At 69.8% G+C, this 41,993-nt stretch carries 40 protein-coding genes and 1 tRNA gene (1 of these 41 only partly in view); 15 read left to right on the plus strand and 26 right to left on the minus strand.

Annotated elements, in window-relative coordinates:
- Nucleotides 1-201: the start of an ATPase, T2SS/T4P/T4SS family gene (locus AC4NMM_RS07250; protein WP_491923935.1), read on the minus strand. Its footprint begins 3,696 nt before the window's first position; 201 of the gene's 3,897 nt are visible here — the first part of the coding sequence; its start codon is at nucleotides 199-201; the stop codon falls past the left edge of the window.
- A 107-nt stretch (nucleotides 202-308) separates the two neighbouring features.
- Between AC4NMM_RS07250 and AC4NMM_RS07255 the strand changes: the two genes are divergently transcribed.
- Nucleotides 309-998, plus strand: coding sequence for a DUF1405 domain-containing protein (locus AC4NMM_RS07255; protein WP_491923936.1), 690 nt, complete (start codon nucleotides 309-311; stop codon nucleotides 996-998).
- A 247-nt stretch (nucleotides 999-1,245) separates the two neighbouring features.
- Here the strand turns inward: AC4NMM_RS07255 and AC4NMM_RS07260 are convergent.
- Together AC4NMM_RS07260 and AC4NMM_RS07265 are read right to left on the minus strand one after the other, a co-directional pair.
- Nucleotides 1,246-1,318: transfer RNA gene (locus AC4NMM_RS07260), tRNA-Arg, on the minus strand.
- 53 nt (nucleotides 1,319-1,371) lie between these two features.
- Nucleotides 1,372-1,647 carry a Sec-independent protein translocase subunit TatA/TatB gene (locus tag AC4NMM_RS07265; RefSeq protein WP_004595696.1) on the minus strand — a complete coding sequence of 92 codons (276 nt, stop codon included), beginning with the start codon at nucleotides 1,645-1,647 and terminating at the stop codon, nucleotides 1,372-1,374.
- 99 nt (nucleotides 1,648-1,746) lie between these two features.
- Between AC4NMM_RS07265 and AC4NMM_RS07270 the strand changes: the two genes are divergently transcribed.
- On the plus strand, nucleotides 1,747-2,217 hold the full coding sequence (locus tag AC4NMM_RS07270) for a redoxin domain-containing protein (protein WP_491923937.1): 471 nt from the start codon (nucleotides 1,747-1,749) through the stop codon (nucleotides 2,215-2,217).
- Between the two features lie 33 nt (nucleotides 2,218-2,250).
- Here the strand turns inward: AC4NMM_RS07270 and AC4NMM_RS07275 are convergent, their stop codons facing one another.
- The 4 genes from AC4NMM_RS07275 to gyrB form a co-directional block, all read right to left on the minus strand.
- A complete protein-coding gene (locus tag AC4NMM_RS07275) occupies nucleotides 2,251-4,359 on the minus strand; it encodes an AMP-binding protein (protein WP_491923938.1) in 2,109 nt (702 codons plus the stop codon).
- Between the two features lie 48 nt (nucleotides 4,360-4,407).
- The gene (locus AC4NMM_RS07280) at nucleotides 4,408-4,791 is read right to left on the minus strand and encodes a hypothetical protein (RefSeq protein WP_096392988.1); all 384 of its coding nucleotides are present in this window, start codon (nucleotides 4,789-4,791) and stop codon (nucleotides 4,408-4,410) included.
- A gap of 86 nt (nucleotides 4,792-4,877) precedes the next feature.
- Nucleotides 4,878-7,394 (minus strand): DNA gyrase subunit A, encoded by a 2,517-nt coding sequence (gene gyrA, locus AC4NMM_RS07285; RefSeq protein ID WP_491923939.1) that lies wholly within the window; start codon nucleotides 7,392-7,394, stop codon nucleotides 4,878-4,880.
- Complete coding sequence (gene gyrB / locus AC4NMM_RS07290) at nucleotides 7,391-9,307, minus strand: DNA topoisomerase (ATP-hydrolyzing) subunit B (protein WP_491923940.1); 1,917 nt, start codon at nucleotides 9,305-9,307, stop codon at nucleotides 7,391-7,393. The genes gyrA and gyrB overlap by 4 nt, the downstream gene beginning before the upstream one ends.
- 193 nt (nucleotides 9,308-9,500) lie before the next feature.
- Here gyrB and AC4NMM_RS07295 point away from each other — a divergent pair, with 193 nt between their 5' ends.
- Nucleotides 9,501-10,712 carry an iron-containing alcohol dehydrogenase family protein gene (locus AC4NMM_RS07295; RefSeq protein WP_491923941.1) on the plus strand — a complete coding sequence of 404 codons (1,212 nt, stop codon included), beginning with the start codon at nucleotides 9,501-9,503 and terminating at the stop codon, nucleotides 10,710-10,712.
- Nucleotides 10,713-10,724: 12 nt separating this feature from the next.
- On the opposite strand, the gene AC4NMM_RS07300 is transcribed toward AC4NMM_RS07295, so the two are convergent.
- From AC4NMM_RS07300 to AC4NMM_RS07325, 6 genes are all read right to left on the minus strand, one after another.
- Nucleotides 10,725-11,147 (minus strand): nuclear transport factor 2 family protein, encoded by a 423-nt coding sequence (locus AC4NMM_RS07300; protein ID WP_491923942.1) that lies wholly within the window; start codon nucleotides 11,145-11,147, stop codon nucleotides 10,725-10,727.
- Nucleotides 11,131-12,324 (minus strand): potassium channel family protein, encoded by a 1,194-nt coding sequence (locus AC4NMM_RS07305; protein WP_096392983.1) that lies wholly within the window; start codon nucleotides 12,322-12,324, stop codon nucleotides 11,131-11,133. The genes AC4NMM_RS07300 and AC4NMM_RS07305 overlap by 17 nt, the downstream gene beginning before the upstream one ends.
- A 77-nt stretch (nucleotides 12,325-12,401) precedes the next feature.
- Nucleotides 12,402-12,932, minus strand: a complete 531-nt coding sequence (locus tag AC4NMM_RS07310) for a double winged helix-containing putative transcriptional regulator (RefSeq protein ID WP_096392982.1) — start codon at nucleotides 12,930-12,932, stop codon at nucleotides 12,402-12,404.
- Between the two features lie 27 nt (nucleotides 12,933-12,959).
- Nucleotides 12,960-13,898 (minus strand): methenyltetrahydromethanopterin cyclohydrolase, encoded by a 939-nt coding sequence (mch, locus tag AC4NMM_RS07315; RefSeq protein WP_096392981.1) that lies wholly within the window; start codon nucleotides 13,896-13,898, stop codon nucleotides 12,960-12,962.
- A 672-nt stretch (nucleotides 13,899-14,570) separates the two neighbouring features.
- Nucleotides 14,571-14,783: a hypothetical protein gene (locus AC4NMM_RS07320; protein ID WP_491923943.1), complete on the minus strand. Its 213-nt coding sequence runs from the start codon at nucleotides 14,781-14,783 to the stop codon at nucleotides 14,571-14,573.
- An 80-nt stretch (nucleotides 14,784-14,863) separates the two neighbouring features.
- The gene (locus AC4NMM_RS07325) at nucleotides 14,864-15,343 is read right to left on the minus strand and encodes a DUF7969 family protein (RefSeq protein WP_491923944.1); all 480 of its coding nucleotides are present in this window, start codon (nucleotides 15,341-15,343) and stop codon (nucleotides 14,864-14,866) included.
- 261 nt (nucleotides 15,344-15,604) lie between these two features.
- On the opposite strand from AC4NMM_RS07325, the gene AC4NMM_RS07330 reads away from it, so the two are divergent.
- The 5 genes from AC4NMM_RS07330 to AC4NMM_RS07350 all read left to right on the plus strand — a co-directional run bounded on the left by AC4NMM_RS07330 (nucleotide 15,605) and on the right by AC4NMM_RS07350 (nucleotide 21,764).
- The gene (locus AC4NMM_RS07330) at nucleotides 15,605-16,327 is read left to right on the plus strand and encodes a DUF726 domain-containing protein (RefSeq protein WP_096392978.1); all 723 of its coding nucleotides are present in this window, start codon (nucleotides 15,605-15,607) and stop codon (nucleotides 16,325-16,327) included.
- 58 nt (nucleotides 16,328-16,385) lie between these two features.
- Complete coding sequence (locus AC4NMM_RS07335; protein ID WP_491923945.1) at nucleotides 16,386-17,228, plus strand: eIF2B alpha/beta/delta subunit family protein; 843 nt, start codon at nucleotides 16,386-16,388, stop codon at nucleotides 17,226-17,228.
- 111 nt (nucleotides 17,229-17,339) lie between these two features.
- Nucleotides 17,340-18,326: a DUF7260 family protein gene (locus AC4NMM_RS07340; RefSeq protein ID WP_491923946.1), complete on the plus strand. Its 987-nt coding sequence runs from the start codon at nucleotides 17,340-17,342 to the stop codon at nucleotides 18,324-18,326.
- Between the two features lie 96 nt (nucleotides 18,327-18,422).
- A complete protein-coding gene (locus tag AC4NMM_RS07345; RefSeq protein WP_096392975.1) occupies nucleotides 18,423-20,531 on the plus strand; it encodes an AMP-dependent synthetase/ligase in 2,109 nt (702 codons plus the stop codon).
- 63 nt (nucleotides 20,532-20,594) lie between these two features.
- Nucleotides 20,595-21,764: a sensor histidine kinase gene (locus AC4NMM_RS07350; protein WP_231899193.1), complete on the plus strand. Its 1,170-nt coding sequence runs from the start codon at nucleotides 20,595-20,597 to the stop codon at nucleotides 21,762-21,764.
- Nucleotides 21,765-21,808: 44 nt separating this feature from the next.
- Here the strand turns inward: AC4NMM_RS07350 and AC4NMM_RS07355 are convergent, their stop codons facing one another.
- From AC4NMM_RS07355 to AC4NMM_RS07385, 7 genes are all read right to left on the minus strand, one after another.
- Complete coding sequence (locus tag AC4NMM_RS07355; protein ID WP_491923947.1) at nucleotides 21,809-23,143, minus strand: tRNA (N(6)-L-threonylcarbamoyladenosine(37)-C(2))-methylthiotransferase; 1,335 nt, start codon at nucleotides 23,141-23,143, stop codon at nucleotides 21,809-21,811.
- An 80-nt stretch (nucleotides 23,144-23,223) separates the two neighbouring features.
- Nucleotides 23,224-23,544 carry a helix-turn-helix domain-containing protein gene (locus AC4NMM_RS07360; RefSeq protein WP_096392973.1) on the minus strand — a complete coding sequence of 107 codons (321 nt, stop codon included), beginning with the start codon at nucleotides 23,542-23,544 and terminating at the stop codon, nucleotides 23,224-23,226.
- Between the two features lie 73 nt (nucleotides 23,545-23,617).
- Nucleotides 23,618-26,230 (minus strand): GAF domain-containing protein, encoded by a 2,613-nt coding sequence (locus AC4NMM_RS07365; protein ID WP_491923948.1) that lies wholly within the window; start codon nucleotides 26,228-26,230, stop codon nucleotides 23,618-23,620.
- A 99-nt stretch (nucleotides 26,231-26,329) separates the two neighbouring features.
- A complete protein-coding gene (sucD, locus tag AC4NMM_RS07370) occupies nucleotides 26,330-27,199 on the minus strand; it encodes a succinate--CoA ligase subunit alpha (protein WP_049929456.1) in 870 nt (289 codons plus the stop codon).
- A complete protein-coding gene (gene sucC, locus AC4NMM_RS07375; RefSeq protein ID WP_491923949.1) occupies nucleotides 27,196-28,341 on the minus strand; it encodes an ADP-forming succinate--CoA ligase subunit beta in 1,146 nt (381 codons plus the stop codon). Before sucC ends, sucD begins: the two co-directional genes overlap by 4 nt.
- A gap of 149 nt (nucleotides 28,342-28,490) precedes the next feature.
- Complete coding sequence (locus AC4NMM_RS07380; RefSeq protein WP_096392970.1) at nucleotides 28,491-28,997, minus strand: OsmC family protein; 507 nt, start codon at nucleotides 28,995-28,997, stop codon at nucleotides 28,491-28,493.
- 87 nt (nucleotides 28,998-29,084) lie between these two features.
- Nucleotides 29,085-30,494 carry a class II fumarate hydratase gene (locus tag AC4NMM_RS07385; RefSeq protein ID WP_491923950.1) on the minus strand — a complete coding sequence of 470 codons (1,410 nt, stop codon included), beginning with the start codon at nucleotides 30,492-30,494 and terminating at the stop codon, nucleotides 29,085-29,087.
- 194 nt (nucleotides 30,495-30,688) lie between these two features.
- Here AC4NMM_RS07385 and AC4NMM_RS07390 point away from each other — a divergent pair, with 194 nt between their 5' ends.
- Nucleotides 30,689-31,351 carry a hypothetical protein gene (locus tag AC4NMM_RS07390; protein ID WP_491923951.1) on the plus strand — a complete coding sequence of 221 codons (663 nt, stop codon included), beginning with the start codon at nucleotides 30,689-30,691 and terminating at the stop codon, nucleotides 31,349-31,351.
- A gap of 135 nt (nucleotides 31,352-31,486) precedes the next feature.
- On the opposite strand, the gene AC4NMM_RS07395 is transcribed toward AC4NMM_RS07390, so the two are convergent.
- The 3 genes from AC4NMM_RS07395 to AC4NMM_RS07405 form a co-directional block, all read right to left on the minus strand.
- Complete coding sequence (locus AC4NMM_RS07395; RefSeq protein WP_096392967.1) at nucleotides 31,487-31,810, minus strand: BolA family protein; 324 nt, start codon at nucleotides 31,808-31,810, stop codon at nucleotides 31,487-31,489.
- A gap of 39 nt (nucleotides 31,811-31,849) precedes the next feature.
- Nucleotides 31,850-32,947 (minus strand): TrmB family transcriptional regulator, encoded by a 1,098-nt coding sequence (locus tag AC4NMM_RS07400; RefSeq protein ID WP_491923952.1) that lies wholly within the window; start codon nucleotides 32,945-32,947, stop codon nucleotides 31,850-31,852.
- 118 nt (nucleotides 32,948-33,065) lie between these two features.
- Nucleotides 33,066-34,421 carry a sulfatase family protein gene (locus AC4NMM_RS07405; RefSeq protein ID WP_096392965.1) on the minus strand — a complete coding sequence of 452 codons (1,356 nt, stop codon included), beginning with the start codon at nucleotides 34,419-34,421 and terminating at the stop codon, nucleotides 33,066-33,068.
- Between the two features lie 195 nt (nucleotides 34,422-34,616).
- On the opposite strand from AC4NMM_RS07405, the gene AC4NMM_RS07410 reads away from it, so the two are divergent.
- Nucleotides 34,617-35,861: an ABC transporter substrate-binding protein gene (locus tag AC4NMM_RS07410; RefSeq protein WP_491923957.1), complete on the plus strand. Its 1,245-nt coding sequence runs from the start codon at nucleotides 34,617-34,619 to the stop codon at nucleotides 35,859-35,861.
- Between the two features lie 2 nt (nucleotides 35,862-35,863).
- Complete coding sequence (locus tag AC4NMM_RS07415; protein ID WP_096392963.1) at nucleotides 35,864-36,169, plus strand: hypothetical protein; 306 nt, start codon at nucleotides 35,864-35,866, stop codon at nucleotides 36,167-36,169.
- Between the two features lie 105 nt (nucleotides 36,170-36,274).
- On the opposite strand, the gene mvaD is transcribed toward AC4NMM_RS07415, so the two are convergent.
- Nucleotides 36,275-37,273 (minus strand): phosphomevalonate decarboxylase MvaD, encoded by a 999-nt coding sequence (gene mvaD, locus AC4NMM_RS07420; RefSeq protein WP_096392962.1) that lies wholly within the window; start codon nucleotides 37,271-37,273, stop codon nucleotides 36,275-36,277.
- A gap of 432 nt (nucleotides 37,274-37,705) precedes the next feature.
- Nucleotides 37,706-37,966 (minus strand): hypothetical protein, encoded by a 261-nt coding sequence (locus AC4NMM_RS07425; RefSeq protein ID WP_096392961.1) that lies wholly within the window; start codon nucleotides 37,964-37,966, stop codon nucleotides 37,706-37,708.
- 156 nt (nucleotides 37,967-38,122) lie between these two features.
- Between AC4NMM_RS07425 and AC4NMM_RS07430 the strand changes: the two genes are divergently transcribed.
- Nucleotides 38,123-38,482 carry a 2Fe-2S iron-sulfur cluster-binding protein gene (locus tag AC4NMM_RS07430; RefSeq protein WP_004595632.1) on the plus strand — a complete coding sequence of 120 codons (360 nt, stop codon included), beginning with the start codon at nucleotides 38,123-38,125 and terminating at the stop codon, nucleotides 38,480-38,482.
- 41 nt (nucleotides 38,483-38,523) lie between these two features.
- Here the strand turns inward: AC4NMM_RS07430 and AC4NMM_RS07435 are convergent, their stop codons facing one another.
- Nucleotides 38,524-38,844, minus strand: a complete 321-nt coding sequence (locus tag AC4NMM_RS07435) for an ASCH domain-containing protein (RefSeq protein WP_491923953.1) — start codon at nucleotides 38,842-38,844, stop codon at nucleotides 38,524-38,526.
- 186 nt (nucleotides 38,845-39,030) lie between these two features.
- Here AC4NMM_RS07435 and pyrB point away from each other — a divergent pair, with 186 nt between their 5' ends.
- From pyrB to AC4NMM_RS07450, 3 genes are all read left to right on the plus strand, one after another.
- Entirely contained in the window at nucleotides 39,031-39,978 is a 948-nt protein-coding gene (gene pyrB / locus AC4NMM_RS07440; protein WP_491923954.1) for an aspartate carbamoyltransferase, read from the plus strand.
- A complete protein-coding gene (gene pyrI / locus AC4NMM_RS07445; RefSeq protein WP_096392958.1) occupies nucleotides 39,975-40,433 on the plus strand; it encodes an aspartate carbamoyltransferase regulatory subunit in 459 nt (152 codons plus the stop codon). The genes pyrB and pyrI overlap by 4 nt, the downstream gene beginning before the upstream one ends.
- 306 nt (nucleotides 40,434-40,739) lie before the next feature.
- A complete protein-coding gene (locus AC4NMM_RS07450) occupies nucleotides 40,740-41,600 on the plus strand; it encodes a hypothetical protein (protein WP_491923955.1) in 861 nt (286 codons plus the stop codon).
- Nucleotides 41,601-41,993 lie beyond the last annotated feature (393 nt).

Genomic DNA, 41,993 nt, shown 5'->3' on the forward strand with positions numbered 1-41,993 from the left:
GTCGTCTGTCTCGTCTCGATTTCCCGACTCCGTTTCCGCCCCGTCCGCCGTCGCCGCGTCCGAGTCCGCCGCGTCTGAGTCCGCCCTGTCCGCCGTCGCCGCGTCCGGGTCGGTCGCCACGGACTCCGCCGCGCTGGACGCCGATCGATCGCCCTCGGGGTCGGATCGGGGGGCGGACCGCTCGGCGTCCTCGTTGGCCATGGTCGAGGGAACGGCGCATCCGTTGAAAAAGGTGTCTCGCAAAACACCGCGATTGATAATCGTCGGCGACGGGCGGATTTTAGGCCCCCGCGCACCGATCGCCACCCGTGTCACACGCCGAGCGACTCCGACGGCTTCGACGGCTCCGCCGACAGGCGGTCAGGCGGCGGGTGAGGGCGGCGATCGCCGAGGAACTGCTCGGGACCCCGCGGAGCCTCGCCGTCGTCTGCGCGTTCACGGCGTTCATGCTCGCGGTGGGGATCGGGTACTACGCGCCGACCGCGGGCGAGGTACCGATTCTCCTCTGGCCGCTGTACGCGGACTCGGCGGTCGCCGTCGCGCTCGGCGGTGCCGTCCTCGCGACCTTGGTCGCGACCGTGCGGCGCGGCGGCGACATCACTGCGGACACCCCCACGTCGCGGCCGCTGGCGTACCTCCACACGCTCGCGTTCGTCTGGCTGGTCCAGTTCGGCGTCTGGCCGGTGGTCTCGCTCAACCTCGCGTTCGGCGAGTACGTCGCCGCGCCCGACGCCTGGATCTACTACTGGGGGGTGATCGGCACGCACCTGCTGTTCGTGGGGCTCGCGCTGCTGTTCCCCGCCTTCGGGCGGACGACGCGCGGCGCGCTCGCGGCGGCGCTCGCGCTCGGCGTCGCGAACGTCGTCGTCGACTACGTGTTCGGCTTCCATCCGCCGCTGCTGTACGAGCCCGGGCCGGGGCTGGCGGTCGCGACGCTCGCGATCGCGGTCGGGTCGGTCGCGCTCGCGTCGCGCTCGTTCCGGCGGCTGGAAGAGTAGTTGGACTGAGCAGCGCTCGGAAAAGTCGAGTGCGGCGAGCGCTATTTAAATATATTAAAAGGGCGCGGCGGGATCCACGCGAACGAGCGGAGCGAGTGAGCGTGGAGCCAGTCGCGCCCGTGACTGAGCGGAGCGAGGGAACGGGCGCGACGGGATTTGAACCTCAGTCACTCCGCTCGCTTCGCTCGCTCCGTTCCCTGCTTCAAATCCCGCTTGCGCCGCTACTGCTCACTTCGTTCGCAGATAGCGGGCGCGGCGGGATTTGAACCCGCGATCGAGAGGTTAGGAACCTCTCGCCCTGTCCGCTAGGCCACGCGCCCAGAACGGGTGGAGAAAACGGAACGGCGGGGATCGGTCGGCGGAGGGGGCCGGCTTACGTGCTGGTTTCCTTGTCGGTCTCGGTCTCGAGTTCGTCGAGGTCGTCGTCCTCGTCGTCGAGCGTCGAGTCCGCCTTCTCGCCGTCCTGCATGTCTTTCAGCTCCTCTTCGACCTGTTCGCGGCCTTTCTTGAACTCTCCCATCGCCTGGCCGGTCGACCGAGCGAGCTTCGGGATCTTGTTCGCCCCGAACAGCAGGACCAACACGAGCAGGATGATGAGGAGCTCCGGCCCCGCCGGAATGCCGCCGATTAGTGGTGTCGCACTTACCATCTCTGTCTCGCAGTAACCCTGTGTCGATTATAGTCTTTTTGCCTCGATCGGACCGCCGCCGCCGAAACGGTGATACGCGCGGCCGACGACGTGTTCGGCATGCCAGACGTCGGCGACGACGCCCCCGACTTCACCGGATCGCTCGTGGACGGCGACATCGAGCCGTTCGCGCTCTCGGACCACCTCGGCGACGAACCGGTCGTGCTCGCCTTCTTCCCCGCCGCCTTCTCGAACACCTGTACCGACGAGATGGAGGCGCTGCGGGACGGGTTCGACCGCGACGACTGCACGCTGTTCGGGGTGAGTACCGACCTCCCGCACGCGCTCGGCGCGTACCGCGCGCAGTACGACCTCCCGTTCGCGCTGGTCGGCGACCCAGACCACCGCGCCATCGAGGCGTACGACGTTATCGAGGCGTTCGAACACTACGGCGTCGAAACCGTCGCACAGCGCGCCGTCTTCGTGATCGACGCGGACGGGACCGTGACCTACCGCTGGCTCGCGGAGAGCGCCGGGAAAGAGCCGGACTACGACGCGCTCGCCGAGGCGGTGGCGGACGCGGCCGCCTGAGGGGCGAGTCGGTTCGACCGGGCGGCGCGCCGCTCAGGCCGGGTCCCGAAGCGCCTCCAGCGCCTCCGGGTTCTCCATCGAGGAGAGGTCGCCCGGGTCCTCGCCGACGTACACCGACTCGATCGCGCGGCGGATGATCTTCCCCGACTGCGTCTTCGGGAACGCGTCGACGAACAGCAGCTCGCGCGGCCGGAACGGCTTGCCGTGCTCGTCGCCGACCAGCGCCCGCAGCTCCTCGCGGAGGTCGTCGCTCGGGTCGACGCCCGGTTCGAGGACGACGTACGCGACGACCGCGGTGCCGGTGGTGTCGTCGGGGACGCCGACCGCCGCCGCCTGGTTGACGGCGTCGTGGTCGATGAGGACGCCCTCGATCTCGGCCGGACCGACCTTCCGGCCCGCGACGTTCAGGGCGTCGTCGGCGCGGCCGTGGAGGAACCAGAAGCCGTCCTCGTCCTTCTGCGCGAAGTCGCCGTGGTCCCAGAGATCCTCCCACGTCGACCAGTACTCGTCGAGGTAGCGTTCGTCGCCCGACCACAGCGACTTCGTCATCGACGGGCAGGAGTCGCGCGCGACGAGATAGCCGCGCTCGCCTGACTCTTTCACCGACTCACCGGTCTCGTCGACGATGTCGATGTCCATCCCCAGCCCCGGGCCGCCGAGCGTACAGGGCTTCAGCGGCTGGTTCGGCATCGGCATCAGGAAGCAGCCGCAGATCTCCGTGCCGCCGGAGATGTTGATTATCGGGCACTCGCCCCCGCCGACCGCGTCGTAGAACCAGCGCCACGACTCGGGGTCCCACGGCTCGCCGGTGGAACCCAGGATTCTGAGCGAAGAGAGGTCGTGACCCTCGACCCACTCATCCCCGTGCTTGCGGAGCGCGCGGATCGCGGTCGGCGAGATGCCGAACTGCGTGATCCCGTGTCGCTCGATCATCTCCCAGAAGCGGTCCGGCTCGGGGTGGTCGGGCGCGCCCTCGTACATCACCACCGTCCCGCCGAACGCGTGGTTGCCGATCAGCGTCCACGGCCCCATCATCCAGCCGATGTCGGAGACCCAGAAGAAGCGGTCCGCCGGCTTCTGGTCGAAGCCGAAGTGGATCTCCTTGGCGCACTGCGTGAGGACGCCCGCGTGGGTGTGGACGATCCCCTTCGGCTCGCCGGTGGTGCCCGAGGAGTACAGCAGCAGCGACTCCTGGTCGCTCGGGAGGTGCTTCGTCTCGTACGTCGCGGGCTGGGAGCCGACCGCCTCGTCCCACGTCCGGTCGCGATCGCCGTCCCACGGGACGGGGTCTGCGTCGGCGTCGTCGCTCCCGTCGGCGTCGTCGCTCCCGTCGGCTCCGTCCTCACCGTCGCTCGCGGGCGTCGTCCCCAGTCGATCGTAGACGACCACCTCCTCGACGTGCCCCGCGTCAGCGATGGCGTCGTCCGCGGTCGCCTTCAGGCGGACCTCGTCGCCCCGGCGGTAGAACCCGTCGCCGGTGAAAAGCACCGAGGGCTCCGCGTCGTCGATCCGCGTCGCGGTCGCCTCGCGCCCGAACCCGGAGAAGATCGGCACCGCGATCGCGCCGACCTTCAGGCAGCCGTAGAGGATCGAAACGACCTCCGGCACCATCGGCATGTACAGGCCGACGGTGTCGCCCGTCTCGATCCCCGTCTCGGTCAGGTAGTTCGCGACGCGGTCGCTCTGCCGGCGGAGCTCGTGGAAGGTGATCTCGCGGACGTCGCCGGGCTCGCCCTCCCAGATCAGCGCGACGCGGTTCCGGTTCGGCGAGTCGACCGCGGCGTGGCGGTCGACGACGTTGTGCGAGACGTTGATCTCGCCGCCGGGGTACCAGTCGGTGAACTGCGGGCCGTCGGAGTCGTCACCGGACTGCGTCCGGTTGCCCGCGGAGCGTCGCTCCGCGCCGTCCCGGACCGCGTCGTAGTCCGTGTAAAACTCGATGTCGAGGTAGTCGACGATCTCGTCCCAGAACCAGTCGACGCCGGACGCGGGCTCGCCGTCGACCGCCGATGTGGTGCGCTCGATCAGTTCCTCGTAGTCGTCGATCCCGTACTCCCGCATGAACGCGGCGACGTTCGTCGACTCGGCGAACGCCTCGCTCGGTTCGTGTACGACCTCGTCTATCCCCTCGTACTCGGTCATCTCGTCCGGTGATTTTCGCGGCGACAGTAAGTAACTTTCCTGAAGGATCTATCGCAGGTCGGCGCACTCGCCCGCGACCTCGACGGTCTCGCCGTCGACCGTGACCCGCCCGTCGTACAGCCGACAGGTGTCCGCGTCCCACGCGAGTCGTCCCTCCCAGTCGACGCCGGTCACCGTTACCTCGTGTCGGCCCGTCGCCCCCACGGCGACCTCGAACGCCCGAGCGACGCCGGCGTCGACGCGGTCGGACTCCTCCGCGTACGTCGTCCCGTCGTCTCCCTCGACGACCACCTCCACGTCGACGGGGGCGTCGCCGTCGTTGCGGACCGTCAGGTCGAGTCGGCCGGGGTCGGCCTCACCGAGGCCGAGACAGCCGGCGGCCGCGGCTGCGAGCGAGCCGGTGCTCACGGCGAGGAGTCTGCGTCGTTCCATGGCGATCGCTCGTCGCGGCGGGACTTCAAGCCCGGACACGCCGCGAGGGCGGCAAAACGCGAAAACGAAAATCGGTTCTCGGTCCGCTATTCGTCGTCCGTCTCGTCGGCGTCCGTCCCGTCGTCGTCCGCCTCTTCCCCGTCCGCGGCGGCGTGGACCGACTCGGGGACGATGTCGACCGAGGCGACCTCGTCGTCGGGTTCGAGGTTCATCACGATGACTCCCTTCGTGTTGCGGCTCACCGTCGAGATCTCCTCGACGCGGGTCCGCATGATCTGGCCGGCCCCGCTCATCGCGACGAGGTGGTCGCCGTAGGTGACCGCCTCGATGGCGACGACCTCGCCGTTCCGGTCGCCGGTCTTGATGTCGACGAGCCCCTTGCCGTTGCGCGACTGCGGGCGGTACTCGTCGAGGTCGGAGCGCTTCCCGTACCCGTTCTCGGTGACGGTGAGCACCCAGTTGTGGTACTCGTCGTCGATTGCGGCGACGCCGGCGACGGCGTCTCCCTCGCGGAGGTCGATGCCGATCACGCCGCGGGCCGTGCGACCCATCGCGCGGGCGTCCGACTCGTCGAAGCGGATCGCCATCCCGTTCCGGCTGCCGATGACGATGTCGGTCTGGCCGTCGGTCACCTCCACGTCGACGAGCTCGTCGCCGTCCTCCAGCCGGATCGCGCGGATCCCCGTCGACCGGATGTTGCCGAACTCGTCGACGGCGGTCCGCTTGATGTAGCCGTCGCGAGTGACCATCGTGAGGAACTCGTCGTCGTCGAGGTCCTCCGTGTTGACCACCGACTCGATCTCCTCGCCGTCGTCGAGGTCGAGGAGGTTGACCGCGGACTTCCCGCGGGCCGTGCGGGACATCTCCGGGATCTCGTAGGTCTTCAGCTCGTAGATCTGCCCGCGGTTCGTGAACACGAGGAGGTAGTCGTGGGAGTTGGCCGCGAACACGGAGGAGACGCGGTCGCCCTCCTTGAGCCCGGTGCCGATGATCCCCTTGCCGCCGCGGTTCTGCGCGCGGAACTCGTCGAGCGGCATCCGCTTGATGTAGTCGTCCTCGCTCATCACGACGACCTGTTCCTCCTCGGGGATCAGGTCCTCGTGGGTCACGTCGCCCGCGTCCTCGATGAAGCTCGTGCGGCGCTCGTCGTCGTACTCGGCTTTGATCTCCCGAAGCTCGTCGACGATCACCTGGTCGAGCTCGTCGGGGTCAGAGAGGATGGTCTCCAGCCGCTCGATCCGCGCGTTCACCTCCTCGTACTCCTCCTCGATCTCCGCCGTCTCCATCGAGGTGAGCGAGCCGAGCTGCATCCGGACGATGTGGGCCGCCTGCGCCTCGGTGAAGTCGAACGTCGACTCCAGCGCGGCCTTCGCGGCGTCGCGGTCGTCGGAGTCCTGGATCGTCTCGACCACGCTGTCGACGTTGTCGAGCGCCTTCAGCCGGCCTTCGAGGATGTGCGCGCGCTCCTCCCGCTCTTCGAGCTCGTGCTCGGAGCGCCGGCGGACGACCTCGCGGCGGTGGTCGACGTAGTGTTCGAGCGTCTGCTTCAGGTCCAACACCTGCGGCGAGCCGTCGACGAGGGCGAGGTTGATGACGCCGAACGTGCGTTCGAGGTGGCTCTCTAGCAGCTGGTTCTTGACGACCTCGGCCATCGCGTCGCGCTTGAGCTCGACGACGATCCGGATCCCGTCGCGGTCGGACTCGTCGCGCAGGTCGCGGATTCCCTCGATCGCGCCCTCGTTGACGTCCTCGGCGATGCGCTCGACGAGCCGCGACTTGTTCTGCTGGAAGGGGAGCTCGCTGATGACGATCCGGCCCTCCTCCTCGTGGACCTCGAACTCCGCGCGGACGCGGATCCGCCCGCGGCCCGTCTTGTACGCCTTGTGGACCGCGTTCCGCCCGACGATGTTCGCGCCGGTCGGGAAGTCCGGCCCCTTGACGTGTTCCATCAGGTCCTCGACGCTCGCGTCGGGGGTCTCGATCAGCTCGACGGTGGCGTCGATCACCTCGCCGAGGTTGTGCGGCGGGATGTTCGTCGACATCCCGACGGCGATGCCTGACGAGCCGTTGACGAGCAGGTTCGGGAACGCCGCGGGCAGCACCTCCGGCTCCTCTAAGCGGTCGTCGTAGTTCGCCGAGAAGTCGACGGTGTCGCGCTCGATGTCCGCCATGAGCTCCTCGGCGATGGGGGCCATCCGGGCCTCCGTGTACCGCATCGCGGCCGGCGGGTCGCCGTCGACGGAGCCGAAGTTCCCCTGGCCGTCGACGAGCGGGTAGCGCATCGAGAAGTCCTGCGCCATCCGCGCGAGCGTGTCGTAGATCGCGCTGTCGCCGTGCGGGTGGTAGTCGCCCATCGTCTCGCCGACGACGGAGGAGGACTTGCGGTGCGCGGAGTTGCTCGTCACGCCCGCCTCGTTCATCGCGAAGAGGATGCGCCGGTGGACGGGCTTGAGCCCGTCGCGCACGTCCGGGAGCGCCCGTCCCGCGATGACGGACATCGCGTAGTCGATGTACGACTGCTCCATCTCGTCCTCGATGCGCGCGTTCGTCACCTGCGCGGCGCGGACGTCCGCGTGGTCCGGGTCGGGACTCTCCGAGCTCATATGTCCACCCACTCCGCCTCGGTCGCGTGCTCCTTGATGAACTGCTTGCGCGGCTCGACCGCGTCACCCATCAGCACGTTGAACATCCGGTCCGCCGCGGCCGCGTCGTCGATGGTGATCCGCTTGAGCCGGCGGTTCTCCGGGTCCATCGTGGTGTCCCACAGCTGGTCGGGGTTCATCTCGCCGAGGCCCTTGAACCGCTGGACCTGCGTGGGGTTGCCGTCGCACTCCTCCTCGACGATCCGGTCGCGCTCTTCCTCGGTCATCGCGTCGTACGTCTCGCCACGGTAGCGAACGCGGTAGAGGGGCGGCTGGGCCGCGTACACGTAGCCGGCCTCCAGGAGGGGCTTCATGTGGCGGTAGAGGAGCGTGAGAAGGAGCGTTCTGATGTGGGCTCCGTCGACATCTGCATCCGTCATGAGAATTATTTTATTATATCTGACATCTTCGATGTCGAATTCTTCTCCGATCCCCGCGCCGATCGCGGTGATCAGCGCGCGGATCTCGTCGTTCTCCAAGATGCGGTCGAGGCGGTGTTTCTCGACGTTAAGGATCTTCCCCTTCAGCGGGAGGATCGCCTGGTTCTCGCGGTTGCGGCCCTGCTTTGCCGAGCCGCCCGCGGAGTCGCCCTCGACTACGAACAGTTCGGCCTCGGTGGGGTCGCGCGTCTGGCAGTCCGCGAGCTTGCCGGGTAAGGCAGTCGACTCCAACGCCGACTTCCGGCGGGTGAGCTCCTCCGCCTTCTTCGCGGCCTTCCGCGCCCTGGCGGCCTCGGCGGCCTTGTGGACGACCTTCTCCGCGGTGTCCGGGTTCTCCTCGAAGAAGGTGCCGAGCTTCTGGTGGGTCGCGGACTCGACGACGCCGCGGACCTCGCTGTTGCCGAGCTTCGTCTTCGTCTGCCCCTCGAACTGCGGGTCGGGGTGTTTCACCGAGACGACCGCCGTGAGCCCCTCGCGGACGTCTTCGCCCTTGAGGTTCGCGTCGAGGTCGTCGACGAGGCCGTGCTCGTTGGCGTAGTCGTTGACCGTCCGGGTGAGGGCGGTCTTGAAGCCGGTGAGGTGGGTGCCGCCCTCGCGGGTGTTGATGTTGTTGGCGAACGCGTGGACGGAGCCCTGGAGCTCCTCGGTCGCCTGCATCGCGACCTCGACGTGGACGCCGTCGGTCTCGTCCTCGAAGTAGATGACCTCCTCGTGGATCGGCGAGCGCGTCTCGTTGAGGTACTCGACGAACTCCCGGATCCCGCCGTCGTACTTGAACGTCTCCTCGGTGTCGTCGCGGTCGTCGACGAGCCGGATCTCGACGCCGGAGTTGAGGAACGCGAGCTCGCGCAGCCGGTTCGCGAGCGTCGACGTCTGGAACTCGGTCGTCTCGAAAATCTCCTCGTCGGGCCAGAAGCGGATTTCCGTACCCGTCGACTCGCCGTCGTCCATGTCGCGGACGCGCTCGAAGCCGTCCTCGGCGGGCTCGCCCCCCGCGAACCGGTGGCGGAAGACGCCGCCGTCGCGCTTGACCTCGACCGCTAACCGCTGGGAGAGCGCGTTCACGACGCTGACGCCGACGCCGTGGAGGCCGCCGGAGACCTGGTACGACTTGGAGTCGAACTTCCCGCCGGCGTGGAGGACGGTCATGATGACCTCCAGCGCCGGCCTGTCGTACTCCTCGTGGGTGTCGACCGGAATTCCCCGCCCGTCGTCGCTGACGGAGACGGAGCCGTCGTCGTGGATCCGCACCTCGATCTCCTCGCAGTGGCCCGCGAGCGCCTCGTCGATGGAGTTGTCGACGACCTCGTAGACGAGATGGTGGAGCCCCCGACCGTCCGTGGACCCGATGTACATCGCCGGTCGCTTACGGACGGCCTGTAGGCCTTCGAGGACCTGTATTTGGCCGGCTCCGTATTCGCTCTGCTCTGACATAGGAACTTACCGTCGCTAATCGCCGTCGGGTTATAAAGCCGGCGCACGCGCGCGGGCGTGAGCGCAGTCGCCGCAGTCGCCGGACGCGGCGGCGATCCGAGCCGGCGCGCCGCCGGGCCTCGTCCCGTGACCGAAGCGCAGCATGCGGTCCCTTCCCACAGCTACAAGCCGCGCCCCCGCGTACCCCCTCCCGATGCTACCGATCGCGGACACCTTCGAACACGTCCACCGCGGCTGCGAGATCCGGTACGGACGAGGGCGGATCGCCGACCTCGGCCGCTGGCTCGGCGAGCGCGGCCTCGACGACGCGCTCGTCGTCTGCGGCTCGAACACGGGCGCGAACGACGCGCTGATGGACCCGATCCGGGGGGGCCTCGGCGACCGCCTCGCCGGCGTCTTCGACGGGACCAGCCCCGACAAGCGGGTCGAGACCGCCTACGACCTGCTCGACGCGCGGGCCGAGGTCGGCGCCGACGCCCTCGTCGCGGTCGGCGGCGGCGCCAGCCTCGATATCGCCAGACAGGCGACGCTGCTCGCGGCCGACGGCCGCGATCTCGGGGAGATCCGCGACGACGCGGAGGCCGGGCCGGACGCGCTCGGCGACCTCGCGCCCGGGAGCGGTCCCGCCTTCCCGTTCGTCGTGGTGCCGACGACGTTCGCCGGCGCGGACGTCTCGACCGGGGGATCGCTGGAGATCCTCTCGGCCGACGAGTCGCCGACCGGCCAGCCGGTGAACGTCAGCGGGAGCGGCGCGTGGCCGGTCGCGGACGTGGCCGACCCCGCGCTGTTCGAGACGACCCCGCGGTCGGTGCTGGCCGGGTCGGCGATGAACGGCTTCGACAAGGGGATCGAGACGCCGTACGCCCGCGACGCCGACCCGGTGAGCGACGCGGCCGCGGTCCACGGGCTCCGGCTCCTCTCGGACGCCCTCCCGCGCGTGGCCGGCGACCGGCCGGGCGGCGAGGACGCGACCGACCGCGCCGTGGTGGGGTCGCTGCTCGTCCAACTCGACCGCAAGATCAGCGTGATCCACGCGTTCGGCCACGGGTTCGCCCGCCGCTACGACGTCCAGCAGGGCGCGATCCACGCCGTCGTCGCGCCGCACGCGCTGGCGTACCTCTTCGACGAGGTGGACGCGAGCCGCCGGGCGCTGGCGGCCGGACTGGGGGTCCCGACCGACGGCCGCGACGACGACGCGATCGCCGAGGACGTCGTCGAGGCGGTCGCCGAGGTCCGCGACGCGCTCGACGTCCCGAGCCGGCTCCGGGACCTCCCCGAGACCGACGAGGAAGACCTGCCGGCGATCGCCGAGTTCGTCGCAGAGGACCCGCCGATGGAGCGCGCGCCGGCCGACCTCGACGCGACCGCGGACGGGATCCTCGGCGTGCTGCGCGCGGCCTGGTAGGCGCGGAGGGGTTCAGTCGGCCGACGACTCCGCCGCGTACGTCTCCAGCGCGGTCAACCGCCCGTCGTCCTCATCGACGGAGAACACGTCGACGAACCCGAACAGCACCTCGCCGTCGGCGTCGAGCAGCCGGCCGCGGACCGCCACGCCGGGGCCGGCCGGGTAGACGCCGTCGACCGCGTGGGTCGTGTCCGTGTTCGGCCGATCGTCGCGCATGAACGCCAAGAAGCGGTCGCGCCCCTCGAAGGTCCGGTCGGGGCGGCGCTGGACGAAGTCGGAGGCGAGCAGCGACCGCAGCCGGTCGTACTCGCCGGCGTCGAGGGCGTCGTAGTAGGCCCGGGCGAGGGCGGCGGGGTTCGAATCCCCGGGCGCCACCGCCTCTCCCTCCTCGTCCGCGGCCGGCGCCGCCTCCCCGCCCTCACGCCGCGAGGGCATCGAACTCCTCGGCGGAGGTCCGGGTCCCCTTCGAGATGATCACGTCGCCGCCCCGGAGGGTGGTGTCGATGTCCGGGCCGACCAGCCACTCGTCGTCCGCGCGCCGGATCGCGAGGACGCTCGTCGAGATGTCCGTCGCGGGCACGCCGTCGGCGACCGCCGTCCCGTCGAGGTCGCTGCCCTCGGCGACGACGGTCCGGGTGATGATCTCGTCGGACTCCTGGACCGCCATCTCGACGACCGGGTGGACGTCGAGGTCGCGGCGGACCCCCTCGGTGATCGCGAGCGCGGCGTCGGAGATCTCCTCGGTCGCGACGCCGAGGTGGATGAGCCCGCGCAGCGACACCGGGTCGTCGGCCTCGGCCGCCGCCCGGAGCGTCCACGCCTCGAAGCGCGACTGGAGCGCGTCCACCTCGATCTCCAAGTTGTTCACCTCCTCGGCCAGCTCCTCGTTGTCGAAGAGGACCGAGCCGTACGCGAGGTCGACCGCGAGCTCCGAGAGGTTCTTCATCAACACGATCGAGTCGACCGCGCGTTCGAGGTCGTCGATCGCGGGCTCCGCGGGCGGGTCGGGTTCGAACGGCTCACCGCTCAGTTCGGGGTAGACGTCCGCGACGCCCGTCTCGGGGCCGCGCAGCAGCGTCACGTCGCCCGGCTTCAGCCGGGTCGTCGGTCCGGGGTTGAGGATCCAGTCCTCGTCGCGCCGGACCGCGATGACGCGGACGCCGGTCACGGATTCGAGGTCGATGTCGTCGAGCGTCCGGCCGGCGTACGCGGAGTCGGCGGCCACCGTCCCGCGGACGAGCGTCTCGACGCCCGCCGAGAGCGCGCCCCGCATCGAGTCGGGGAGGCCGATCTCCTCGGTGACGATCTTGGCGATGTCGCCCGCGGCGTCGGCGACCTTGTCGGCGGCGGCGATGACGCCGAGGACGGGCGCGAGCGTCTCCGCCTCGTTCGGGTTCCGCGCCGCGAGCATCAGGCTCATCCGGGCGCGCATCTGGAGCACGTCCATCCGGTGTTCGAGCTCGACGACCTCGTGCGCGACCGTCGGGCTCCCGTGGAGGACCGCCGAGTACGAGAGGTCGATCAGCAGCTCCGCGGTGTCTTTCATCTCGACGAGCAGGTCTTTGACGCTCGTCGGCTCGTAGCGGACCGTGCGCCCGTCGAAGCGTCCCATGCGACTCCCTCTCCGGCGGCGAGTAAAAGGCTTGTTGCGGGGGCGGCGAGACGGTCGCGGCGAAGCCGACGGCCCGGTCAGAGCGCGTCGCCGGCGACGTAGCCGACGTCGGCGGCGGCGGCCGGATCCGCGTCGCCGCCGACCGGGGCCGCGAGGTCGACGAGCGCGAGCCACCCCAGCAGCCGGGCCGCGCGGTCGCGCCACGCGGCCTCCCAGTCGGGGTTCCGGGCCCGCTCGTGGCGCGGGACCCGGTCGCGGGTGGCCGCGAAGAGATCGTCCGGAGTAAGCGGGTCGTCGAGCGAGACCTCCCGCAGCGCCGCGAGCGCCTCCGGGACGAGGAGGACGCCGTCGCGGAGCCCCTCGCGGACGCGCTCGGGGGTCGGCTCGGCGTCCGCGCGGACGAACCCCCGAGCGGTCTCCTCGACGAGGCCGAGCGCGCGCAGGAACGCGAGCCAGTCGTTCGCAGTCTGCCGGTCCGGGAGGTCGCGGCGTCGGCGGAGCCGGGCGCAGCAGTCGTCGGTGTCGCCCGGGACGAGCGGCACCGCGCGCTGGTACTCGCGGAGTTCGTCGAGATCGGCCGGGGGGTCGGGGACGGGTTTGAGTCGCACGGGAGCGTGAGAGGGGTTACGCGGCGGTCAGCGGTAGCCGAACGACTCCGCGAGCAGTTCCTCGTCGGTCTCGCCGACGGTGTAGACGGGGCCGTCGACGACGTCGACGGTGACCTGCGCGGGAGCGAACACGCTCTCGGGGACATCGTAGAAGTCCCAGTCGGCGTCCTCGAACACCTCGACGAAGGGGGTGCCGTACTCCTCGCTGGCGGTCGAGACGATCTCGTCGAAGCGGTCGTCGTCGCGCGCGACCTGTAGGTGGACCTCGCCGCCGTACGCGAGGGCGTCGTTGGTGCGGCCCATCGCCTCGGTCTCGTCGCGGGTCGCGGGCGCGAGCGGCGCGGAGCCCGAGGCGTGGAGCACGTCGGTGGGCTCGTAGCCGACCTCCAGCAGGCGGAAGACGGCGAGCTCGGCGGCGCGGGCCGCGGTGGTGACGGAGCCGGCGGTCGAGCCGGTGGCGAACGTCGGGAGGAACACGCCGTCGGCGTCGACCTCGGCCATGTCGGCGACCTGCTCGGCCACCTCCTCGTCGGGCAGCTCGGTCGACTCGATCGCCAGCGTGGCGAACTCGGAGGAGTCGTAGTAGCCGACGCGCTCGAACTCGGTCTCGCGGCCGACGAGCGCGCGGGCCGGCCCGGAGCCGAGCCCCTCGAAGCCGCCCTCGGTCGTCAGCTCCCAGCCGGCCTTCTGCGAGCAGAGCAGCGCCACGGCGGGGTGGTCGGTCGACAGCTCGACGTGCTGGCGCGGCGCGCCCGCGAGCTCGCCCATCCGGGTCTGGAGGTTCGCCAGCCCGGCGGTCTGGATCTCCGCGAGCAGCAGTCCCGCCTCGACGCCGCCGGCCGCGTCGACCCCGAAGTCGACGACGGTGGCGCCGTTGTCCAGCTCGTAGCCGACGACGTCCAGCTCGCCGGCGAAGTCGAGCGCCTCGTCGACCAGCTCGATCGCGGTCCGGTTGATGCTTTCCATGGGCGAGGGTACTCGCTCCCCGTTTAAGGGGTTTGGCTGTTCGCCTCGCAGGCCGGGGTTCCGGACCACGTAAAATCGAACGCGTCTCGCGTTCAGATATTTATAAACGAGCGGTGCGGTCGGCGCGTGCCTGTGAGCGCCCGAAGGGCGCGAACAGCACCGCGCGAGGGAGTCAGTCGCCGGAGCGAAGCGGAGGCGACTGACGAGGCTGGGGAGGTGTGAGGCTGCGGTCCCGCGAGCGACCGTAGGGAGCGAGCGGGAGTACGGAAGTCGCAGCCCGCGCAGCGAACGCAGTGAGCGAGCAGGACCGTCTTCCGGTGGTGCTGTGCGGTCGGGTGGGACTCAAAGGGGCAGTCGCGAGGCGGGCGCAGGCGAAGTAAGCACCGCAGCGAAAGAGCGAGCAGCGCGAGCGACTGAGTGAGGAGCGCAGCGAGCGTGCGCCCGCCTCGCGGCTGGGGCTTTGGCGGTGTTCGCCGTCGATCTGTGAGCGTCAACTTATAAAGAAGCGGCAGAGACTTTCGCGGTGTTCGCCCTCGATCTGCCGACGAGTATTTAAAAATAACCTCGCGATGCGAAGAGCGTCGCTCTCAGTTCAACGGCAACTTCTTATAAATGCGAAGTCACCGAGATCGACGCCGGACTGCCGGACCGCCCCGACAGCTCAGACGGCCGTTACTCACCGGATAAGTACCGGTAGCCGCCGAGCGCGACGGCGAGGACGGCGGCGGCCGCGCCGACGAGGAACAGCGCGGTGCTGCCGGAGTCGTAGCCGTACGGGACGGACAGGTCTGTCCAGCGGTCCAGCGCGAGGAGGGCGACCGCGAGGAGGGCGACGGCCGCGCCGACGGCCCTCCCGAGCGGGGAGTTCGATCGGCTGCCGGGCATGCGCGGCAGTTCTACGTTTAAATTGAAGTATTTTCCGGCGTGACGGGCGTCGGCGTCCGAAAGCGAGTCGCTCCGACCGCTCACCAGAAGCCGCCGTCGGAGTCGCCGGGCCCGCCGGCCTCGCCGGGGCCGGGCGGACCGCGGGGACCGCTCGGCCGCGGGTCGGGATTGATCTCGACGGGCTCCGACTCCGCCCGCGGGTCGATCTCGCGGCCCTCCTCGTAGCGGACGAACGAGAGGTAGAACGGCTCGCCGCAGCCGACGCCCTCCTCGTCAGGCTCCCGATACGGCTCGTCGCCGCCGACGTCGGTGCCCCGAACCCCGTCGTGCGGGTCCCACTCGACGCCGTCGCTCTCGCCGCAGACGAACCGGACGCCGTCGGCTTCAACGGCAGTATCATCGTTCTCACCCTCCTCCGCGTCGAACGGCTCCGCGGGCGCGACGTACGTCCACCCCTCCAGCGGGTACGGCGTCACCGACTTGTCCGCGAGATACCCCTCGCGTTCGAGCGCGACGAGCGTCCCGCAGTGCGGACAGTAGTACGTGACCGGGTAGCTCATACGCCTCGTACGGTATCCATTTATAAACAGCCGTCGCCGGCGCGTCAGCTATTTGATCGTCCGGCGCGACGATCCGACATCTCATCCGATACCCCCGCTGACGGCTCGGACGCATCGGACGACCCCTCCCGGCTCGTCACCCGACGACGGCTCCTCTACGGCGCCGCGGGCGGAATCGGCCTCCTCGGGGGCGGCGGCCTCTACGTCGCGAACGCGCTCGACGGCGACGCCGGCGGGTACGAGGCGCCCGAGACGCAGCCGATGGTCTCGACCCGCGGGCGCCTCGACGCCGACGACCCGACGGAGCGGTCGGGGTCGTGGGCGTTCGACGGGGCCGACTCCGTGGTCCTGTTCGTCCACGGGCTCGGCGCGGACGCCGAGTCGGCCCGCGACCTGACGTACACCGCTCGTCTCGGCCTCGACGCGGCGACGGAGTCCGGCGGAGAGGCCGACGCTCCCCCCGTCATCGGCTACTCGTGGGCGTCGAACGTCGACTGGGAGCCGGCGAAGGAGACCGCCGACGCCAACGCCGTCCCGCTCGCCGACTGGCTGACGGCGTGGGCGGACGACGACGGCCGGCCGGTCCACCTGTTCGCCCACTCGCTCGGCGCCCGCGTGACGGGGGAGATGCTCCGCGAACTCGCGGACCGCGGGCGGACGGACGCCCTCGCGTCGGCGTCGCTGTTCGGCAGCGCGATCCCGCACGACAGCGCCGGGATCGACGGGCGGTACGGTCCGGCGATCGCGGCGCTCGACGCGCCCCTATACAACTTCCACAGCCGGAACGACCGCGTCCTCGGCTGGGTGTACCGCGCGTCGGACCGAACGCGAGCGGTCGGGCACGGCGGGCTCGCCGAGGGTGCGACCGCGCCGGCGGGCTACGCGGACGTCGACGTCACCGATCTGGTCGCGGACCATTACTCGTACGTCGAACCCGGAGAGGGGTGTCTGCCGCGCGCGGTCGACCGGATCGGTCTCGGATAGTTTTCCCCGCCCGCTTTCCCCCGGAACCCCTTTTACCGGCGCGGTCGACCGTTCGGGCATGATCGACGAGACCGTCGCCGAGATACGGGCGATGCGGACCCACAGCACGTCGGCGGTGGCCGTGAAGGCGACGCGGTCGCTCGCGGACCTGCTGGACCGCGAGTACGTGACCGTCGACGAGTTCGAGCGCGACCTCGAACACAACGCGGGCGTGTTGCGCCGGTCGAACCCCTCTCACGCCGCGCTCCACAACGCGATGCGCGACGTGGAACGCTCCATCGTCGGCGAGGCGACGAGCGTCGAGGGCGCGAAGCAGCTCTTGGAGGACGTGATCGCCCGCGTCGTCGACGACATCGAGACGGCGAAGGGCGAGGCGGCCGCCAACGCCGCCGAGCGCATCGAGGACGGCGACACGCTGCTCGTCCACGACTACTCGACGACGGTGCTGGAGGCGATCGAGAACGCCGCGCGCGACGGCGCGCACCTCACCGTCTACGTCACCGAGGCGCGCCCGCGGACGCTGGGCCGGAAGACCGCGCGCGTCCTCGCGGGGATGTCCCGCGTCGAGACGCGGATGGTCGTCGACGGCGCGATGGGGTACGCGCTCCGCGACTGCGACCGCGTCCTGCTCGGGATCACCTGTATCACCGGCGGGACCTACTACAACCGGATCGGCACTTTCCCCCTCGTCGTCACCGCCCGCGAGCTCGGCGTCCCCGTCACCGCGGTCGGCTCGGGCGCGAAGACCATCGAGGAGTTCCGCTTCGAGAACGAGTTCCGCGACGCCGTCGAGGTGATGCGCGAGCCGGTCGAGGACGTCGAGATCGAGAACCCCAGCTACGACGCGACCCCGATCGGGATGATCGACACCGTGATCACCGACGACGGCGTCCGCGACTGACGCCGAGAGCCGAGCGAGACCCGAGCGCCCTCCACTGAACGTCCCCGTACCCCGTCGAGCGCCGCCGAACGGCCCAAAGCGCTTTGTGCGTGTACCGTGTTAACGGATACAATGAGCGTTCATCCGGGTTCGACGGCGGTCTTTCAGATTCCAGATCAGGGGGTGACGGGTGCGAACTGCGCGAGCGGCGTGTGCGAGCTGTGGGCGGTTGCGACCGAGCCGGGAGTGATCACGGCGGTCGCGCTGATCGGCGTGCTCGCGCTGCTCGCGTTCGCGTACGTCCGCGACGCCGAGTCGGCCTGCCGGCGCGAGCGACGCCGCGTGCTCGACGAGCGGGACGCGTTCGAGTCGTTCGCCGATCGGGTCGCGCAGATCGACACCGTCTCCGTCGCGACGGACGCGACGCCGTCCGGCGTGCCCGCCGGCGCGCTCCGCGGACTCGACGGCCCCGGCGGCGGACGACGTCCCGGGAACGGGACGGCCGCAGACAACGCCACGCTCAGACGGGTGATGTCCGCGTACCACGACACCGTGTTGTCGCTGCCCCACTACCGGGCCGAGTACGACGAGTCGGCCGCGGAGAGCCTGGCCGCGGAGCTCGGACCGGACACCGCGACCGCGTTGGCGTCCGACGGCGGGCTGTCGAGCGGCGCGCGGTCGGCGCTCGTCGACCGAAGTCGCCGCGCTGCCAGGGCGCGCGAACGGCTCGCCGACGCGATAGGCGAAGAGATCGACGAGCTGGGCGACCGAGAGGCGACGCTATCGTCGATCGACCGCCGCCGCCGCCGGCTGATCGGTCACTTGGAGGGGATCCGGTCCGGCCGCGAGACCGACGCGGCGATCGACGTCTGGAACCGGCTGTCGGAGCTCGAACGGGAGTGCGACGACCTCGCCGCCGATCGACAGCGCTCGCTCGACGACCCGCCGCTGACCCCCGGAACGGCGCTCGACGAGGACCGCGAGCGCCCGTTTTACGACTACCTCTACGGCTCCGTCGACGGTCCGCGCTACCCGGTCCTCGCGCAGGTCGCGGAGGTCGCCGACGGGATCCGCGCGGACAGAGACCGCGTCGGCACGCGGATCGCCGGCGGCCGCTGACCGCACCCCATTTCCTGACCGCCCGACGCCCCTCCGTGCGAAGGGAAACTCAAAACTACCGGATTGTTTATGAAGGTAGGGCGGGAGTGAGCGTGTATGAGTTGGCAAGCGGCGGAACGGGCGTTCACGGACGACGCGGTCGCCCGAGAGACGCTCTCCGAGATGTTCGAACGCACCGCGGAGCGACACGCTGACCGGATCGCGCAGCGGTACAAGGGGGGAATCCACGACCGGTCGCTCGTCGCCGCCGGGGTCGTTCCGCGGGCGCCCGCGGGCGAGTACGCCGACCTGACGTACGCCGAGATGCGCGGGATCGTCCGGAACCTCGCGGCCGGGTTCCGCGAGCTCGGCGTCGACGGCGACACGCGGGTGGCGATGTACTCGCAGACGCGCATGGAGTGGGCCCAGACCGACTTCGCGGCGCTGGCCGCGGGCGCCGTCGTGACGACCGTGTACGCCTCGTCGTCGCCGGGGCAGCTGCGCTACCTGCTGGAGGACCCGGAGGCGACCGTCGTCGTCGCCGAGAGCCGCGAGATGCTCGACGAGGTCCTCGCGGTGCGCGACGACCTCGACCACGACCTCGACGCGGTCGTGACGTTCGACGAGATCGCCGCGGACGCCGAGCCCGGCGACGGCGCCGCCGGGGCGGCCGACGACGTGTACACTCTCGGCGAGGTCCACGAGCGCGGCGCCGCCGCGTTCGACGAGGCGACGTACGAGTCGTGGATCAACGCGAATGACGTCGACGACCTCGCCAGCCTCATCTACACCTCCGGCACGACCGGGAAGCCGAAGGGCGTCCGGCTCACGCACGCCAACTTCCGGGACAACGTCTCGCAGTGTTACCGCCGGTTCGCGGACCGACCCGACCGCGACCCGGACGTGCCCGGCATCTCCGCGGAGACGACAACCCTCTCCTTCCTCCCGCTCGCGCACGTCTTCGAGCGGATGGCGGGCCACTACATGATGTTCGCCGCGGGCGCGACGGTCGCGTACGCGGAGAGCCCCGACACCCTCCGGGAGGACTTCGGGCTCGTGCGCCCGACGACGACGACCAGCGTCCCGCGCGTCTACGAGAAGCTGTACGACGCGATCCGCGAGCAGGCGAGCGAGTCGCCGGTGAAGGAGCGGATCTTCGAGTGGGCGGTCGAGGTCGGGCGCGCCCACCACGAGGCCGACGACCCTGGGGCCCTGCTCGACGCCAAGCGCGCGGTCGCCGACCGCCTCGTCTTCTCGTCGGTCCGGGACGCGATCGGCGGCAACGTCGACTTCTTCATCTCGGGCGGCGGGTCGCTGTCGGCCGAGCTGTGCGCGCTGTACCACGCGATGGACCTGCCCATCCTGGAGGGGTACGGCCTCACGGAGACCTCGCCCGTCATCAGCGTCAACCCGCCGGAGGCCCCGAAGGTCGGCACGATCGGCCCGCCGGTCGTCGACACCGAGATCGCGATCGACGGCTCCGTCGTCGGCGAGGAGGTCGCGGACCTGGACGGCGACGTGGGCGAGCTGCTCGTCCGCGGTCCGCAGGTGACCGACGGCTACTGGAACCGCCCGGACGCGACCGCGGAGGCGTTCGTCGACGCGGACGATCTCCCCGACGACGCCGTCACCGCCGGGACCCCGCCCGACGAGCGCGTCGGCGTCGACGGGGACGGAGCCGACGACGCGGACGACGACGGCAAGGCGACCGAAGACGCGGCGGCGGCCGCCGCGGAGCCGTGGTTCCGCACGGGCGACATCGTGCAGCTCCGGCCGGACGGCTACGTCGCCTTCCGCGAGCGCGCCAAGCAGCTGCTCGTGCTCTCGACGGGGAAGAACGTCGCGCCCGGGCCGATCGAGGACCGGTTCGCCGCCAACGAGTTCGTCGAGCAGTGCGTCGTCCTCGGCGACGGTCGGAAGTTCGTCTCCGCGCTCATCGTGCCCAACTTCGAGCGGCTCGCGGCGTGGGCCGACGACGAGGGGATCGATCTGCCCGACGAGCGCGCGGCGATCTGCCGCGACGACCGGGTCCGCGAGCGGGTTCAGGAGGAGGTCGACCGCGTGAACGAGGAGTTCGAGTCGTACGAGAAGATCAAGCGGTTCCGGATCGTCGAAGAGGAGTTCACCGAGGACAACGACCTGCTCACGCCGACGATGAAGAAGAAGCGCCGGAACATCTTGGACCGGTTCGCCGACGAGGTCGAGCTGATCTACGAGGAGGATTGATTCCGTCCGTCGCGGCCGGTCTCCCGAGAAAGTCCTAAACGTCGGGGAGGAGTACGGCGCCCGATGACCTCCCTCACCCCTCGCGTCGGGTTCGCCGCGCTCGGCGTCCTCTGTGCCGGCCTCGGCGCCGGACACCTGGCGCTTCAGGGGGGCGGCGTGGGCTCGCTGCTCGAGTCGGCGCTGATCGTCGGACTCTCCGGCTTCGTCTTCTACACGGTGTACGACCTTCCGGACTGGGGAATATCCCTGACCGGCCGGTGGCGGGCAGTTCGGATCGCGGCCCTGACCGCCCTCTCGTTCGCCGCGCTCGCGGGCGTCGTCTGGCTCATCTGGCTGCTCGAACACCACGCGTTCAAGCTCTCCTTTCTGATCTCGTTCGCCGCGAGTCTCGGCGCGGCGGTCGGGTCCCGCGCGGGACCGTACGCGGTGAAGGCCGACGAACAGCTCGCCGAGGCGCAGGAGCTCGCCACCCTGCTCTCGATCAACGACCGCGTGCTGCGCCACAACATCCGCAACGAGCTGTCGGTCGCGCTCGGCTACCTCGGCGGGATCGAGGCCGTCGAGGACGACGCGGAGGTCGCGGAGCGGGCGGCGATCGCTCGGACCCACCTCGAAGACCTCGTCGAGACGAGCGAGCGGACCCGCCGGATCGCGTCGATCTGGCGGACCGAGTCGCGCCAGTCGTTCGACCTCGTCGCCGTGGTCGAGGAGCGAGTGGCGGAGCTGACCGCCGAGGCGCCCGGCGTCGCCGTCCGGACGGAGCTCCCGGACAGCTGCGTCGTCCGGGCGCACCCGTCGCTCCCGCTCGCGATCGAGGAGGCGCTGCGGAACGCGATCGAACACAACGACGACGACGTGACGGTCACGGTGCGCGTGAGCCGGGACGACGACGCGACCACACTCTCGATCGCGGACACCGGACGGGGGATCCCGGAGATCGAACGAGAGACGCTCCGAAACGCCGAGGAGACGCCGCTGGAACACACCGAAGGACTCGGGCTGTGGCTGATATACTGGACGGTCACGCGGGCGGGCGGCACGGTCGAGTTCGCGGAGAACGACCCGCGGGGCACCGTCGTCCGGATCCGGCTCCCGGATCGGCCCGAATCGAACGGTGCCACTGGCGGAGTGCCGGACGCCGCCGGGCCCGAGGAGTGGGCGGGTTCGAAGTCAAGGGGATCGGAGTCGAGCGATTCCGGGACGACGGGACAGCGGCCGGACGAGTCCGCCTGAGTGGGCGCGGAGGAGGAATCCAGCTGGCGGGGCGACTCGGGTCGTTACGCCGAGGACGCTGTCGATTCGGGCCGGTCGTCGCGCTCGACCGAGTCGCCGTCGACGCCGCCGGCGTCGGAACGCGCCTCGTCGACCGGGTCGCCGAACGCGTACACCGTGTTGTGCCCGGTCACCTCGACGGTGAGGAAGTCCCCAACGTCGACCCCGCGTTCGGTCGCGTTCTGGACGATGATCTGTCGGTAGGCGCCGTCGCGGCACTTCACCGAGTCGCCGGTCCCCTCCTCGACGACGAGGGCCTCGAACCGATCGCCGACCATCGACTCGTACGCCTCGCCGACGACCTCCATCTTCAGCTCGGACATCGCCTTCGAGCGCTCCTTCTTGACGGTGCCGCCGAGCCCCTTCATGTCGGCGGCGTCGGTGCCGGGGCGCTTCGAGAAGCGGGTGACGTTGATCTTCTCGGGGCGGACCTCCGCGAGGAGATCCATCGACCGCTCGTGATCGACCTCGCTCTCGGTGGGAAAGCCGACGATGAAGTCGGTCGAGAGCGTCCAGTGGTCGAGCCGCTCGTCGAACGTCTCGACGACCTCGCGGAACTTCTCGACGCGGTGCTGGCGGCGCATGTCTTCGAGCACGTCGTCGGACCCCGACTGGACGGGGGCGTGGATGAAGTCGTACAGCTCCTCGTTCGCCGCGAACACGTCCGCCAGCTCCTCGTGGATCCCGTGGATCCCGCCGGGGTTCGCCATCCCCAGCCGGACCCGGAACTCGCCGTCGATGTCGCAGATCCGGTCGAGCAGCTCGGGGAGCTTGCGTTCCCCCTCGTCCCAGCCGTACACGCCCGTGTCCTGTCCGGTGACGCGGATCTCCTTCGCGCCGGCGTGGACCAGCGCCCGGGCCTTCTCGACGTTCTCCTCGACCGGCGGGGAGTCGACGCGGCCGGTGGCGAACTTGGTGATACAGTACGAGCAGTTGCTCATACAGCCGCGGGCGATGGGGAGGATGCCGACGACGCCGTCTAAGACCGGCTCGGCGTCGGGGGTGACCGTCGGGCACTCGCCGTTGAGCACGTAGGAGGAGACCTCGTCCCAGTGGAGGATCTCGGCGTCGACGTCCGCCTCGGCGAACATCTCGCCCTGCGCGAGCGCCATACAGCCGGTGACGACCAGCTCCGCGGTCGTCTCCGCGAGCTCCTCGGCGCGGCGGAGCATGTTCCGTTCCGTCTTCTCGACGACGGTACAGGTGTTGAGGATGGCGACGTCCGCGTCTTCGGGGCCGTCGGCCGGGCGGTGCCCCCCGTCGCGGAGGGCGCGCTCGATCTCCCGGCTCTCTCCCCGGTTCGAGCTGCAGCCGTAGGTTTCGATGTGGTACGTCGCCATCGGAGTGCCCTCACTACCGGTCCCGGGGGCAAAAGCGCGACGGATCGGGACGTCTGCGGAGGTGTCGACCGCCTTCGGGCTCAGTCCTCGGCGACCGCGGCGGCCGGCGCGTCGGCCTCGGAGGCCGACTCGGCGGTCGCCTCCGGCTCGTCGACGGGGTCGCGCTCCGCGGGCGGCACGGCCTGATAGACGGAGCGGCGGGCGTCGCGGGGGCACAACCCTTCCTCGACGAGCCCGACCTCGGTGAGCTTCTCGACCGCGAACCGGACGGTGCGGGTCGAGAGGCGGGTCTCTTCGGCGAGGCCGGTCTGGTCGAACCGGCCCTCGGCGTCGAGCACGTAGTAGACCAGCTTGGCGCTCGGCGGGAGCGGTTCGAGCAGCTCGCGGGTTCCTTCGTCCATACGTAACGTAGTGGGGCGAATCGCGCATAACCGTGGCCCGCCTGTGCGCCCGGTGCGCACGCCAACCGGGTTTTTATATATCGGTTCCGTGGCGGAACTCGAACCGAGCGCCGTCGTCGCCGTCGATCGACAGCTCCCAGCCGTGCGCGGCCGCGATCTCGCGCACGATCGCGAGGCCGAACCCCGTCCCCCGCTCCGTGCTTGAACGGCCGTACTCCGTCGCCTCCTCCGGATCGATGTCGAAGCCGGCCCCGTCGTCCGCGACGTAGAATCCGTCGGAGAGCGACCCGACGGTGACCGTGAGGCCGTCGGCGTCCCCGCCGGCGTCGCCGCCCGTTCCGTGCTCGCCGCTGTCGTCGGGCTCCGCCCGACTGCCCGTGGAACCGTGTTCCACGCTGTCGCCGGACTCCGTCCGGCTGTAAGTCGAGCCGTGCTCGACACTGTTCGTAAACAGATTCTCGAACAGCGTGCGGAGCCGCTCCGGGTCCGCCTCGACCGCGGCCGTCGCCGCCGAGACGTCGAGCGTCGCCTTGCCGGTGTCGACGGTGCGCCACGCTCGTTCGGCAGCCTCGTCCAGCGGGACGGCCTCGATCTCGTCGACCGTGCGGCCCTGCCGCGCCAGCGCGAGGAGATCGTCTATCAGCTGGCTCATCCGGTCGTGCGCGTCCTCGGCCCGGTCGAGCTCCTCGATGACCGCGGCGTCGTCCGTCAGCGACCGGGCCAGGTCGGTCCGACCGGCGGCGACGTTGAGCGGGTTCCGGAGGTCGTGGGAGACGAGCCCCGCGAACTTCTCCAGCCGATCGATCTCCCGCTGGAGCGCCGCGTCGCGGTCGCGGAGCTGCTCGGTCCGCTCGGCGTGGTCGAGCGCGACGGTGACGTTCGCGGCGAGGACGCGGGCCAGCTGGAGGTCCGTCTCGTCGAAGAAGCCCGGTTCGCGCGACCCGAGCGGCATCACGCCGTGGTCGCCGAGGGGAACGACGAGGAGGCTCCGGTGTTCGCCGTACCCGACCGGGCTGTCGACGGCGTCGAGGTCGTCGACCACGACCGGCTGGCCGTCGTCGAACGCCTCCCAGATGCGGCCGTCACCCGGACCGAACGACGGTCGGTCGCCGAACGCCGCGGTCGCCTCCTCGCTTATCGCCGTCGGGCGGAGGACGTTCGCCTCGGGGTCGTACAGCCTGACGCCGCTGCTCGGGAACTCGAGAATGTCGATCGCCGCCCGGGTAGCCACCGCCGCGACCCCCTCGCGGTCCTCGCCGCCGAACATCTCGCGGGTCGTCGCGTGGAGCCGCCGGAGCGTGCGCTCGACGCGCTTCTGTTCGCCGATGTCCGCGTAGACGCTGTAGATGACGGTCTCGTCCGGCTGCGTGACCGGGATCACGTGGAGGATGAAGTCGCGCAGCCCGTCCGTGGTCCGACGACGCACCTCGAGCCGGGAGGGCTCGTCGCGTTCGAGCACCGACTCCGGGTCGAGCCGGTCGGCGCCGTCCGGGATGATCGCTTCGCGGACGCGTTCGTACCCGTCCGTCGCGCCGTGACCGAACGTCTCCTCGAACGCCTCGTTGGCGGCGTCGAGGCGACGCCCGCCGTCACCGAGGGCGACGGTGCGCACCGCCGGCAGCGGGAGGTCGTCGAACAGCGCCGTCAGCCGGTCCCGCTCCCGGCGGAGCGCGTTCTCCGTCTCGATCTGCTCGACGGCGTTGGCGGCGTGGGCGGCCAGCAGCTCCGCGAACTCGACGTCCCGCTCGTCGAACGCGGCGTATCCGTTCGAGACCGCCTGTAACACGCCGTGCGAGCCGATCGGAACGCTGATCGCCGACCGGATGTCGTCGGCGACCGGATCGGCTACGTCCGACCCCTCCCGCCGGTCGGCCTCGGCCGCCGTCCGACCCGGCGACGAGGGGTCCTCCAGCTCGTCCGGGTCGGCGGGGTCGACGCTGAGGTTGTCGATCACCATCGTCTCCTGCTCGGCGACCGTGGTCCCGACGACGCCCTCGCCGACCTCGAACGCGCGGACCTCGTCTTCGCTGACGCTGTCGGAGAGGACGGCGGGGACGACCCGGTCACCGCGTCGGCGGGCGGCGACGCAGCGGTCGAACTCGAGGATCTCCTCGGCCGCGTCGACCGTCCGATCGAACACCGCGGCGACGTCGGTCACCGACGCCAACTCCGTCGCGAACTCGTGAATCGCCGTGACCTTGGCGTTCACCTCACGGAGGTCGCGCTCCGCCCGCCGGCGCCCGAGCGCGTTCGCGACGCTGTTTGCGAGCACCTCGTACCGGTCCCGGCCTGCGCCCTTCTGGAGGTAGTCCGTCACGCCGGCGGAGATGGCCTCGCTCGCGATCTCCTCGCTCCCCTTGCCGGTGAACAGCACGAACGGCAGGGAGGGGTCGACGGAACGGACGGCGTCGAGCAGTTCGAGCCCGTCCGTCCCCGGCATGTCGAAGTCGCTGACGACGCAGTCGACGCGCCCCTCGCGGACCACGTCCAACGCCTCGTCCGGCGACAGCCGCGTCACCGTCTCGATCCCGTCCACGAGCCGCTCGACGTGGGTCGCGGCGAGGTCCGCCGCCCCCGGCTCGTCGTCGACGAACAGGACGCGGCTCGCGCCGTCGGCGGGCGGTCCCGACGGGTCGTCCGCGGCCGCGCCGGCGTCGGACGGCGTGTCGTCGGGACCGGAATTCATGTGCGTGTGTTTCCCTACCAGTAATTTTACCTTTCGCTTCGTGTATCGGAACTGAAAAACGGAGCCGCGGTCCGGTGCCGGTCCGGCGCGCTAGGCTATTTAAAGGAAGTCTTCGACGTGGTCGGCGACCTCCTCGGGGGTGTCGCCGACGGGGACGCCCGCGTCGTTGAGCGCGTCGATCTTCGACTGCGCGGTGCCCGTGCCGGAGCCGGAGACGATGGCGCCGGCGTGGCCCATGCGCTTGCCCGGCGGCGCCGTGCGGCCGGCGATGAAGCCGGCGACCGGCGTGTCCATGTGCTCGCCGATGAACTTCGCGGCCTGCTCCTCGTCCTCGCCGCCGATCTCGCCGCACATCACGACGGCGTCGGTGTCGGTGTCGGCCTCGAACGCCTCCAGGGCGTCGACGAAGGAGGTGCCGATGATCGGGTCGCCGCCGATGCCGATCGCGGTCGACTGGCCGAGCCCGCGCTCGGTGAGGTTGTCGACGACCTGGTAGGTGAGCGTGCCGGAGCGGGAGACTAAGCCGACGTTCCCCTCGGAGAAGATGTTGCCGGGGAGGATGCCGAGCTTCGCCTCGCCGGGGGTGATGATCCCGGGGCAGTTCGGGCCGATGAGGCGGGTGTCGGTCTCGCTCAGGCGCTTGTTCACCTTCGCCATGTCCTGGGTCGGGATCCCCTCGGTGATCGCGACCGCGAGGTCGAGGTCCGTGTCGAGCGACTCGAAGATGGCGTCGGCGGCGAACGCCGGCGGGACGAAGATGACGGAGGCGTCCGCGTCCTCGGCCTCGACGGCCTCGTCGACGGTGTCGTAGACGGGGACGCCGTCGACCTCCTGGCCGCCCTTGCCGGGCACCGCGCCGGCGACGACGTTCGTGCCGTACTCGATCATCTGGCCGGCGTGGAACTTCCCCTCCCCGCCGGTGATCCCCTGGACCACCACTCTGGTGTCGTCGTCGACGAAAATGCTCATTGGGTCACCTCCTCGGCGTTCTTCACCGCGCGCTGGACCGCGTCCTCCAGCGTCTTCTCGACCTCGACGAGGTCGGTGTTCAGAATCTCCATCCCCTCCTCGGCGTTCGTGCCGGCGAGCCGGACGACCACCTTCTTGGGGATCTCGTCGAACCGCTCTAAGGCCTCGTTGATCCCCTTGGCGACCTCGTCGCCGCGGGTGATCCCGCCGAAGATGTTGAAGACGACGGCGTCGACGTTGTCGTCGGAGAACACCATGTCGAGCGCCTGCGTGACGCGCTCGGCCTTCGCGCCGCCGCCGATGTCGAGGAAGTTAGCGGGCGCGCCGCCGTAGTAGTCGACCAGGTCCAGCGTCGTCATCACGAGGCCGGCGCCGTTGCCGATGATGCCGACGTTCCCGGAGAGGCGGACGTAGTCGAAGCCGTACTCGCCGGCCTTGCGTTCGAGGTCGTCCTCGTAGGACTCCTCGGCCATCTCGGCGAGCTCGGGCTGGCGGAACAGCGCGTCCTCGTCGATGTTCATCACGGCGTCCGCGGCGACGACGTCGCGGTCGCTCGTGATCATCACGGGGTTGACCTCGATCTCGGAGGCGTCGTTCTCCTCGTAGAGGTCGTACAGCGTCGAGAGGATCGAGGCCACGTCGAGCGCGACGTCGGCGTCGACGCCCGCCTCGTAGACGACCTTGCGGGCTTGGTACGGGTGGAGCCCGAACGCGGGATCGACGTGCTCGCGGGCGATGGCGTCGGGGTTCTCCTCGGCGACCTCCTCGATGTTCACGCCGCCCTCGGTCGACACCATCAGGACCGGCTTCCCCTCGCCGCGGTCCATCGTGACGCCGACGTACAGCTCGTCGACGAAGTCAACGCCGGCCTCGACGAGGACCCGATCGACGGTGTACCCCTTCAGGTCCATCCCGAGGATCTCCTCGGCGTACCGCTCGGCCTCCTCGCGGTCGGTCGCGATCTTGATCCCGCCGGCCTTCCCGCGCCCTCCGACGTGGACCTGCGCCTTGATCGCGGCCGGGTAGCCGATCTCGTCGACGGCGTCGAGGGCCTCGTCGACGCTCGTCGCGAGCCGGGAGTCCGGAACCGGGATCCCGGCGTCCGCGAAGAGCGACTTCGCTTGATACTCGTGAAGTTTCATCCGTGTGGGATCGGTACCGACGTCGGCTTAAATGGTTCCGATTCGGCGCGAACGGCGCGGCCGCGGGGTCGCCGTGGCTCCGAGCGCTGCGGCCCGCCCGCGACCCCGAACGCGCCGACCCGCCCGCGACCCCGAACGCGTCGCAGCCGTCAGTCGAACGTCCACGTCGTCTCGACGTCCGGCGGGTCCGCCAACGTCTGGTAGACGACGCAGTACTTCTCGGTGTACTTTTTCAGCGCCGCGCGGGTGTCCTCGTCGACGTCGCCGTCGACGGCCACGTCGAGGCGGAGGTCCTCGAACCCCACCGGCGCCTCGTCGTCGACGCCCATCGTCCCGCGGAGGTCGAGGTCGCCGCTGGCCTCGACCTCGACGTCGGCGTCGACGCCGAAGCTCTCGGCGACGGCCTGCGCGGTCAGCTGGGAACAGGCGGCCAGCGCGCCGAGGAGGAGGTCGCCCGAGCAGGCGCCCCCGCCGGGCCCGCCGGCCCCCTCGTGGAGCTCCGCCTCGTAGATCGCCCGGCCGATGTCGACGCTACACGACCGGGCGTCGCCCTGCTCTTCGCCGGTCGCGGACAGCGTGATCTGCGCCGCCTCGGGGTTCTCCTCGTACTCCCTTTTCAACGGCTCCTGCTCGGCCTGTAAGTCACTCTCAGCCATGTCCGGCACTCACACGCGCACCCGAAAAGCGTTCTGCCGATCCCGCGGGGCGGACCGTGCGGCCGCCCGCGCCGTCGCCCCCGCGGCTCAGTTCTCGTCGCCGAGGATGACGCGGTGGGTCATCGCCTCGGGGTCGAGCACCTCGTCGGCCTCGTCCTCGGTGAGGTACCCCTCGCTCACGGCGACCTCCTTGACGGATTTGCCGTCCGCGAGCGCCTTCTTGGCCACCTTCGAGGCCTTGTCGTAGCCGATCGCGGGGTTGAGCGCGGTCGCGAGCGCCATCGACTGTTCGACGCGCGTCTCGCAGTGCTCCTCGTTCGCCTCCAGCTTCCCGACGAAGCGCTCGCCGAACGTCTCGGCGACGTTCGAGAGCAGCTCCGCCGACTCGAGGAAGTTGTGCGCGATGACGGGCTTGTAGAGGTTCAGGTCGATCTCGCCGCGGGCCGCGCCCGCCGAGACGGCGGCGTCGTTGCCGACGACCTGCTTGTGGACCTGGTTGACCGACTCCGCGACGACCGGGTTGATCTTTCCGGGCATGATCGAAGAGCCGGGCTGGTTCTCCGGCTGCTCGACCTCGCCGAGGCCGTTCCGGGGGCCGGATGCGAGCAGGCGCAGGTCGTTGGCCATCTTGTTGAGGCTGCCGGCGATGGTCTTGAGCGCGCCGTGGCCCTCCGCCATCGCGTCGTGGGCCGCCTGCGCCTCGAAGTGGTTCGCCGCCTCGCGGAACTCGGTCCCCGTCTCGTCGGAGATGTACTCCGCCGCGAGCTCCGGGAACTCGGGATGGGTGTTGAGCCCGGTCCCGACCGCGGTGCCGCCGAGTGCGAGCTCGCGGAGGTTCGACTGGACGCCCTCGGCGCGCTCGATGCCCTTCGCGACCTGCGTCCGGTAGCCGCCGAACTCCTGTCCGAGCCGGATCGGCGTGGCGTCTTGGAGGTGCGTCCGCCCGGTCTTGACGACGCCGTCGAACTCCGTCTCCTTGGCCTCGAGCTCGGCGTGGAGCGTCTCTAACGCGGGCACGAGATCCTTCTCGACGGCCTCCAGCGCGGCGACGTGCATCGCCGTCGGGATCACGTCGTTCGACGACTGGCCGTAGTTGACGTGGTCGTTGGGGTGGACGACGCGGTCGCCGATCTCGGCGCCCGCGATCTCGGCGGCGCGGTTGGCGATCACCTCGTTGGCGTTCATGTTCGAGGAGGTGCCCGAGCCGGTCTGGAACACGTCGACCGGGAACTGGTCGTCGTGCTCGCCCGCGATCACCTCGTCGGCGGCGGCGACGATGGCGTCGGCGGTGTCCTCTTCGATGAGATCAAGATCCCGGTTCGCCTGCGCGGCCGCCTTCTTCACGACGCCGAGCGCGCGGATGAACCGTCGGCTCATCGGGATCCCCGAGACGGGGAAGTTCTCGACGGCGCGCTGGGTCTGTGCGCCCCAGTAGGCGTCCGCCGGCACCTGCATCTCGCCGAGGCTGTCCTCCTCCGTGCGGTAGTCGTCACCCATGCGCCGACCTTCCCGCGAGACGCTGTAAAAGGTACTGGAAGGCGCCAGCGCGCGGGAACGTGCGCATCGGTACCGTATTAATTGGTAGCACGCGGCGAGGAACGGGTGAGGAGATAAATCGAGCAAAAACGGCCGAAAATCGGCGCAAACGCTTCGCCTTTATATACCGCTGCGTCGGCAACGGCCGGGCGCACATGAGCTCGAACGACTCTGCGATCGGAACGGCGCTCGACCGCGACACGGTCCGGTCGACGAGCAAGCTCCTGATCGGCGCGCTGGCGATAGTCGGCGTCCTCGCCGTCGTCACGCTGCTGCCGGGCGTCGACCGGCTCGTCCCCTTCGCCCCGGTGACGTTCGCCGCGGTCGCGACGGCCGTCGTCGCGCTCGCGGTGGCGGGGATCCTCCTGTACGCCGCGCCCAAGTTCGCGCTGCTGACGCGGCTGGCGCTCGGCGAGGCCGACGCGGAGGGAGACGCTCGCCCGGACCGGGTCGTCGAGAACGCGGGCGGCGTGGTCCACTGGCTCGTCGTCTTCGGCGCCGTCCTCGTCGCGTACCGCGGTCTCGCCGGTCTCGCGGTGCCCGTGCTGGACGGCGCGGCGTGGGCGTACGACGCCGCCTTCCTGTTCGTCGCACTCGTCCCCGTGGTGTTCCTCGCCGCCCGGCTGACGGTCACGGTCGACCCGCTCGCCGAACTGGTCGCCGACCGCGTCGCGGGCGGCGCCGGCGCCGCAAATGACGACGGCGCCGGCGACGACGGCGCCGCAAATGACGACGGTGCCGGCGACGACAGCGTCGCGGGCGACGGCTCCGCAGACGAGACCGACGGACCGACCGCGAGCGGGACCGGCGACGGCTGACCGGAACTCCGAGCCGCGGCGCCTTATTTAAAAGCGAACGGGAGCGTCACGAGCGCTCGGTCGAGCGCGACCGAGTTGGGATAACACCGTCGTGGAGGCTGAGAAGCGGCGCTCGACGCGGACGCGGCAGTGCCGTCAGGCCTCGTCGACGGGGAACAGCCCCGCCTCGCGGAGGTCGTCGTCGAGCGTCCCGTCGCCGTGTTCGGCGTACGCCTCGGGCGTGTACGTCTTGATCTCCAAGGCGTGGACGGACCGCGTCATGTGGTCGCCGACCGCGTCGTACACGCGCTGGTGCTGGTCGACGAGCGACTCACCCTCGAAGGCGGGCGAGACGACGACCGCGGCGAAGTGGGCGTCCTCGTCCTCGTCGTCGTGGATCCGGGGCGCGGTCACGCGGGCGACCGCGTCGGGGAGGTGCTCCTCGATGAGGTCCGCGACCGCGTCGGGTTCGATGGGCATGGTCCCGCTCGGTCGCGAAGGGGCAAAAGTCGACCGGCGTCACTCCGTCGGTTCGGAGCCGAGTTCGGCGCCGACGCCCGTCACCCGGATCCGGTTCGCCTCCACCTCCTCGTAGGTCGCGCCCCACCCGCCGACGGTCCACCGCCGCTCCCCGTCGTCGACGATCATGGACGCGGTGCCGGTCAGCGCCAGCACGCTCGGGGCGCGGTCCTCGCCGCCGTCGCCCTCGGAGAGGTTTTCGGCGTCGACGACCTCGCCGGAGACGGTTACGGACCGGTCGCTGTCGGTCTCGCGTCCCTCGATCTCGACGTGGAAGGGCTCGTCCCCGCGGATCCGGTCGCGGTTCTCCAGCAGGAATTGCCGGATGTCGGCGTACCGCTTCGGGCCCGCCGCGTCGGCCTCGTACGCGACGGGCGAGGGGAGCCACATGAAGAGCAGAAAGTGCCAGAAGAAGACGTAGGTGAACGACCGGTTGCGGAGGATGAGGCCGTAGTCCTCGACCGCCGCGGGGTTCGGCGCGAACGCCGTGCGCCGGAGGTCGGAGGTGAGCACGAACGGGGCGGGCCGAGAGAGTCGGTGGGCGACGCTCACGGCGCCCTCGTAGTCGGCGTCGTCGAACGGCTCGTCGCCGTCGAGGGCGAGTATCGTGACGTTGACCGTGACGCCGCGGTCGCGGGCGTCGGCCAGGTCGCCCCGGAGCGCGTCGAACTGGTCGGGGGTGAGCGTCGCGTGGATCTGGGTGTCGGCGTCGCGGACGAACGTCCGGGCCGCCTCGAGGACGGTGTCGAACCGCTTGACGATGCTGACCGTCTGGGTGTCCAGCGTCGGTCGCTCGAACCGCTCCTCGATCTCCCCGGCGGCCGATTCGAGCGCGGCCGCGCGGTCGGTGAGCCCGGAGACGATCGTCTCCGGGTCGGTCGCGCGCGCCTGGAACGTCTCCTGTTCGTACAGCTCCACGTACCCGAAGTCGTCGAGGTCGCGGAGCACGTCGTAGATCCGCGCGTCCGGCACGTCGCTTGCCTGTGCGACCTCGGTCGCTGAGGCGGTCCCCAGTTCGAGCAGCGTGACGTACGCGTTCGCCTGATAGTAAGAGAGATCCGCGGCCTGGAGCGTCTCCAGGAGTTCCTCGGTGTCCATGACGATCAAGTACCCACTTCGGTGTTTAAAAATCATCGAGTCCGCGACGGGGGGCCGCCCCGGCTCCGCGCGTCGGAGGCCGACCGACGCCTTACTCGACATCCGGGTCCGGCACGGGCTACTCGACATCCGGGTACGGCACGGGCCCGTCGAGGAGCGGGTCGTCGGTCGACTCCATCCACGCGGTCAGTTCGTCGCGCAGTCGGTCGAGGGCGTCGACGTGGGCCGGGTCCGGGTCGCTCGCCTCGGCCGCCGGCTCGAACGGCTTCTTGTCCGAGGCGAGGTTCTCCGACTCCTCGGGGTCGGCCTCGAGGTCGTACAGCTCCTCCGTCGGGCGCTGCGGGACGTGGAACTCCTCGTGGACCTCGCGCCCCGAGGCCGTCGCCGCGACGTCCATCGGGACGAACACCTTCGGCAGCACGGAGAAGTTCCGGACGTACTTGTACCGCTCCGTCCGGATCGCGCGGATCGGGTTGTATCGGTCGTGCCACGTCATCTCGGCGAAGATCCGGTCGCGGTCGTCGTGCGGCTCCCCGCGGAGCAGCGGCGCGAACGACTCGCCCGAGGCGTCCGTCGGCGCGTCGACCCCGAGCAGGTCGAGCATCGTCGGCGTGAAGTCGGCGTTTGTGACGAGCGCGTCGTGGACCGCGCCGCCCTCGACGACGCCCGGCCGGTGGACCACGAGCGCGGTCTCGATCCCCGGGTCGTAGCAGGTGCCCTTCGCGCGCGGGATCGCCAGCCCGTGGTCGGTCGTGAAGACGAACACCGTCTCCTCGGCCAGCCCGTGGTCGGCGAGCGACTCGCGGTAGCGGCCGACCGCCGGGTCGAGGACCTCCGAGATCACCGACCGGAGGTCGGCGACGTCCTCGCGGACGCCGGGCGCGTCCGGGAGGTACGGGAAGTCGTCCAGCGGGATCTCCTCGGGGTCGTACGCGTCGTACGTCTCCTCGGGAAGGTACTCACGCCGGAAGGGACGGTGCGGCTCCTCGATCCCGATCGAGACGAAGAAGGGATCGTCCGCGTCCGCGCGCCCGGCGAAGAAGTCGTCGACGACGTCGACGAGACCGAGGGCGCGCTTCGTCCCGCTGTCGACGTAGTCGTAGCCGAGCCGCTCGGGCTCGTCGGGGACCTCGTGCTGGAAGCCGAGCAGGGCCGTGTCGTACCCCGCCGATCGGAGGCGTTTCGGGAGGGTCTCCCAGCCGTCGCCGAGCGCCCAGCCCATGTGCGCGAGCCCCATGACGCCGTTCTCGTGGGGATAGTAGCCCGTCATCATGCTGGACCGGCTCGGCGAGCACTGCGGGGCCGTACAGAAGCTGTTCGCCATCCGGGCGCCGTCGGCCGCGATCCGATCGATGTTCGGCGTGTCGACGTCGGCCCCGTAGCAGCCGAGGTGTTGACCGAGGTCGTGACAGTGAACGAGGACGAGATTCGGGCGGTCAGACGCGTCGGAAGTGGAATCGGCTCCGTCCGTCATATCCACCACTACCCCCCGATACACCCATAAATAGCCGTGATCGCGTTCCGTGGGCGTCCGACTGTGATTAGTAACTATAGCGGTAATTAATAAGCAAATTTGAAGTAAGTGGGTCGATTGGGTTGGGACGACATGTCCGATGATCGATCCTGTACTACACGGCGGGACGTACTGAAGACGACCGGCACCGCGTCGGTGCTGGGGAGCGTTGCGCTCGCGGGCTGTTCCGGCAACGGTGGCGACGGCGGTGACGGCGGGGACGGCTCCGACGGCAGCGACGGTTCCGACGGCGGGAGTAACAGCCTCGAGATCACGGGCGTCTGGTCCGGCGGCGAGCAGGAGTCGTTCAGCAAGGTGATGGACTTCGTGGAGGAGGACACCGGGATGAGTATGGAGTACTTCCCGCGCGACACCGACAGCCTGCTCACCGGGACCCTGATGGACTACGAGTCCGGCGTCGCCTCCGCGGACATCGTCGTGATGCCCTCGCCGGCGCGGATCATCTCGGACGCCCAGAACGGCCACCTCGCGCCGGTCGGCGACGCGTGGGACGCCGACAACTTCGCGGTCGACCCGTCGCGGGTCACCGTCGACGGCGAGGTGTACGCCGCGCCGTTCAAGATGGACCTCAAGCCCGGCTTCTGGTACCGGCAGTCGTTCTTCGACGAGCACGACCTCTCCGAGCCGGAGAGCTGGGACGAGTTCATGACGCTGCTCGACGACATTTCGGGGATCGAGGGCGTCGACGCCCCCATCGCCTCCGGGAACGGTACCGGCTGGCCGCTCAGCGACATCACCGAGGGCTTCTTCATGCGGCAGGAGGACGGCGCGTCGCTCCAGCAGGGGCTCATCGACGGCGACGCCTCCTTCACCGACGATCGGGTCGCGACGGCGTTCGACGAGATCAAGATGCTCCACGACGAGGGGTACTTCAGCCAGACGCGGAACTTCGGCATCCAGTACGAGTACTTCTGGGACAACAGCCTCCCGCTGTACTTCATGGGCTCGTTCACGCCGGCGCAGGACGCCGTCGAGGACCCGTCGGACCTCGGCGTGTTCCGGCTCCCGGGCGTCGACGGCATCTCCTCGTCGGTCAACTGGTTCACCGTGCCGACGTACTCGGACAACGTCGACGCCGCCCGCGACGCCCTGAGCTCGTTCGTCTCCGCCGAGGGCCAGCAGGTGTGGGTCGAGGACGGCGGGTTCATCGCCTCCAACACTCAGGTGCCGGACGACGCCTACCAAATCGAGGTCATGGCGAACCTTCCGGACCTCGCCGACGAGGTGACGGTCGTGCCCGACCTCGACGACGCCCTCGGGAACCCGTTCCAGCAGGAGTTCTGGTCGGTGCTCAAGGGCCTCTGGGCCACGCCCGACACGCCGACCGAGGAGATCACCAGCTCCCTCGACGACGCCCACGAGGCGACGCTTAACGACTGACGATGGAGTCGACGTCGACCGCGGACGACCGAAGCGATCAGCGCGGGTCGCTGGCGCGGATGTTCGACCCCGAGGAGCTCCGCCGACGGAACCTCGTCTCGCTCGGGATGGACGTGCTCATCCTCGTGACGACGGGCTTCCTCGCGATCCTGTTCACGATGGGGCTCTGGCCGTCGGTCATCGGGCTGGTCCCGATGGCGACGCTTCTGTACTTCGGGTGGGCCTCCTCGAAGGCGTTCTTCGTCGCGCAGGTGCTCGCGATCGGCGTGTCGCTTCTCGGCACCGTGACCGGCGTGCTGCCGTACTGAGACGACCGAAACGCGGTTTCTTTTATTTCGTCGAAGCTCCGAATCGGACCCGTCGCCGATGCCGCCGGCGACGGAGCCGGACGCGGCGCCACACCGCTCGCCTATTTAAAAGAGCGCGTCGCGCTCGTCGAGGATCCGCGCCGGGCCGCCGACCTCCCAGACGTCCGTGTCGACGCCGATCTCGGCGATCCGACGTTCGACCTCGTCGACGTGGTCGGCGAGGGTGTTCACGTACACCGATGCGCCGGTGTCCGTCGAGAAGTAGACGGGGACGCCCTCCTCGCGGAGCTCGCGGACCGCGTTGAACACCGCGATCGTCTCGGGCTGCCAGTACACCCACCCCGCGGGCCCCGTCATCGTCGTGGCCGTCAGGGACAGGGAGTCGTGCTCCGCGGTCTCGAAGATCCGGTCGAAGTCGCCGTCGCGGAGCGCGTCGGTCATCTCCACCAGCTGGTCCTGGACGTGCGCGGTCCGCGCCTGCATCATGTGGCTCGCGGCGGCCTCGCGGTGGGCCTCCTCCGTCTCTTTATAAGCGGGAACGTGCGCGGCGACGATCCGGAGGTCCGCCTCGGGGTCGAACCCGTCCTCGCTCACGCCCACGTCGAGGCGGTAGGAGCGGCAGTCCTCGTCGTTGAGGCCGGCGTCCAGCCGCGAGTAGGCGCCGGTGACCGAGCGCGCCGCCGAAGAGGAGCCGCGGCGGGCGACGGTCGAGACCTCCGGGAGCGACATGTCGAGCCCCGCGGCCTCTACCAGAGCGAGCGCGGCGGCCGCGAACCCCGACGAGGAGGAGCCGAAGCCGATGTTCGACGGGAAGGAGTTCTCGCTCTCCAGCCGCACGGCGGCGTCGACGCCGGCCAGCTCGCGGACGTGGTCGACGACCATGTCGATGCGCTCCGCGGCGCGCCCGTCCACTTCCTCGCCGCCGATGACGTACGCGTCCTCGCTCGCGTCGGGCTGCCACTCGACGGTCGTGGTCGTCGCGGTCGGGGCGGTACAGAGGCTGATGCTGTCGTGGTACGGGAGCCGCAGTTCCTCGTCGCGCATCCCGTGGTACTTGACGAGCCCCTGGATCGGGTGGGCTCGCGCGGTGGCCTTGCCGGTCATACCTCGGGAAGCGTCCGGCGGGGGATTAGTCGTTGCGATAGGTGGGAGGGTGAGTGTGAAAGATGCGATTGCGACATTATGAATCGATCGAACACGATGATTCGATCGAGAGAGACGCGGTGGCGCGTGCCTGCGAGCGGCCGCCTCCGGCGGCCGCGAGGAGCACGCGCGAGGGAGTCGATGGTCCGGAGCGAAGCGGAGGACCATCGACGAGGCTGGGGAGGCGTGTGGTGCGGGGCGGTGCGGTCGGGTGGGACTCAAAGGGGCAGCCGTGAGGCGGGCGTAGGCGACGCAAGCACTGGAACGAGGAAGCGAACGCAGTGAGCGACCGAGTGAAGCGCGCAGCGAGCGTACGCCCGCCTCACGGCTGGGGCTTTGGAGGTGTCTGCCGGTGATCCGCGATTAGTTATTTATAGACAAGACGTATCACAATTACTCCGAATTCCGAAGCAGCAGATAGATCACGACGACCAACAGCATCACGTCCAGCCCCGCGATCACCGTCAGCGGGGTGCCGAACCCCCACTGCCACGCCCAGTCGTTGTCCCGGGCCGTCGCGTCTTTATAAATCCATCTGCCGAGCGTCGCCCACAAGACGAGCAGCACCGCCAGCATGAACAGTTCGTCCTGGACGACGGTGGCGCCCCAGATTCGATACGTCGGTAGCTGCGCGACGGAGGGTGCGAGGACCATCGATGCGTTCGGATATTCGTCCCGTTTATAAAAAACCGGTATCGGAAAATTACCTCTGTCCGGATAACTCACCACCTCCTACACTCGCTTCCGTCCCCGCGACGGCGACGCGATCGAGGGGAACCCTTTTTGACCGGTCGGCGGGTACTCGGCGCCATGACCGAGTACACCGTCGAGTTCGTCGGCACCGGCGAGACGATCGAGGTGGCCGACACGGAGACGATCCTCAGCTCCTGCTTCGACGAGGGGATCGCCCAGGAGTACTCCTGCCGCGTCGGGATGTGTCTCGCTTGTTCCGCGGAGATCGTCGAGGGCGAGGTGACCCAGCCCGCGGCCCGCGGCCTCACCGACGAGGAGGCCGAGGAGTTCGCGCTCACCTGTATGGCGCGGCCGCAGTCGGACCTGAAGCTCGACCGCGGGAAGTACCCGCCGAGCATCGAGGACGACGCCGCAACCGCTGCGGAGGACGGCGACGGCGCGGGCGGCGCGGACGGCGCGGCCGCGGACGACGACTGAGTCGCCTCGTTCCCTCCATTCGCTACTCGTCGCCCAGTTCGCTACTCGTCGACCCGCTCGAAGCGGTGTCGCACCACGTCCGCGTCGTCGTCCCAGTCGAAGTTCCCGCCGTGCGCGCGGACCATTCGCTCCTTGTACGCCTCTAGCGACGGCGACCCCTCGCGTTTCGCGTCCTCGTCGCTCATGTCCCCGAGCGTGCGCTCGCTGACCTCGGTGAGTTCGAACGTCACGCCCTCGATCTCGAAGGTGTCGCCCTCGTCGCCGTACCGGTTCCCGCGGTGGAGCTGCGTCACCTCGCCGTCGAGGGCCGCCCGCTTCACGCGGTCGTTCGGCAGCAGGTCGGCCGGGTCGTTGTCGGACATGGTCGCTTCTTTGGCCCGGATCGGTTTATAAGCGCGGACGGGTGTCGGCGGCCGCCGAGCGTGTGAACTATCACCGCGTTCTGCGAATCTCGAAACCGTCGGTCACAGGGATCCGCACGGACGTGAACACCCGTTACGACGGCCGAGCCGAGGGATTCAAGATACTGCCGAGTCCCATCTCAGACGATGCGACAGGACCACCTCATCACCGCGACCCAGCTCTCGCGGGATGACATCGAGGCCGTGCTCGACCGGGCCCGGGCGGTCGCCGACGACCCCGCCGCCTACGCCGACCGGCACGCCGGGCGCGTGCTCGCGCTCTGCTTCTTCGAGCCCAGCACGCGCACCCGGATGAGCTTCGACAGCGCGGCCAAGCGCCTCGGGATGAACACCATCGACATGGGCGACGTCGACTCCTCGTCGGTGTCCAAAGGGGAGTCGCTGTCGGACACCGTCCGCGTCATCGAGGGGTACGCCGACGCGCTCGTCCTCCGTCACCCCAGCGAGGGCGCCGCGACGCTGGCCGGCGAGCGCGTGGACGTCCCCGTGGTCAACGCGGGTGACGGCGCGGGGCAACACCCCTCCCAGACCCTCCTCGACCTCCACACCATCCGCGAGGACCACGGGCTCGACGACCTCACCATCGGGATCATGGGCGACCTGAAGTACGGGCGGACGGTCCACTCGCTGGCGGCCGCGCTCACCGAGTTCGACGCCAACCAGCACTTCATCAGCCCCGAGTCCCTGCGGCTCCCCCGCTCCGTGCGCTTCGACCTCCACGAGACGGGCGCGCAGATCCGCGAACACGAGGAGCTGGAACCGGTCCTCGACGAGCTCGACGTGCTGTACGTCACCCGGATCCAGAAGGAGCGGTTCCCCGACGAGAACGAGTACCACCGCGTCGCCGGCGAGTATCAGATCGACGCCGAGACGCTTGAGGACGCGCGCGACGACCTCACCGTCATGCACCCGCTCCCGCGCGTCGACGAGATCGCGCCCGACGTCGACGAGACCGACCACGCGCGCTACTTCGAGCAGGCGCACAACGGCATTCCGGTACGGATGGCGCTGCTCGACACCCTCCTGGAGAACGCGAGTCCGGACGGCGACGAGGGGACGGAGGTGGACCGATGAGCGAACACGAGCTGCGCGTCTCGAAGATCCGCGACGGCACCGTCATCGACCACGTCGAGGCCGGGCAGGCGCTGAACGTCCTCGCCATCCTCGGCATCGACGGCTCCGAGGGGTTCGGCGTCTCCGTCGGGATGAACGTCCCCTCCGACCGGCTCGGCCGCAAGGACATCGTGAAGGTCGAAGACCGGGAGCTGTCGCAGTCCGAGGTCGACGTGCTCTCCCTCATCGCGCCCGAGGCGACGATCAACATCGTCCGCGACTTCGAGGTGGTCGAGAAGAACCGTGTCACCCGTCCCGACGGCGTGACGGGCGTGCTCTCCTGTCCGAACCGGAACTGTATCACCAACGCCGACGAGCCGATCGAGACCCGCTTCGACGTCGTCGCCGACGGCGTGCGCTGCGACTACTGCGCGACGATTCTGCGCGCCGACATCGCCGAACACATCGACGTGTGAGGCGCGGTCGACGTGCGTCGTCGACAGGCGATCTGTTCTCGGTCCGGTAAGTTTTAGCGCCCGCCCCACGAACCGTGATGTATGAGCAAGAAAGCCAAGCTCGTCCTCGTGCTGTCGCTCGTCGCGCTCGCGTACTTCCTGTTCGCCGGCGACAAGCAGCCTGTCGAAGTCGAGTAACGCCGCACCGCCGCGTCCGCGCCCTCCGCGGGCCGAACCGACTACGTCTCGTGCCGCTCGACGAGTCGCATCGCGCGCCGACCGCCGCGATACCGTCCGTTTTTACCGGCCAGTCCCGTAGCCGGCCCCATGTACGGGGTCGTCACGCGCAACGCCGACGAGGTCGAGATGGAGCCGTTCGACCTCGGCTTCTACGAGGTCAAAGACGTCACGGGGCGGTCGGCCGAGCCGCTGCCGAACGCCGTAAACATGGTGTCGTGTTTCGGCGACAACGCCGCCGCGAGCGAGGACGACGACCTCGTCCCGGTCGACGAGCGCGGCGAGCCGGCGACCCGCGACCGCGAGTACTTCGACTGGGCGTACATCTGCCCGACGCACCCGGAGTACCGCGAGGGCTTACTGGAGATCATCGCCGACTGCGCCGCCGAGAACGGCGACGTCCGCCTCGACGACGTCGGGTTCCCGCGCGAGGGGTTCTGCCACTGCGACCGCTGCGAGCGCCTGTTCGCCGAGAGCGACCGCGACGAGTTCGCCGCCTGGCGCGCCGACGTCATCACCGAGTTCGTGGCCGAGGCGGCCGAGCTGGTCCCCGGTCGGCTCCTGCTCACCCTCTACCCCGATCCCTACCCCGACCACCTCTACGAGCGGGCCGGCCTCGACCTCGACCGCCTGACCGAGTACGTCGACGAGTTCGTCGTTCCCCTGTACGACACGGAGTACGCGACGACCTACTGGCTGGAGACGATCGCGCGCGGGTTCCGCTCGCGGCTCGGCGGTGACTACGACCTCCACGGCGCGCCGCCCGAGACGCCATTCTCGCTGGAGCTGTACGCGGTCGACGTCGACGTCGACGACCTGATCCACGCGACCGAGGTCGCCGAGACGTACGCGAAGGACGTGTTCTTCGGCTACGACGCGAACAACTCGGCCGCCGCGCTCCGCCGGAAGGACGCCGACTCGCGCGACGGCGAGGTCCACCGGCCGGACTGACGAGGCGCGTCGGCCGTTCGCTCGCGGTCTCGTGAACGAGGGTTTATATACGGCGGCGGCCGACGCCTATTCGACCGGCCGCCGGCGTGCGACATAACCGGTCGTCTCGCGTTCGCGTGAGGCGGCCGCCTTTCAACGTCCGCGCCGTAGCGGCGGTCACTCTACACCGTTGAGCCGCCGACTCGTCGGTTTCTTCGCGGCCGTCGGAACCAGTACAGCGACAGTGATGCGATATTTAAATGGAGTGAGTGGCGGAGGCGATTACTTATAAACGAACTGCGGTGGCGCGTGCCTCCGAGTGGCCGCCTTCGGCGGCCGCGAGGAGCACGCGCGAGGGGGTCGCGGGCCGGCCGGGCGGCGGGGAGGGCGCCCAGGACCCAGGCGGGGGGGGGT

This window comes from Halorubrum sp. SD41 (genome assembly GCF_058630335.1).

Bases quoted from the DNA above. Each gene is read 5' to 3' on its own strand.
- AC4NMM_RS07335 (WP_491923945.1), top strand. From the start codon at position 16,386: ATGATCGACGAGACCGTCGCCGAGATACGGGCGATGCGGACCCACAGC.
- AC4NMM_RS07405 (WP_096392965.1), bottom strand. From the start codon at position 34,421: ATGACGGACGGAGCCGATTCCACTTCCGACGCGTCTGACCGCCCGAAT.
- pyrI (WP_096392958.1), top strand. From the start codon at position 39,975: ATGAGCGAACACGAGCTGCGCGTCTCGAAGATCCGCGACGGCACCGTC.
- mch (WP_096392981.1), bottom strand. From the start codon at position 13,898: ATGGAAAGCATCAACCGGACCGCGATCGAGCTGGTCGACGAGGCGCTC.
- pyrB (WP_491923954.1), top strand. From the start codon at position 39,031: ATGCGACAGGACCACCTCATCACCGCGACCCAGCTCTCGCGGGATGAC.
- AC4NMM_RS07300 (WP_491923942.1), bottom strand. From the start codon at position 11,147: ATGCCCTCGCGGCGTGAGGGCGGGGAGGCGGCGCCGGCCGCGGACGAG.
- AC4NMM_RS07345 (WP_096392975.1), top strand. From the start codon at position 18,423: ATGAGTTGGCAAGCGGCGGAACGGGCGTTCACGGACGACGCGGTCGCC.
- gyrB (WP_491923940.1), bottom strand. From the start codon at position 9,307: ATGTCAGAGCAGAGCGAATACGGAGCCGGCCAAATACAGGTCCTCGAA.
- AC4NMM_RS07275 (WP_491923938.1), bottom strand. From the start codon at position 4,359: ATGACCGAGTACGAGGGGATAGACGAGGTCGTACACGAACCGAGCGAG.
- AC4NMM_RS07295 (WP_491923941.1), top strand. From the start codon at position 9,501: ATGCTACCGATCGCGGACACCTTCGAACACGTCCACCGCGGCTGCGAG.
- AC4NMM_RS07450 (WP_491923955.1), top strand. From the start codon at position 40,740: ATGTACGGGGTCGTCACGCGCAACGCCGACGAGGTCGAGATGGAGCCG.
- AC4NMM_RS07415 (WP_096392963.1), top strand. From the start codon at position 35,864: ATGGAGTCGACGTCGACCGCGGACGACCGAAGCGATCAGCGCGGGTCG.
- AC4NMM_RS07280 (WP_096392988.1), bottom strand. From the start codon at position 4,791: ATGGAACGACGCAGACTCCTCGCCGTGAGCACCGGCTCGCTCGCAGCC.
- sucD (WP_049929456.1), bottom strand. From the start codon at position 27,199: ATGAGCATTTTCGTCGACGACGACACCAGAGTGGTGGTCCAGGGGATC.
- AC4NMM_RS07395 (WP_096392967.1), bottom strand. From the start codon at position 31,810: ATGCCCATCGAACCCGACGCGGTCGCGGACCTCATCGAGGAGCACCTC.
- AC4NMM_RS07265 (WP_004595696.1), bottom strand. From the start codon at position 1,647: ATGGTAAGTGCGACACCACTAATCGGCGGCATTCCGGCGGGGCCGGAG.
- AC4NMM_RS07435 (WP_491923953.1), bottom strand. From the start codon at position 38,844: ATGTCCGACAACGACCCGGCCGACCTGCTGCCGAACGACCGCGTGAAG.
- AC4NMM_RS07360 (WP_096392973.1), bottom strand. From the start codon at position 23,544: ATGGACGAAGGAACCCGCGAGCTGCTCGAACCGCTCCCGCCGAGCGCC.
- AC4NMM_RS07350 (WP_231899193.1), top strand. From the start codon at position 20,595: ATGACCTCCCTCACCCCTCGCGTCGGGTTCGCCGCGCTCGGCGTCCTC.
- AC4NMM_RS07385 (WP_491923950.1), bottom strand. From the start codon at position 30,494: ATGGGTGACGACTACCGCACGGAGGAGGACAGCCTCGGCGAGATGCAG.
- AC4NMM_RS07380 (WP_096392970.1), bottom strand. From the start codon at position 28,997: ATGGCTGAGAGTGACTTACAGGCCGAGCAGGAGCCGTTGAAAAGGGAG.
- AC4NMM_RS07320 (WP_491923943.1), bottom strand. From the start codon at position 14,783: ATGCCCGGCAGCCGATCGAACTCCCCGCTCGGGAGGGCCGTCGGCGCG.
- AC4NMM_RS07325 (WP_491923944.1), bottom strand. From the start codon at position 15,343: ATGAGCTACCCGGTCACGTACTACTGTCCGCACTGCGGGACGCTCGTC.
- AC4NMM_RS07425 (WP_096392961.1), bottom strand. From the start codon at position 37,966: ATGGTCCTCGCACCCTCCGTCGCGCAGCTACCGACGTATCGAATCTGG.
- AC4NMM_RS07430 (WP_004595632.1), top strand. From the start codon at position 38,123: ATGACCGAGTACACCGTCGAGTTCGTCGGCACCGGCGAGACGATCGAG.
- AC4NMM_RS07340 (WP_491923946.1), top strand. From the start codon at position 17,340: ATGAGCGTTCATCCGGGTTCGACGGCGGTCTTTCAGATTCCAGATCAG.
- AC4NMM_RS07365 (WP_491923948.1), bottom strand. From the start codon at position 26,230: ATGAATTCCGGTCCCGACGACACGCCGTCCGACGCCGGCGCGGCCGCG.
- sucC (WP_491923949.1), bottom strand. From the start codon at position 28,341: ATGAAACTTCACGAGTATCAAGCGAAGTCGCTCTTCGCGGACGCCGGG.
- AC4NMM_RS07330 (WP_096392978.1), top strand. From the start codon at position 15,605: ATGGTCTCGACCCGCGGGCGCCTCGACGCCGACGACCCGACGGAGCGG.
- AC4NMM_RS07390 (WP_491923951.1), top strand. From the start codon at position 30,689: ATGAGCTCGAACGACTCTGCGATCGGAACGGCGCTCGACCGCGACACG.
- mvaD (WP_096392962.1), bottom strand. From the start codon at position 37,273: ATGACCGGCAAGGCCACCGCGCGAGCCCACCCGATCCAGGGGCTCGTC.
- AC4NMM_RS07270 (WP_491923937.1), top strand. From the start codon at position 1,747: ATGCCAGACGTCGGCGACGACGCCCCCGACTTCACCGGATCGCTCGTG.
- gyrA (WP_491923939.1), bottom strand. From the start codon at position 7,394: ATGAGCTCGGAGAGTCCCGACCCGGACCACGCGGACGTCCGCGCCGCG.
- AC4NMM_RS07400 (WP_491923952.1), bottom strand. From the start codon at position 32,947: ATGGACACCGAGGAACTCCTGGAGACGCTCCAGGCCGCGGATCTCTCT.
- AC4NMM_RS07305 (WP_096392983.1), bottom strand. From the start codon at position 12,324: ATGGGACGCTTCGACGGGCGCACGGTCCGCTACGAGCCGACGAGCGTC.
- AC4NMM_RS07355 (WP_491923947.1), bottom strand. From the start codon at position 23,143: ATGGCGACGTACCACATCGAAACCTACGGCTGCAGCTCGAACCGGGGA.